Below are 56,439 nucleotides of genomic sequence, written 5' to 3'. Positions count from 1 at the left end.
GAGGAACAAAGCCTGACGGCGTCGGCGTACGGCGCGGTCTTCCAAGGGTGAGCTCCGCTGGGTTCGGAAGGAGGAGTCAGGAGTGAGGAGTCGAAAGAACGGTTCGGCAGGCGATACGTCGGCTCGCCTGCCGAGTATCTGCACACTCGGCAGGCGATCGACAAGGGAAGATCGACGAAAGAAGAGGGACAGTCGGCGGTCGGGAAGTGCTGTGCCCTACTGGGCGAAGCCCTCAACAGGTCGGTGTGGACCGGGATCCGGACGTGCCGGCCGTCCTCGCCCGTGGTTCCGGGAATCCCGCGACACGGTGGGTCTCCAGAGGGAGCCGTGATGGCCGAATGCCGCCTGTGCACGGGTGGTTGAACGGCATACGCTGTGCGACCTTCGCGTACTGGGGGGTCTGGTGAACGGTCTCCGTACAGTCATTGTCCGTGCAGTCATTGTTCGTGCGGTTGTCGTCTGTCTTGTGATCGCGTGTGCCGGGGTGGTGTCGCCGGCCGCGGCGGTGACACCGAGCTGGTCGGCGCTGCCGGTGCCGGCGGCGGTCCCGCCGATGACCGTGTCCGATCTCGCCGCCCGCGGGCCCGGCGAGGCGTGGGCGACCGGGTACGAGAACGCCGCCGACGGAATGCGGCCGATGCTGTACCGGTGGGACGGCACGACGTGGAGCCGGGACACCACCTTCCCCGGCGCCGGTGAGTGGGGCTGGCTCGGCAAGGTGCAGTTCGTCGGCGAGGAAGTGTGGATCTTCCACAGCCGTGACGGGGCGGGAGAGATCCTGCGCCGGTCGGCGGGCGGGTGGAGTGTCGTCCCGCTGCCGCAGACCCTGTGGATCTACCAGGACTTCGCCGCGGTACCGGGTGCCGCTTGGGTCGTCGGTCAGGACGACACCGGGCTGAAGGTGCTGCACTACGACGGTTCCGGCTGGACCGCACAGTCCACCCCGGACGATGTGCTGTACGTGATGGGGATCACCGCGCGTACCGCCACCGACGCCTGGGCCTGGGCGGACACCAGCACCGGCACCACCGTCCTGCGCTGGGACGGCACGGCGTGGCAGGACGCGAAGGTGACGCTGCCGCCGAACAGCAACGTGCACACGATCCTGCCCGAACCGTCCGGCCGGGTCACGATCGGCGGCAGCCAGTACACCGACGGCGTGGCCCGCACCTACCTGATGACCTTCAACGGGCGCGCCTGGCGCACCACCTACCCACCGCTGGGCGACACCCACACCGAGGCCATGGTGCGCGGCCCGGACGGCGCGCTGTGGCTGCCGGTGCGCAGCGACCGCGCCTTCCAGTCGAAGTACGCACGGGTGGACGGCTCCCGCACCACCTTCTCCTACGGCCCGGAGCGTACGAACGCGATCGACGTCAAGCCGCGAGCACTGACGAGGGCCGGGTCCGCACTGCTGTCCTTCGGGACCGCCGAGATCTACGGCTCGAAACCGAACCTGATGAGCGAGCGGCTGGGAGGCCGACCATGAGACGTCGGCTTCTCGTCGTGGCCCTCGCTGTCGCCATGACCATCCTGGCCATCATGACCCCGGCCGCGGCGGAAACCCCGTCCTGGCAACACGTTCCGGTCCCGGCACAGGTACGCCCCCAGGCCGGGCTGAACGAAGCCGTGGCGTTCGGGCCCGACCGAGCGTGGGCGGTGGGCGCGGACGCCGTCGGCCGCGAGGCGCCGGGCTTCCCGCTGCTGCTGCGCTGGGACGGAACCGCGTGGCAGCGCCAGAGCCTGCCCGGGACCGGCTGGCAGGGAGAGCTGCTGTCCGTCGCCGCGACCTCACCGACCGCGGTCTGGGCGGTCGGCCGCGACTCGGCGGGCGGCGCCCACCTGCTCCGCCACGACGGAAAGTCCTGGTCGGTGAGCCGGCCGCCGCGCGGTGTCGTACTGACCAAGGTCGTCACCGGCGGCGGCGAGACCTGGCTGATCGGTTCGCGGGACGGCGCGCAGGTGTTGCTGCGCCGGGACGGGAGCGGCTGGCGGGACCTGCCGGTGCCGCCGGGAGCCGTGTACGGCCTGCACATCAAGGCGGCCGACGACGTCTGGGCCGCGGGCGAGACCATCTCGGGTGCGGCCGTGTCGCACTGGGACGGGCAGGCGTGGCAGCAGACGATCGTGGACGGGTTCCCGCGGTCGGCCGTGGGCAGTGTGCTGGCGGTCTCGCCGACGGAGGTGTGGGCGGGTGGCACGGCCGGGTTCGTCGGCGGCCCGGTGGGCCGGCCGATTCCGCCCCTGCTGGTCCGCTGGGACGGGCAGGCGTGGAGCCGGGTGACCATGCCCACCGACTTCGGCGGTGTCACCTCACTGGCGGCCGGCCCGTCCGGCGAACTGGGCTGGGTCGCGGTGTCCCGCTCGCAGAAGAGGGACCCGGACAGCTTCCCGCCGTTCGTCCCCGGGCCGGATTTCCTCGCCTGGAACGGAGAGTCGTTCACCGGGCACAGCGAACCGGCGGTGGCCGGCGAGGGGCGCTCCACGCTGCTGCGGCTGGCACCGGTGCCGGGCACGGGGACGGTGTGGTCGGTCGGCCGCGCGGAGGGTCCCGAGGGCACCTTCGCCCCGCGCATCCTGCGGTTCGGCTGAGCCGACGGACGGGGCTCCGCCCGAAACGGACGGAGCCCCTACGGTCCTGGACTCGGCCGGCGCCCGCTCACGTCATGACCGCGTGGAGCCCTCCGTCGACGTGCAGGATCTCGCCGGTGGTGGACGGGAGCCAGTCCGAGAGGAGCACCGCGCAGGCCTTCGCCGTCGGTTCCGGGTCGTGGACGTCCCAGGGGAGTGGCGGGCGGGTGCGCCAGATCTCCTCCATACGGTCCACTCCGGGGATCGAGCGTGCTGCCAGGGTGCGGACCATGCCCGCCGCGACGAGGTTGACGCGGATGCGCCGTTCCCCGAGGTACATCGCCAGGTAGCGGGTGACGGACTCGAGCGTGGCCTTGGAGACGCCCATCCAGTCGTAGCCGGGCCAGGCCAGGGCCGCGTCGAAGTCGAGTCCCACCACGGACGAGTCCTCCTTCAGCAGCGGGATACACGCTGTGACAAGGGCCTTGAGGGAGTACGCCGACACTTCGAGTGCCGTCGCCGCGTCCTGCCATGACGTCTCCAGGAAGGCGCCGCCGAGCGCGGACTGCGGGGCGAACGCGATCGAGTGCACGATGCCGTCGAGGCCGCCCAGACGGTCGGCGATCGCAGCCGACAGTGCGTCGAGGTCGCCGCGATCGGTGACGTCGAGCCGGATCACGGGCGCGGGCGCGGGCAGCCGCTCGGCCATCGCCTCCGTGATGGGCAGGGCCCGCCCGAAGGAGGTCAGCGCCACCTGGGCGCCCTCCTGCTGGGCGATCCGCGCCACGTGGAAGGCGATCGACGTGTCGGAGAGCACGCCGGTGATCAGCAGCCGCTTCCCGGCGAGCAGACCGCCGCCCTTTGTCGTCTCCGTTGACGTCGTCTCCGTCGTCTCCGCCGTCTGCGTGTTCATACGCCCATCCCGAGGCCGCCGCTGACCGGCAGGAACGCGCCGGTGAGATACGAGGCGTCCTCACTGGCGAGGAAGCGCACCACGTTCGCCACTTCCTCCGGGGTGCCGGGGCGGCCGAGCGCGGTCATGGAGAGGTACTCGGCACGTCGTTTCGGGGTGACGCCCGCGACCATGTCGGTGTCGATGAAGCCAGGGGCCACGACGTTCGACGTGACGCCCCGACGTCCCAACTCGCGAGCGAGCGAGCGGGCCAGGCCGGTGAGGCCCGTCTTCGACGCCGCGTAGTTGGCCTGCCCGGGAGACCCGAGCATCCCGGAGAAGGACGAGATGAAGACGAGCCGGCCCCAACGGCCTTCCAGCATCCCGGGGATGGCCCGCCGCGCGGACCGGAAGGCGCCCACCAGATTGGTGTCGAGGATCTCCAGGAAGTCCTCGTCGGTGGTCTGCAGCGCCAGCTTGTCCCGCATGATTCCGGCGTTCGCCACCAGGACCTGCACCGGACCGTGCTCGGCCTCGATCTTCTCGTACGCGGCGTCCAACGAGTCGGAATCGGTGACGTCGCAGCGGACACCGAAGAACCCCTCCGGAGGCTCGCCCGACCGATGGCCGACTGCCACTCGGTCGCCCTGCGTGGCGAAGGCGCGGGCGATGGCCAGACCGATCCCGCGGTTTCCTCCGGTGACGAAGACGGACCGGTTGCCGGTCATCGTGTGCCTGCTTCCTGTAGGACGAGGACGGCGTTCTGCCCGCCGAACCCGAAAGAGTGGCTGGTCGCCGTCGTGACGCGCTGTTCGCGCGGCGCGCCGCTGACGACGTCGATGTCGATCTCGGGGTCGAGTTTGTCGAGGTTGGCGGTGGGCGGCACCAGGCCGTGCTCGATGGTCAGGGCCGTGTAGGCCACCTCGATGGCGCCCGCGGCGCCGAGCGCATGTCCCGTGACGCCCTTGGTGGAGGTGACAGAGGGCCACCCGCCGAGCACGCGATTGATCAGCTGGGACTCCATCAGATCGTTCAACTTGGTTGATGTGCCATGGGCGTTGACGTGGTCGACGGCCTCGGGGGCCACGTCCGCGTCGGTGAGCGCCGAGCGCAGGGCGCGCTCCACGCCCGCTCCTGCCGGGTCCGGCGCGGAGGCGTGGTGCCCGTCGGCGCTGGCTCCGAAGCCCGCGACCAGCGCACGGACCGTGCCGCCCCGCGCTCGCGCGTCCTGCTCGCGCTCCAGGACCAGCACGGACGCCGCTTCCGCGGCCACGAAGCCTCCGCGGTCCGCGTCGAAGGGGCGGGATGCCCCCGCCGGGTCGTCGGTGCGCCGGGACAACGCGCCCATCCGGTGGTAGGCGGCCATCGGCGTGGGGGTCAGCGGTGCCTCGGACGCGCCGGCGAGCACGATGTCGCAGACGCCGGACTGCAGCATCTGACGTGCGGTGCCGACCGCTGTGACGCCGGAGGCGCAGGCGGTGGCGACCACCAGGTTCGGGCCGAGGGCCCGGCAGTGCATGGCGAGATATCCGGAGATCATGTTGACCGGCCAGTTCACCATCACCAGCGGCGAGACCTGGTCAGCGCCTTCTTGGTGGTACGTGCTGTGGGCGTCCTCGTAGGAGGCCGTGCCGCCCAGCGCGTTGCCCATGACGACGCCGACCCGGGCGCCGTCCCACCTCTGCGGGTCGAGGCCCGCGTCGGACAAGGCCTCCTTGACGGCCACCAGAGCGAGTTGGCTGACCCGATCCAGGCGCCAGGCCGTCGAGCGGCCGAGCAGGGTGGTGGCGTCGAAGCCGGGGACCCGGCAGGAGATGTCCACGGGCAGTCCGGCGAGCGCCGGGTCACGCTGTGCGGTGGAGCGGCCCGACAGGAGCCGCTCCCAGTTCGCCGTCACTCCGATGCCGGCCGGGGTGACGAGGCCGATTCCCGTGATCGCGACGGGCGCGTCCCGTCCGGTGCGCTCGGTCATCGGGCGTTCTCCGCTGCCGTGTTCACCAGCTCGTACAGGTCCGAGACGGTGCCGCCGCTGTTGAGGTCCTCGGTGGGTATCACGAAGCCGAGCCGCTTCTGCAGGGTCAGCGCGACCTCGATGAGCGCCAGGGAGTCCAGCTCGATGTCCTCCAGGACGGTGTCGGGCTTGATGTCCTCGCGCAGGACGCCGAACTTCTCCTCCAGGACCTGGGAGAGGATCTCAAAGGTGGGGGGAGTGAAGGTGCTCATGGCTGATGCCGCCTTTCGGGCGTGGGGTGGGGTGGGAACGAGTGGGGCGTGAACGTGCCTGTGGTTACACGGACTTCAGCGAGGGCCAGGTCAGTGCCGTGGCCCCCCACGTGGCGCCGCCTCCGAAGGCGGCAAGGACGACGCGCGCGCCGGGAGCGAGGTCGCCCGCCGCGTGCGCGTGCGCCAGGGCGAGCGGGATGGAGGCCGCCGCCGTGTTGCCGACCCGGTCCAGGTGGATGACGAGCCGGTCCGCCGGGATGTCCAGCTGCTCCGCGACGGCCTGCAGGATGCGCAGGTTGGCCTGGTGGCCGACCAGCCGGTCGACGTCGCCCGGCTGCCATCCGGTGTGGGCGAGTGCGGCGCGCGCCGACTCGGACATACGGGCCACGGCGTGTCCGAAGACCTCCCGGCCCCGCATGGAGAAGTAGCGGTCGGCCGGGTCGGTGCGTTCGGGGTCGGCGTCGGGGTGGGGCTGCTCGGAGCCGCCGGCCCGCACCGTGATCAGATCGGCGAGCGATCCGTCGCTGCCGAGCACGATCTGGCCCAGGGCGCCGGGATCGCCGGGTTCCCCGGCGCGCAGCACCACCGCGCCCGCGCCGTCGCCGAACACGACGGCACAGGAGCGGTCACGAGGGTCGATGAGGGTACTGAAGGCCTCGGCGCCGATGACGAGGACCTGTTCGGCCGCTCCGGAGGCGATCATCCCGGCGGCGGTGGTGAGGGCGTACAGGAAACCCGTGCAGACGGCGGAGACGTCGAAGGCCGGGCGTCCGGTGAGGCCCAGGCGGCGGGCCACCTCGGGGGCGCTGGCCGGGCAGGGGCGGTCGGGTGTGGTGGTGGCGAGGACCACGGCGTCCACGTCCGCCGTGCCCGCCGACTCCATGGCCCGCGCCCCGGCCTCCGCGGCGAGGCGGGAGGTCGGCATGCCGGCGGACACGAAGTGCCGGGTGCGGATGCCGGTGCGGGTGCGGATCCACTCGTCGGAGGTGTCCATGCGGGCAGCGAGGTCGTCGTTGCTGACGAGGTCGGGCGGCAGCCAGGCGCCGATGCCGCTGATGACGGCGGCTTTCATGGGCGGCCTCCTGGGACGGGGGCGGTGCGGGCGGCGGGCCTCACGCGTCGCCTCCCGTGGCGAGAGCGGTGCCTGCCGCGACCAGTGCGTCGACCCTGGCCGCGGCGGCCGCGGCGCCGGTGAACTCGACGCCGTGCCATCCGGCTTGCTCCGCCCCGGCGCAGTTGACCGCCAGGTCGTCGACGAGCACGCACTCCTCGCGGCGCACCCCGGCCCGCTCGGCGGCGAGGCGGAAGATCTCCTCCTCGGGCTTGCGGCAGCCGGACGCGTACGAGAGCACCACGGCGTCGAAGAGACCTTCGGGCGGTACGGCGAGGCGCCAGTGCCGGTCCCAGGCGGGCGGCATGTTGGACAACAGGCCGACGAACACGCCCTGTTGGCGCAACCGGTGCAGGGTGTCGAGCCAGGGCCGGTTGACGGCACGGTCGGCGAACCAGCGCGTGGGATAGTCGCTGAGATCGACGCGGATGCCGTTGTGTGTCGCGAGGGCCTCCTCGACGCGGCGCTCCCAGGTCTCCTGGGTGAGCAGCGGGGTGTCGAGCGGCGCCAGGATGTCGTCGCCGGCCCCGCAGTCGCGGGACACCTGCCGCATGGCGGCGAGCAGTGTGGCCGGCGGCACGCCGAGCCGGGCGCAGAAGGTCTTCATGGACTCGGCCACCGGAGGGGTCAGCACGCCGCCGTAGTCGGTCCAGACCGCGCGTACCGGCCCGGTCCCGGGCGCCATCAGTGGTCCTCCGAGACGCCGACGGTGATCTCGCTGACGGCGGTCCCGTCCTGCCGGAAGCGGACGGCCACCTCGTCGCAGGTGCGGCGCACGGCCGACACCCTGACGGGGGAGTCGAGTTCGGCGAACCGGGCGAACGTCGAGCGGTAGCCGGTGATCCGCACGCCGGTGCCCGCCGCGAGGAGCGCGGCCTGCCGGGCGGCCTCCATGAGGATCATCGCCGTGTAGTGGTCCTGCGGGTGGTCGAAGTGCGTGCGGTGCCCGGACGGCACCGCCACCACGGCGGCGACTCCGCCGGCCACGCGGCGGGCGTCGGCGAGCGCCACGTTGGCGGGGTCCCGGCGGGCCACATCGGCGGGCGGCACGGGGATGCCCGGGGGCACGGCGGGCAGCGAGTCCGACAGGGGCGGCGCCGACCTGCGGTGGTAGCGCCGGACGATCTCCGCCTCCTCGGCCGGGGAGTAGCGGGCGGAGATGTCGCAGCGGCCGAACGGCACACCGTCGTGGAGCAGCTCCAGGACGTACCGAGCGGCGCGCACCGTTCCCGAGCGGACCTGGCTGCGGGTGACGGCGGCCTGGATGTTCAGCTCGCGGGGCCGGTCGTGGGCCGGCAGCGAGGTGTCGCCGACGAGGTCGAGTGTCCAGTCGGTGACATGGAAGGCGCTGTCCCTGGCGACGCCGAGGCCGCGGTGGGCGACGCAGGTGGCGGTCTGCCGGCAGCACTCGAGGAGAAGCATGCTGTCGGGGGCCTCGGCGGCCGGTCCGGTGTGGTCGCCGAAGTAGTGGTGAGCGGGAGGCAGTTGGGCCGCCGCGAGGTAGTTGTCCGCGGTCAGGTCGGCGTAGTCGGTGAGGAAGACCTCGCTGACCGCCCAGCGGTGGACGTCGCCGCGGTCGACCGTACGACGGTAGGAGAGGGCCGGAGCGGATGGGGCCGCGTCCGGTGCGAGGGCGCTCTGGGGGAGGGGCATCGGTGTGCTGCTCCTTGGGCAGTGGCCGGTCTCGTGGTCCACATTCTTCGAGCGACCGGCCGCCGCCAGCCAGGGCCTTCTGCCACCCGTGCGGCTCATACCCTTGAAACCGCTACCAGTTACCTCTGGGTAGGGCGTCCGGATTGTCGTGTTGTATGCCAATTGGCCTGTGTGGAAGGCGAGTTCACGTCCGGGCCCGGCGCCCCGCCCGGCGCGGTCCCACCGCAGGCCGCATGGCAGGCCGCACGGCCGCCGGGGCCGGATCCCCGGCCGGAAAAGTCGCTCAGGGTGGTGTTGGACTCAGGGGTATCGCGCGCACCAGGCCCGGCCGTTCGAGTTCATGCACGATGGTTGTCCGGCGCACCGCCCGTGCCGCAAGGCGCGAACCGGCCAGAGGGGCCGGCGCGGCGCTCACCTCTCCCCCAGCCACCCCCGCGTACGCCATTCCCGTATGCCCGTTCCCCCTGAACGCAGGAGGTGTGACGCATCACCGTGGACAGCGAAGCACTGGTCGTCGGCGCAGGGCCGACCGGCCTGATGATGGCCACCGAGCTGATCCGCCGCGGGATCGACACCAGGATCGTCGATCGCGCGGCCCGAAGGAACCCCCATGCGAAGGCGATCATCCTCCAGCCACGTGCGCTGGAGGTGATGGCCCGCCTCGGCCTGGAGGACCGTATCCGCGACGCGGCGCTCCCCGTCGTCGCCGCCAACTACTACACCCGCGGCCGCCGCGTCGCCCGCATCAACTTCCGCGGTCTGAAGGGCAGTCGCTTCGGCACCCCCCTCTCCCTCCCGCAGAACGAGACCGAGGGGCTGCTGCTCGACGCCCTGCACGAGGCGGGCGGCTGGGTCGAGTACGGGCACCGGCTGGCCGCCCTCGCCCAGGACGCCGACGGCGTGGACGCCGACCTGTTGGGCACCGTCCACCGCACGGGCCGGCTGCTCGGCTGCGACGGCGCGCACAGCGCGGTCCGCGAGCAGCTCGGCGTCGCCTTCACCGGGCCTACGTACCCGCAGTCGTTCGTCCTCGTCGACGGTGAGTGGGACACCCCGCTCGCGCATGCCGAGGCGCACTACTTCATGGGCCCCACGGGCGTGCTGGTCGTCGTCGGTCTCCCGGGCGGGCTCATCCGTGTCTTCGGCAGTGCTCCTGAGAGCGCGGGGCCGGAGAACGTCGAGGAGACCGTGCAGGCCATCGCCGCCCAACGCAGCCCCGTTCCACTGGAGTTGACCTCCGTCACCGGCGCGGGCCACTTCCGGGTCCACCGCAAGATGGCGGACCGGTTCCGCGACGGGCGGGTGCTCCTCGCGGGCGACGCCGCGCATGTGCACAGCCCGGCCGGCGGACAGGGACTGAACACCAGCATCCAGGACGCGCACGAAGCGGCCTGGCGGCTCGCCGGCGTGATCAGGGGCAGGCTGCCGGCGGCCGAGCTGGCGGCCTGGGAGCGGGAACGTATGCATGTCGCGCACGCCGTGGTCACCGACACCGACCGGCAGACCCGCCTGTGGACCTGGGGCGGCTGGCGCGAGCGGGCCCGCGACCTCGCAGCGTCGGCCGCCGAGCGCAGTGGTGTCCTCGACCGCGTCCTGCCCTCCCGCCTCGCGCAGATGGACCTGCGCTACCCCGCCGAGGGGCCCGCGCTCGGCTCCCTCGGCCCCGGAACGCGGCTGCCGGACATCCCCCTACCGTCCGGCGGCCGCACCCACGACCTGCTGCGCGACGGGCGGCACGCGCTGCTCGTCCTCGCGGGCCGCACCCCCTTCCCCGGGCGGAACGTGCCCGCCTGTGCGCACCTGGACGCGCGGACCGCCCGCGCCCTGGGCGCCCGCCGTCCCGGGGCGGTGCTCGTGCGCCCCGACGGCGTCGTCGCCGCGGCCGCCGCCCTCACCGATCCAGCCGCCCTGCGCCGCCTGGAACAGCTGCTGCCCGCCGGGCACGGCTGCACGGGGACCGGCCACCACGCCCCAGCACCCGTATCCCACGAGGAGAAGGAATGACCACCACCACACCGCGCACCCTGGACCGTGTCCTGCTCGGCGGCCGCCTGGAGGTGTCCGCGATCGGCCTCGGCTGCATGGGCATGGCCGAGTTCTACGGAGACCGCGACGAGGCCGAGTCGGTCCGCACCATCCACGGCGCCCTCGACCGGGGCATGGACTTCCTCGACACCGCGGACATGTACGGAGCGGGTCTGAGCGAGGAGATCGTCGGTCGCGCGCTGGCCGGCGGACACCGCGACCGGGCCACGCTTGCCACCAAGTGCGGTCTCATCCGTACCCCCGACGGTGTGCGGGTCGACGGGAGTCCCCGGCACATCGCCGAGGCGGTCGACGCCAGCCTCAAGCGCCTGGGCACCGACCACATCGACCTGTACTACCTGCACCGCATCGACCCCAACGTGCCCGTCGAGGAGTCGGTCGGTGCCATGGCGGAGCTCGTCGAGGCCGGAAAAGTACGGCACTTGGGCCTGTCCGAGGCCGGTGCGGCGGCGATCCGCGCCGCGCACGCCGTGCACCCCATCACGGCGGTGCAGACCGAGTACTCCCTCGCCAGCCGCAACCCCGAGCGCTCCGTGCTGCCCACGGTGCGCGAGCTCGGCATCGGCTTCGTCGCCTACAGCCCCTTCAGCCGGGGGTTGCTCTCCGGGGAGCTCTCCGGGGCCGAGCTGGCCCCGGACGACATGCGCCGCGGCCTGCCCCGGTTCTCCGATGACAACCTCGGCTTCAACCAGCGCCTGGTCACCAGGATCGGCGAGCTGGCTTCCCAACTGAGCTGCTCACCCGCGCAGTTCGCCCTCGGGTGGCTGGTCGCGCAAGGCATCGTGCCGATTCCCGGAGCCCAGCGGCGTACGCACATGAGTGAGAACGCGTCCGCGGGAGCCGTCAAGCTGACCCCTGAAGTCCTGCGCCAGGTCGAGGAGATCGCACCCGCGGGCGCCTTCGCTGGCGAGCGCTTCCCCGACCATCTGCTGGCGCTGGTCCAGGAGGACTGAGACACCGGACGGCCCGGGTGCGGTGCGACCGCACCCGGGCCGTCCGGTGCTCCCTCACCTCACCAGGACGGCCCGCTCGCCCCCTCTGCCGGAGCGATGAGCCGGTCGGTGAGCGAGGCGAGCCGTCGCTGGGTGTCGGCGCTGTAGGCGAGGCGGTGCGCCTTGGCCCGGCGGCTCTCGTTGTAGTACTGACCGCTCGCGCCCCGCGCGCCCTCGTCGATGGCGTGCAGCACGGCCGCGGTTCCCTCGGCCACCGAGGACCAGGGGCGTACCCCGGCCTCGGTGACCATCGTGGTGTCCATGTAGTTCGCGGGGTGTACGCAGTTGACCCGGATGCCCTCACCCGCGTACTCCTCGGCGATGGTGAACGTGAAGGCGGCGAGCGCGAACTTGCTGCGCGTGTACGCTTCCATGCCGTCGTAACGCCGGGTGAACTGCACGTCGTCCGGGTCGACGGGGCTCTGCCCGATCGAGCCGATGTTGAGGACCTGTGCCGAGCCCGCCGCGCGCAGCGGGGAACGAAGGGCGTGAGTGAGGACCACCGGCGCCAAGTAGTTGACGGCGAACCGCAGTTCATAGCCGTCGCGGCTCACCTCGCGGCGGTGGGAGTCACGACCGGCGCCCACGCCCGCGTTGTTCACGAGCAGCCCCAGCGAAGGGTGCTCGGCGGCCACCTTCCTGCCGAGCTCGGCGGCCTCCCGCAGGGACGAGAGGTCCGCGAGATACGGATGGGCCGTGCCGCCCGCCGCACGCAGTTCGTCGACGACCTCGGCGCACCTGCCCCCGTCCCTGCCGTGCACCAGGACGGTCCAGCCGCGGTCGCCGAGAGCCCGCGCGAGACTCCTGCCGAGGCCAGAGGTGGCCCCGGTCACCAGGGCGGGGGCGCTCGGCCGCGGCTGTCCCTCGCCGCTCTGCTCTGTTCGGCGCTCTTGTCGGCTCATGAACTCGGTCCTTCCTCCGGAGCCGTAGGCGTACGGAGTTCGATGGCGACCATGACGAGGGTCTGGTCGGAGAGGTTGTGGACGTAGTGCCGCATGGGCAGGGACTCGCCGCGGTTGTGCACCACCTGGCCCGTCTCCAGCGTCACGGCTTTGATCAACTGGCCGTTCTCGTCCAGGGATTCGCCGTGCGCCCCGGACAGCACCACGGTCACCCAGGGGTGACGGTGGGTGTGGGCGGGCCGCTGCCCGCCGGGCGGCACGGTCTCCACCCAGCACTTGACGTGCTCCTCGTCGATGAGCAGGTCGGTGCCCAGCTCCTGCCAGGGTTCAAGCGGCATGGTGGGCCTCCGTGCGGTGGTCCGCGGGGCGGGGCGCGGCGATCCGGGAGAGCAGCCGCCGTGGATTGTCGACGAGGAGGGTGCGCACGATCTCCTCGTCGATGCCCGGCTCTTTCAGGAGCATCGGCAGGACCCGCTCGAAGAGATGCACATAGCTCCAGCCCGGATACGTCCGTTCCCGCTGCTCGGCCGTCAGATAGTCGATGTGCACCGGGTGGTCCTGCGAGACGAGCAACTGGGCGCTGTGGCCCGCCCGTACGAGCGCGGCGAGGGTGGCGTTGCGCTGTTCGTCGGGGGCGAAGGGCGTCATGCCGTACCGGTCGTAGCCCAGTACGCAGCCGGTGTCGGCGAGGGCGCGCAGCCCGTCGAGGTCGGCGGAGTCCCCGGCGTGCGCCACGACCACGGAGCCCGCGGCCACGCCCTCCTTCTCCAGGATCCGCACCAGCTGAAGGCCGTTGCCCTCGAAGGGGTCGCAGTGCACGACGACGGGGACACCGGTCTGCCGGTGCACCTCGGCGACGACGGCGGCCATCCGGTGCGCGGCCGCGTCCGGCGGGGTGCGCTCACAGGCGAACTTCACCAGGCCCGCCCGTACGGTGCTGTCCCCGATGCCGGTGGTGACGTCGCGCAGGAGCAACTCGATCAGCGGGTCGTCGGCCTCGATGGCGGCGCCGGGACCGCGGAAGCGGGCGAAGAGCGGGATGCCGTCGACGCTGTAGACGCCGGTGGCGAGCACGATGTTCACCGGGGTGTGCTCGGCGACCGCCCGCACCAGCCCGATGTCGCGGCCCTGGCCCAGCACCGTCATGTCCACCAGGGTCCGCACACCGGCCGTGTAGGCCTGTGTCAACTGGCGTACGGCCTCACGTACTCCGGCCTCGCGGTCCCACAAGTGAGGGAAGTTCGACTGGAATTCAGGACTCAGCACGAAGAGATGTTCGTGCGCGAGTGTGACGCCCAGCTCCGCCGCGGCGACCGGGCCGCGGACCGTCGGAATCGGGTCGTGCGGGAGTGGAGTTTCCGTGCTCACAGAGAACCGCCTCGGAACGACAGCCATGGCGCCGAGCGGACCAATGCGCCCGACGACAACCCATGGTGGCGCGCCCGCGAAGGCCTAACCAGGTGGTGTTCCAACTAGCATGAATCCCCGCCTCCCTGCTTCTCGTGCGAGCTGAGAGCGTCATATGTGGCCGGGCCGCCACTTCTGTTCCCGGCCGACAGGCACTCGATTCGCACGTGACCAGGAGACGACCTTGTCAACTTCCCCCGCATCCCCCGTTTCTTCCACAACCGCCGCCCCTCTCTCCGGCGCCCGCGTCGTGGTGATCGGCGGCTCGTCCGGCATCGGCAGGGCGGTGGCCCGTCAGGCCGCCGCCGCCGGTGCGCAGGTCGTTGTCGGCTCCCGCTCCCAGGACAAGCTGGAGCAGACCTCCAAGGAGATCGACGGCATCACCACCGGCGTCGTGGACGTGACCGACGAGGACAGCGTGCGCGCCTTCTTCGCGGGCATCGACTCCCTCGACCACCTCGTCGTCTGCCCCGGCGACATGGCCGTCGGCTCCGTCTACGACGTGTCTCTCGACGATGTGCGCGCCGCTCTCGACACCAAGATCATCGGACAGCTCGTGAGCGTCCGGCACGCCGGCAAGAAGATCTCCGGTGAGGGATCCATCGTGCTGATCGCCGGTGCGGCCGGGTTCAAGCCGTACGCCGACATGAGCGCGACCGCCGCGGCCAACGTGGGCATCGCGGGCATGGGCCGCTCCCTCGCCGTCGAACTCGCCCCGGTGCGCGTCAACGTCGTCGTCGGCGGCATGATCGACACCCCGCTGTGGTCGTTCCTGCCCGACGACGCCCGCGCCGGCCTCTTCGAGCAGACCGCGGCGGGCACGCCGGTGGGCCGCATCGGGCAGCCCGACGACGTCGCGGTGTCGGTGCTGCACCTCCTGCAGAACACCTTCGCGACCGGTGCGGTGCTGCACGTCGATGGCGGCGGCACGCTGTGAGTAAGGCGGCACACGGCGGTGCGACGGGCCTGGCAGGGCCGGTCGCACCGCCGCGGCCGCGGGCCGGCCGGATCACCGTGCTGCTGCTCGCGGCCGCCTGCGGTCTGTGCGTGGCCAACCTCTACTACCTCCAGCCGATCCTGCCCGAGCTCGCGGCGTCGCTGCACCGCACCCCCGGCTCACTCACCTCGTCCGTCTCCGCCACTCAGGTCGGCTACGCGCTCGGTCTGTTCGCGCTGGTGCCGCTGGGCGACGCCGTCGACCGCAGGCGGCTCCTCACCGTCCTGGTGACCACGGCGGCCGCCGTGCTCGCGGTGATCCCGTGGGCTGGTAGCGGCCCCGGCGCCCTCCTCGTCCCGCTGTTCTTCCTGCTCGGCCTGGTGAGCGTCGCCGCCATGGTGATCGTGCCGCAGGCCGCCGGGATGGCACCGCCGGAGCGGCGCGGGCAGGTGGTGGGCACCGTGATGACCGGGGTCATCCTCGGCGCGCTGCTGTGCCGGACGTTCGCCGGCGTGGTGGCCGAACTCGTCGACTGGCGGGCCGTGTTCTGGGGCGCGGCGGTCATGATGCTCGCCGTGTGCGTGACGCTGCGCCGCATCCTGCCCGCGCAGCCCGCCCAGGCCACCCTCACCGCCCGCGGCTACGCCCGGCTCATCGGCTCGCTGTTCGCCCTCGTCCGCAGCCGGCCGGTGATCGTGGAGCGCTGCCTGTACGGTGCCCTGGGCTTCGCCGCGTTCACCGTGCTGTGGACCGCTGTGCCGCTGCGCCTGATTCAGGGGCCCTACCACTACGGTTCCGCGGCGATCGGCGCGATGGGGCTGCTCGGCGCGGGCGGTGCACTCGGCGCCAATCTGGCGGGCAGGTTCGCCGACCGGGGGCGCCAGCGGACCGTCAGCGCCGCGGCGTTCGCGCTCATCGCGATCTCGTTCGCCGTGGTGTCGGCCCTGTCGTCCTCGCTGCTCGTGCTCGGCGCGGCGATCGTCCTGATCGACTTCGCGGTCCAGGCCGCGCACATCTCGAACCAGACGACGGTCTTCGGCCAGGTCGGCGACGAGATGCGCAGCCGGGTCACCACGGTCTACATGACCTGCTATTTCCTCGGCGGCGCGGCGGGCTCCGCGCTGACGGGCCCGTTCTGGGCGCGCGGCGGCTGGCGTGACACCGCCCTTCTGGGGGGCGTCGCCGGTGCCTGCGCGCTGCTCCTTCTCCTCGGTTACGCGGCCGTACGTCGCGCCGTGACCTCACGAAAGGCGGCTGCGCTCACCGATGCCTGAGATATCCGTTCCCGACGTACCTGTCCCCGGCATACCTGTGACACCGCGGATTCCCGCGCAGAACGTACCCGCGATCACCCGCGACGACCCCCGCTATCGCTCCCTCACCAGGCGCTCGCGCAACACGCGCTTCACGGGCAGCCCGGACCGCGTCCATGTGCCGCGCACCGCGGAGGACGTGCGCCGGGCGGTCACCGCCGCCGTCCGCGGCGGATCCCGGCTGGCGGTCCGCGGCGGAGGCCACGGCCTGGAGGGCTTGGTGGACGACCCGGCCGTGCGCACGCTCATCGACCTGTCCGAGCTGAACGACGTCACGTACGACGCCGGACGGCGGGCCTTCGGCATGGGGGCGGGCGCGCTGCTCGGTTCTGTCTACCGCTCCCTGTACCTGAACTGGGGCGTTGTCGTGCCCGGCGGCACCTGTCCCTCGGTCGGGCTGGGCGGCTACGTCCAGGGCGGCGGCTTCGGCGCGCTGTGCCGGCGGCACGGGCTGATCGTCGACCATCTGGAAGCGGTGGAGGTCGTCGTCGCCGACGGCCCGGGTGAGGCGCGCACCGTGGTGGCATCAAGGGACCCTGCCGACCCCCATCACGATCTGTGGTGGGCGCACACCGGTGCGGGCGGTGGCAACTTCGGTGTCGTCACGCGCTATTGGTTCCGCTCTCCGGAGGCGGAGACGGACGCCCCGCAGGATCTGCTGCCCCGGCCCCCGGAGACGGCCCTCTTCGCCTCCGCCGAGTGGCCCTGGGAGTCACTGAGCGAGCGGGACTTCGCACGGCTCGTCCTCAACCACGGCGAGTGGCACAGCAGGGAGGACGGCACGGACCCGGCGTACGAGAGCCTGTACAGCGCGCTGTACCTCAACCAGCGCGCGGTCGGCCGGATCACCCTCGGCGCGCAGCTCGACGGCTCGACTCCCGATGCCCGCAGGCAACTTGATGAGTACATCGCGGCGGTGGGCAACGGCGTGCGGGCCCCGTGCCGGGTCACCCGCACCGAGATGCCGTGGCTTCAGGCCACTCAGCGGGACGTGGAGAACAGGGGAGAACTGACGCGCTCCAAGAGCAAGGGCGCCTATCTGCGCCGACCGTATTCGGTCGCGGAGACCGAGCTGCTCTTCCGGTATCTCGCCGATCGCGGATATGACGGGCATACGACAGTGGTGCTGTTCTCCTATGGCAGGAAGGTCAACGCCGTGGACTCCGCGGCGACCGTCGTCGCCCAACGGGATTCGGTGCTCAAGAGCTATCTCGGAACGTATTGGACCGATCCCGCCGAAGACGAGCGGCACATCCGCAGACTCAGGGAGTTCTACCGGGAGTTGTACGCGGAGACAGGTGGGGTGCCCGTCTCCGACGCACGCACCGACGGGTCGTACATCAACTATCCGGACATGGATCTGGCTGATCCGCGCTGGAACACCTCAGGAGTTCCCTGGCATGCGCTGTACTTCAAAGGGAATTACCCCCGGCTCCAGGGGGTCAAGGCCGTCTGGGACCCGCAGGACGTCTTCCGGCACGCTCTGTCGGTACGAGCGTCCGACTGAGCCCCCGGCCGAGTGCAGCCGCACCCTGATCCGCTCCTCGACAAGATCGCGGAAGCGCGCGAGCAGGTGGTTGTCCAGGACTGGCTGGTAGACGACCAGGGTCGCGTCCACGCCCGAGAGCCGCAGCTTCACATAACCGAGTTCGATCCGTCCGAGTGTCGGATGATCGAAGCAGCGTACGGAAGGGACGGGCGGCGCGAGATCGAGCCGCTCCCACAATTCCCGGAATTCCGGGTACTCGCCCTGCAGGTCGTCGATCATCTTCGCGTATTCGGGACGGGCGAGTTGATCGGCGGCCTGGGCGCGGAACAGTGCGGCCGTCTCCAGCGCGTCCTGCTCCCAGTTAGGGTGCATTTCCCGGGTCCGCTCGTCGAACATCATCACGAGAGTGTTGCGGCGGCTCTGTTCCAGGGATTCGAAATACGGGTGCAACGCGCAGAATCCATGGTTCCACGCCAGCACATCGAAGCGGTGGTTGACGATGAAGGCGGGCAACGGGTCCTGGAGTTCGAGGAACGTCAGATATTGCGCGGGAATGTTTTCCCTGGAGCGGGTGATCTGCACCGCAGGCGGTAATTTACCGGCCAGCCGGAAAAGATGTCCGGTCTCTGTCGAATCGAGCCGCAGGGCTCGTGCGAGACCATTCAGGACCTGGCTCGACACCCTGATTCTGCGGGCTTGCTCGAGCCATGTGTACCAAGTCACGCTCACCCCGGCGAGTTGGGCGAGTTCTTCTCTGCGCAGGCCCGGGGTGCGGCGGCGGCCATATGAATTCTTGATTCCAACGGCATCCGGCGTGAGCCGTTCGCGCCGGTTCCGAAGGAATGAGGCGAGTTCTTTTCGCTGCCGTTCTGTGGTTACCATGCTGCACTCCCGCTAGCATCATGATCCCGCTGGAGTTCGGCGGATTTCTCCAATGTACAGCCCGTACCCGCACTTGTGTGCAGAGGTCAGTGATCGCGGCCTCCGTCAGGGATCCACCTTTGGTGGAATTTTTTCGAAGTTTTTACCCGGCTCATCGGTGGTAACTCCGCTTTAACGTTCGGGACTCCCAAGGTATCTCGCCGGCCGCAATGGATGTCCGGTACGTTGGGCCAGATTTTACGCGCACAGGAGTATTACTCGCGGGTGTCCTGAGCGGGTCCGTCCGGCCGGCCGGTTCGGTGGCCGACGGGCGGTACTGGGGACTGTATTCGGCTGAACTCGTACTCAGGCAGCGGCCGCCTGCCGGTGTGGGGCGGCTGGCTCGACGTGACCGATTCGGTCGGTCCGGTTGTCGCGGTCGATGTCGGGGTGGGCGTAGGGGGTCGGCTTCGGTGCGGAGTTCGCGGATGGTGAGGACGCCCCGCTCGCCGGTGAGCCCGTGCTTCCGCCCGCCTTCTCGGTGCCGCCCGGATCGCGCACGCTGAGGAACAGCGTGGTCGCCGCGGCGATCGCCAGCACTGCGGTCACGGCGACGGCGATCTTCCTACGGCTCCGTGGCCGACCCCCGGCCCCCGGGGAGTCGTCGGCCGCGGCCTGTCGAGTCGGGTGGGCATGGGTGGTACGGGCCCGTCCGGTGACGGCGGCACCACCGTCGTCATCGTCGGTTGCGCCCACCGCGGTGTCGCACCTGACTCTGCCTGCGCGAGCAGCGTGGCCGGTCGTGCCGCGTCGGGACGGGCCGCCGGATCCCGTACGAGCGGCGCCTCACCCGCATATCCCCCGCTCCCGTACGCTCACGTCGGCAACGGTGTGAGATCAGGTCGGGTGGACGTCCGAACCGTCCGACCGCGCCGCGCCGCCCCCCGCCCTTCCTCTGCGGGGGGCCGGTGGAACCTTGAAACAGCCCGCTCGTGGTCGATATTTGTTCGAAGGTGTCTGCTCTGCGGCAACGGCAAAGAGACTCCGTCCCCGAGAGTGTGGGCGGAGCCCTGGGGCGCTGGAAGGGAAATCCGCTGCGGGCGGGTTCGAGAACCCCTCCGAGCTGGCGCAATCGCCTGGTAGCCCCGTGCCATTTTTGCTGTACGACGGAGTTGGGGACGCATTGGGGACACAAGGACAGGAACAGACTGACAAAGGAAGGGGAGCGCCGACGCAGATCACCCCATCTGACCTGCAATAACGCCACGGATCAGCGTAGAAACGCAAGGGCCGCCAAGATCCCGAATAGACTCATAATCCGTCGGCCGTGGGTTCGAGTCCCACCCGCCCCACCTGCGCAGGCCTCTGACCTGCGGAAACGTTCCTTGTGAGCTGTCGGGGCGTCAACTTTGGCTCAACGGACTGAATCCGCTGCTCGTGGGTTTGGCGCCAGGTTGGTCTGTGTCGGCTGATGTTGCTCTGACCTGCACGTATGCGCCCGGAAACGTAGCTGGTGAGGCGTGTTCTGGTCGGCTCTGCTGCGGCGTTGAGGCCATTCTGAGGCCGAAGGTATGGGGAAGTACCCGGGAGACTGGGCTCCGACGAGTCGTCTGGGTATGGCTCAGGGCTTTGGAAGGTGTGTCTCGTACATGCGGACGGCGACGATCAGGCCGGTGGCGGCGGTGAGGGCGGCGACGGTCCAGATCGCGGTGGTGATGTCGTAGGCGTCGGCGAGGAAGCCGGAGAGGAGGGCGCGACGGCGAAGCCGCCGTCGCGCCACAGGCGGTAGACCCCGACGGCGCGGGCGTGCCTTCCCGGTCCCGTCTCCGGTGCGCACTTCAACCCTCAGCACGTCGAGCGCCCGCCGGTCCGGCGTCAGCATGCGGTCGAAGAGTTCGATGGGGGTCCTCTGGGTTGTGGACCGCCCGGGATGTGCCTTGGCCATGGCCGGTAAGTGGTGAGGAAACGGCCCCGAGAGAAAGCGGCCTCGCAGGGAGCCCTCGACGGTTGTCGGGGGCGGTCGAGGCCGAGTCTCGTTGAGGCGTGCTGACAGCCGCGAGGGACGGCGGTCGGACGTCCACGGTCGCACGGCGACCTGCACCCCGGCGTGCCGAGGTAAGCGGCTGTTCCACCGCGGTGTCCCATTCTGTCCTTTGACAGCGAAGCCAGTCGCTCGGGTCGCACTGCCCTGCATCGACTGGATTGGATGGCAAACGATCACATGGGGGTTGCTGGTGTTCCTGAGGGACGTGTCAGGAGCCGCAGACCGCAGCCTCAGCTGCCCGGGTTGCACGCGTCCCGGCGTTCACGGCTTGGAGTCCGTGTCCTCGTCCGGGGAGAAAAGATCCTCGATCGGTTCGCCGAACACGGCGGCGATCTTGAACGCGAGCGGCAGGCTCGGGTCGTAGCGGCCCGTTTCGATGGCGTAGACCGTTTGCCGGGAGACGCCGAGGCGGTCGGCGAGGTCAGCCTGGCTCCAACGACGCATCGCCCGCAGTTCCCTGAGTCGGTTCTTCATCGGGTTCGCGGGGTCTTGAACAGCAGGGCTGCGATCCAGATCAGGATGCTCACGATGAAGCTGATCTGGACCAGCTGCCGCAGGTCGCCCACGCCGGCTGCCTGGAGAAGCCCGACGGTGTGGATCGACATGACCAGCACGCCGAACCCGATCGCCAGGGCCTCGAGCTGGCAACGGCGCTGGTACTCGTCGGCGCGGCGCAGGCTCCTGATCACGGCCCGGACGACCCACAGCGCCGGCGCGAGATTCAGCAGCGACCAGAACAGTTTCCATGAGCCCGCCGAACCGAAGAGGCCGAACTCCGAGATCAGGCTGAGCAACACGAGGCCGATGACCGCCGGCAACCAGTCGACGAACCAGGCGCGGGCGCGGACTATGTCGCTTCGGCTCTGGCGGTTCTCCTGCGATTTCTCCATGCGGCAAACGTAAAGGTGACTTGTCTTAACGTCAAGGACCCTTGTCACGCGGCGGCGGACGTGAGCATCGACCACCGCCCCTGAGGCTCCGCGCGCCGCACGAAATAGCCCGGAGCGTGCCGACGCTCTCGCTCACCGTTGCCAGTGCAGCCACGCCTGGTCGTTGCCGACCAGTACCAGCCCGGGAAGTGCGCAGTCGCTGCGGCCACCCAGCACCCCCCGGGTGCTCCTCACGCGACTAGGTTCGCTGGCAAGGAGGCCGAAACGACTGGGTTCGCTGTCAAACGACTCGATTGGATGGCAGCGGACACATTCGGTCTGCGGCGGCGGGCTCCGCAACATCTCCCGCGGGTAGGCTCTGCCTGATCAGGCAAAGTCGGCGGGGACGAGGCATGGGCGGGGTCGAGAAGACGCGGGGTGGCGGGGCTGAGCGGGCGACCTCGCGTGATGTCGCCCGGCTTGCCGGGGTGTCGCACACGGCCGTGTCCTTCGTCTTCAACGGGCATGCCCAGGGCAACCTCTCCGCCGAGACGCAGGAGAAGATCCGCAAGGCGGCCGAACAGCTCGGCTACCGGCCGAACGCGGTCGCCCGTGGCCTGCGCCGGCGTCGTACCGCCGTGATCGGTCTGGTCACGGACGAGATCGCCACCTCGCCGTTCGCCGGGCGGCTGCTGCGCGGGGCCATGGACATGGCGTGGAGCAGTGAGCACCTGGTGCTCACCGTCGACTCCGGGCAGGACCCGGTCGCCGAGGACGCGGCCGTCGCCGAACTGCTCGACCGGAGGGTCGACGGGATCATCTACGCCGCGCTGTCCTTGCGCCGCGCCCGAGTCCCGGAAGGGCTGCACCGTACGTTCGCCGTGTTCGCCAACTGTCTCCCCGAGGACGGCTCCCTCCCGGCCGTCATCCCCGCCGAGCGGGCCGGTGGCCGCAGCGCCGCGCGCGTCCTTCTCGACGCGGGCCACCGCCGTGTCGCCCTGGTAGGCGGTCTGGACGACATCGCGACCGCGGAACGGCTGCGCGGCTTCCGGGACGCGCTGCGGACGGTGGGGCTGACCGCCGAGAAGGACTGGATCATGCGGACGGGAGGGGAGATCGCCGCCGGGTACCAGGGCGCGCTGCGGCTGCTGGACGGTGTTCCCGCCCACCGGCGGCCCACGGGGATCGTCTGTTACAACGACCGGGTCGCCGCGGGCGTCCTCCACGCCGCCGCGCGCCTGGGCCTCGACGTGCCCGCCGAGCTGTCCGTCGTCGGCTATGACGACCAGGAGCACATGGCGGCTTTCCTCAGCCCGCCCCTCACCACGGTCGCTCTGCCCCATCGCGCGATGGGAGAGACGGCCGTCCGCCTGCTCTTGGACGCCATCGACAGCGGGACCGCGCCGCCGGTCACCACCCGGCGGCTGGAGTGCCCCGTCGTCACGCGGGGTTCGGTGGGACCAGCTCCCAGCCCGTGACCTCGACGTCCGTCCCCGACACGGTCAGCTCCGCGATGTCGTCGTCCCGTCGGTACACCCGTTCCGTGGCCGTCGCCCGGTCACCCGCGAACAGTTCCAGCAGGGAGCCGTCCACGAGGATCCGTACGGTGAGGGTCTCGCCCGGCGGGGTCGGCAGGACCAGGGGGGCCGTGCCGTCCGGGCGGGAGCGTGGCCAGGCCGTGCGGTCCAGGGTCACCGTGCCGGACGCCGGGTCGAGTCGCACGGTCAGTTCGGCCCCGGACGTGGCCCGCAGCAGACTCACGGTCGCCGCTGAACGGGCAGTCACCAGCAGGTCGTACGCGAGGGGGAGTAGCCGGTGCGGTCCTGGTGCGGCCGTGAACGGGACGGCCGCTCGCAGTAGTTCGAGTTCCGGAGCCGGTACGACCCGTAGCGTGCCGTCGTCGTGGGTGTCCATCACCCGGGGTGCCGTGAGGACGCCGGACCAGCCCGCGCGGTCCACCTCCTCGGGCGGGCGTGACTCCCAGGACCAGCCCCAGAGCAGGGCGCGGCCGGACTCCGTGTCCTGGAGGACGGAGGGGGCGTAGAAGTCACGGCCGAGGTCCAGCGGGCCGCCGCCCGTACCGGCCGCGAACCTCGGTCCACCGTCCGCCTGCTCCACCAGACGGCCCGTGACGTACGCGGTGCTCAGCGGGTCGCCGTCCCACAGGGCCACCGCCAGCACCCAGTCGCCCCCGGGGGTCGCCCACAACTGCGGGCACTCCCAGCCGATCGCCCGCTTGCCGAAGGCGCGGGCCGCCGCCGGGTCCCGGCCGTCCAGCAGGACCCCGGCGAACCGCCAGTCGTACAGGTCCTCACAGTCGTACACCAGGACGGACGGGGTGCCGTCGGCGTGGCCGGCGCCCATCAGCGCCCAGCGGCGTCCGGCGAAGCGGAAGACGAAAGGGTCCCGGAACATCGTCACGTCCAGGCCGGGTGGTGGGCCGGCGACCACCGGCACCGGCAGTTGCTTCCACTCCTGGAGGCCGTCGTCCTCGGTCACGGCGAGACAGATCGCGCTCAGGCCCTGGTGGTCGTGGTCGATCCCCGAGTACACCGCTGTCGGTACACCACCGTCGTCCACCACGCAGCCGGACCAGCAGCCCGCCTCGTCCGGGCCGTCGGGCGTGGGGCGCAGGGCGATTCCGTGGTCGTCCCAGTGGGCGAGGTCGGGGCTGGAGGCGTGGCCCCAGTGAACGTTCGTGTGCACGGGGGCGTCGGGGTTGTGCTGGTAGAAGAGGTGGTATCGATCGCCCCAGCGGAACGGGCCATTCGGGTCGTTCATCCAGTTGGCCGGCGGGCGGACCCGGAAACGCGGGCTGTTGGCGTCGGTCGACCGGCTCACGGAACTCAACGATTGACTCCTGCGGATGTGATGCCCTCGCGCAGAGGGCGCTGGCCGACGACGAACACGACGACGGCGGGGATCATGGAGAGGACGACTCCGGCGAGGACGACGGAGATCGAGCCGGTGCCGAGGTTGCCCTGGAGGGAGACCAGGCCCAGGGGCAGCGTGAGGTTCTCGGTGGAGGTTTCGAGGATCAGCGGCCGGAAGAACTCGTTCCAGTGGTAGTTGAAGGCCAGCACGCCGACGATGGCGAGACCGGGGGCCGCCAAGGGGGCGTACACCGACCGGAAGACGCGCCACGGACCCGCGCCGTCGATCATCGCCGCCTCGCCCAGGTCCTTCGGCATGCCCAGGAAGTACTGGCGCATCAGGAAGGTGCCGAAGGCCGTCGGGAAGGCCGGGACGATGAGGCCGAGCAGGGTGTCGGTCAGACCCATCGTCTTCAGTTCCAGGAAGACCGGGACCATCGTGACCTGCAACGGCACCATCATCGTGGCCAGGACCAGCGCGAACAGCGGCTTCTTGAAGCGGAATTCGAGGCGGGCGAAGGCATAGCCCGCCAGGCCCGCGGTGATCATCTGGCCGGCCGCGATCAGCGCGGTCACCAGGGTGGAATTCAGTGCGTACAGCCAGACGTCGATCTGGTCGAAGACCCCGCGGTAGGCGTCGACGGTGGGGTCCGTGGGGATGATCTTCGGCGGCAGGTCGAAGGACTCCGCCGGCGTGCGCAGTGACGTCGACACCGTCCAGATGACCGGGCCGAGCGTCAACAGGGCGCACAGCGCCAGGCCTGCGATCCGGCCCCAGGGCGCCAGGCCGTGCCGTACGCGTGACGCGGTGGGGCTCGTGCGGGGACCCGGCATCGAACCCGACGCCGCACCCGATACCGAACCCGAGAGGGAACTCGTACTCATCTGACTCACCCGGCTCACTGGTAGTGGACATAACGCCGGCTGAGCCGGAACTGGAGTGCGGTGACCGCCATGATCAGGACGAAGAGCAGGACGCCCACAGCGGACGCCTCGCCGAAGCGGAGCTGCTCGAAGGCCGTCTCGTAGATGACCATCACGACCGTGCGCGTCGAGTCGCCGGGCCCGCCCGCGGTGAGGACGTACGGCTGCTCGAAGACCTGGAGGGCGTTGATGATGCCGACCACGGACGCGACCAGCAGCGTGGGCGACAGCAGCGGCAGGGTGATGGCGAGGTGTTTGCGCACCCCGCTCGCGCCGTCCAGCGCAGCCGCCTCGTGCACCTCTTTCGGGATGTTGTTCAGGCCGCCGACGAACAGCAGGAACGAGAAGCCGAACTGCTGCCAGACGTACGCCAGGACCACGGCCGCCATCGCCCCGTTCTCCGAGGTCAGCCAGGGGACCGAGGGGATACCGACCGTGCCGAGGAGCCAGTTCACGGGGCCGAAGTCCTGGTTGAACAGGTACTTCATCACCACCGAGATGGACGCGGCGGACAGCACCAGCGGGAAGAAGAACGCCGAACGGAACACGGACCGCAGCCACTTGGGCATCCGGCCGTTCACCGCGATCGCCAGCACGAGGGCGATCAGCAACTGGAGTGCGACCGCGAGCACCATGAAGACGAGCGTGTTGCGGAAGGAGACGAGGACCGTCGAATCGGTCAGGATCTCCCGGTAGTTGGCCGCTCCGGCCCACCGCGGGTCGTCGATCACGTCCCACTGGAAGAGGCTGAGGACGACCGAGCCGACGATCGGTACGACCGTGAAGACGACGATGCCGACGACGGTGGGCGCGAGGAACAGTACGGCGAGGAGGCGGGTGCCCCGGGTGCGGATGGTGGTGGCGGCCGTGGACTCGGATGCCTTGCGGGTCTGACCGGTCCTGCGGCTCTTGCGGGTGCGGGCGGGCTCCGGCCCCACGGGCCTGATCTCGGTGTTCGTCACACTTCACGCTCCATGGCCTTCTCCAGGTCCCCCTGCAGCCGGCGCAGCGCGGGACGCACCGCGCCGGGGCTCGCGAGGGCGGTTCCGGTGTGCTTGATCAGCAGCTGCTCGACCTCGTTGACCTGCGGCGGGGCCGGGATCGGGCCGGTGGTGGGGATCTTGTCGAGGGTGTCGTAGAAGACCTGCCAGTGGGCCGGTCCTGTCTCCCGGTAGCGGGCCTCGTCGACCATGGAGCGGCGGGCCGGAGTGGTCTGGTTGGCCGCGAAGAGCTGGGTCATCACGTCCTTGCGGGCGGTGTACTTGATGAACTCCCAGGCCTCGTCCCGCATCTTCGACGTGCGCAGCATCGCGTACCCGGCGGCGCCGAACTGGTGACGCCGGGTGCGCCAGCGCGGGAAGTACCGCACGTCGTAGTCGGCCGGCTTCATGCCCGCCTGATGCAGGCCGCCCGCCCAGAAGCCGCCCGCGGGCGTGACACCGACGCGGCCGGTGGAGAAGACGCCGACGAGGTTGCGGCCGTCGCCGCCCTCCGGCCGGGTGCACAGGTCCTCCTGGACGAGGGAGGAGAGGTAGTCGTAGACCTCCACGACGCGGTCGGAGTCGGCCAGGGGTGTCGTCCACCGGTAGCCGCCGCCCCGGCCGCGCCGCTGTGCCTCGGGATAGAAGGAGTTCCAGAGCCAGTCGCCGCCGGGGGCCTTGGACTCGGTGAGGAGGTTGGTGTCGTTGGCGAAGAGCCAGGGGACCACTCCGCCCCACAGCCGGTTGGTCCAGAAGTACGGGGTGAAGCGGTCGCCGTTGCTGCGTTTCATCGCTCGCAGCAGCGTGGTGAAGTCGTCGTGGGTCCAGTCGTCGTCGGGTAGGTCGGCACCCGCGCGTTCGAGGACCCGGCTGTTGAGGTACATGTCGGCCGCGTTGAACTCGACCGGCAGCTGGTAGAGGCTCCCCTCGTACATCATCGACTCGACCAGCGAGGGATGGACGTCGGCGAAGTACGTGCGCAGCTCGGCCGCGTCCCGCTTCGCCCACCTGTCCAGCGGTACGCCGAGCCGCTGGGCGAAGAGCTGCACGCCCTCGGTGGCGACGTACACGAGGTCGGGTGCCGTGCCCGCGGCGATCTGGGTGAGGATCTTGGAGAAGAAGTCCGACCAGTCGTAGGCCTGTACGGGGTTGATACGGATCCTGATGTCGGGGTGGACCTCGCGGAATCCGTCGCGCAGGGCGCGCTGCGCCTCGGGGTTGAAGGCGGAGCCCAGGGTGGCGATGACGAGCGAGCCGTCGTCGCGGCCGGGGATGTCGGCGGCGGTGAGGCGGTCCCAGCCGGCCGCGACACCGGCGAGAGCGGCGGCTCCGGCGCCGTATGCGCCGTAGCGCATCAGGGCCCGTCGGGAGAGGAGCGAGTCGGTCATCGGCGAGCCTAACTCGTGTTAGCCGAAGTTTGATTTCATGATGATGAGAACCCCGCTGCGGCCCTGTCAAGGGATGTGCGCGGATGGGAAGTTGCGGGAACGGCCGGTGCGCGAGGGCTTGACCTTTAACGAGTTAGGTATACGGTTCCGGACCACATGAGCCGTGTCCCGACGACGATGTCGGGGAAGGGAGCCGCACGATGCGTGGCATGAAGAGGAGTTCGCTCGGCCCGGGGGAGACACTGTCCAGGCGGTCGCTGCTGACGGCCTCGGCCGTCGGCGCCGCCGGTGTTCTGCTGCCGGACCTCGTGAGACCGGCGGTCGCGGCGGCCCGCGGGGCGACGGCCGCGTGCACGGGCAGCTACCGCGCCGAGTACCACTTCACGGTCCCCGACCAGTGGATGAACGACCCGCAGCGCCCGGTCTGGATCGACGGCGAGTACCACTACTACTACCTCTACAACCCCGACTACTCGACGGGCGGCACGACGGCCGGCACCGCCTGGCGCCTGGCCACCAGCACCGACCTCGTCTCCTTCACCGACCGGGGCATCGCCGTGCCGAAGGACACGACCCCCAACGGCGATGTCTGGTCCGGCTCGGCGGTGGTCGACACGGACGACACGGCGGGCTTCGGCGCGGGCGCGGTGATCGTCCTCGCCACCATGGCGCCCGACGACGTCACCCAGGCCCAGTACCTGTACTACTCGACGGACGACGGCCGCACCTTCACGAACCACGGCACCGCCCCGGTCCTCCCCAACCCCGGCGTACGGGACTTCCGCGACCCCAAGGTGATCCGCGACGAGGAGCGCGGGCGGTGGGTGATGGTGCTCGCCGAGAACGACAAAGTCGGCTTCTACCACTCCGCCGACCTCAAGGCGTGGACGTACGTCGGCGGCTTCGTCAAGGGCGGCATCGGCGTCCTGGAGTGCCCCGACCTGTTCCGGATCAGGGCGGACGACGGGACCTGGAAGTGGGTGCTGGGCGTCAGCGCCAACGGCAAGGGCTCCGGGCTGCCGAGCACGTTCGCGTACTGGACGGGTTCCTTCGACGGTACGACCTTCACCGCCGACGCGTCCGATCCCCAGTGGCTGGACCACGGCTGGGACTGGTACGCGGCGGTCACCTTCGACAAACGTGACGCGAGCGGGGTCCTGGACCCTGACGCGCGGTATGCGATCGGCTGGATGAACCACTGGGACTACGCGAACACCACGCCCACCATCGAGTGCGACGGCTTCAACGGCACCGACTCGATCGTCCGCGAGGTACGACTGAAGCACGCGTCGGGTACGTATTACCTGGCGTCCCAGCCGGTGGCGGCCCTGGACGACCATGTGTCGCGCACGGTGGACCTCGGCGACATCGCGGTCGACGGCACACGACCGCTCGACTACACGGGTACCGCGTACGAGCTGACCTGTGAGATCACCTGGGACCAACTGCTGGGCGCAGGCCTCCAGTTGCGGCGGTCGTCGGACGGTGGGCGGCACATCGACGCGGGAGTCTACGGCGACTACGCCTTCGTCAACCGCGGTTACACCGTGAGCCCCGACACCTCCGGCCGCTGGCAGGAGAGCCGCACGCCGTTCGACCTGTCCGCCGGCACGGTCCGCCTGCGGATCCTCGTCGACCGCACGTCCGTCGAGATGTTCGTCGGCGACGGCCGGTACGTGCACTCGACCGAGGCCTTCCCCGACCCGTCCGACACCGCACTGGCGCTGTTCACGATCGACGGGCAGGCGGTGTTCCGGAACGTGGTGATCCGGGAGTTCACGGTCTGATCCGACGGGGAGGTGGCCGGGGCGGGCCGAGAGGCTGCCGACGACCGGCGCGCCAGGGCTCTCTATACCGAGGCAAGCCAGACATCGGCACCGCGGAAACGGGCACGAGATGCCACGCCCGCACATGTGGTGGAACCTCGCCCGTCGGTAGGGGAATCCGCCGCGGGCGAGTTCGAGAGGTCCTGTCCAGTTGGCGAGATCACTCTCGACGCCGTCGGTCTTGCCCCTTGCGGCCTCCTTGAGGCCGCGTTGAGGCCACAAGGACAGGAACAGACCGACAAGTGTTGACGAGCACCGACACCACTCACCTCGCCTGACCTGCTGAAACGTCATGGATGAGCACTGATCGGCAAGAGCCGCCAAGATCCCGAATGGACTCATAATCCGTCGGCCGTGGGTTCGAGTCCCACCCGCCCCACTTGTGCAGGTCTCTGACCTGCGGAAACGTTCATTTTGGGCTGTTGGATCGTCAACTTTGCCTGAACGGACTGAATCCGCTGCTCGCGACTTCTGAGCGGGGCGAGACTCTTACTCCCTCGCCGAGCAGACACCGCACTGACCTGCGGAAATGCTGATGATCAGGAACTGTACCGGCGAGCTGGCAGCATCCCCTCGGCTTCATTTCGTGATCCTGGGGACGTGTTGGGGACGCAGGGTTTCGGTGGTGTCTGCTGGCCACCGTCCGCGGGCCCTCTGTCCGGCCGCCCGGGGAGCTTCCGTACGGGACTGCTGACCGAGTTCGGCCGCACCTTCGAGGAGCCCGATCGCGTCGGTAGAGGGGCTTGAGGGGCTGGTGTGCGTTGGGCGGAAACTGCCCGAACAGAAAACGGCCCGGTATGTCCGATGATTCGTTCGACCGCGGTGCCGGCGTCGCCCCTCGCAGCCCATGGCTTCGTGACGCCGGAACGAAGCACCACGCCGGGTTACTTACCGTGAGGGACGCTCGCAGGGTCTTCTCCCTGCGTGGACGTAGGTCAGGCGTTGAGGAAGTGGGGGCCTCTGTTGCGAGGGGGCGGTCGAGAGCCGGGTGGATGGGGACCGTGCCGTTGGACAGGGACCGGCCGGTGCCGTGGTGGGTGTGGGCGATGATCTCCGCGGTGATGGAGATCGCTGTTTCCTCGGCGGTCCGGGCACCGAGGTCGAGTCCGATCGTCGGGAGTCCAGCCTGCGGCCGGGCAGCGGATGCGCCGCCCAGGTGCTGGCCAGCTCGACCAGGATCGCCGCGGCCCACCAGGTCAGCCGCGCGCCGCCGTCGACTGCCGCGCCGATCAGCCACAGAGGTGCGGCCCCGACGAACCAGACCAGGACGCGGAGGAAGTGCTCCTGATTAACCGGGTCGAGGCCGACGGTCAGCAGCCATACGGTCCGGCCGATGTGAATGAGCAGGAAGGTGGCGACGAAGACCCAGCCGGCGTCGCCGAAGGCTCGTGGGATCGCGGCGTTCATGAACAGCCCCGTGAGCATGACGGCCAGCAGCATCCGCCTGGTCCGCGGGTTCTCGGCCGGGACGAGGGTGACCGCCCAGGTGGTGTACGCCCACGCCGCATAGACGGCGAGGTAGAGCACAAGCGCCTGGGCGGCGCCGATCCAGGTGGGATGTACGAGGAGCCGGTGCGACAACTGGCCGATCGCGAAGACGTAGACCAGGTCGAAGAACAGCTCCAGCGGCGTGACCTCCCGGCGCGCCGGGTCGCTGGTCAACTGCACGATGACTCTCCTCGGGGTGTCCGTGTGAACGGTCAGCCGGCGAGGAAGGCGCTCACCTGACGGGCGAAGTCCTTGGCGTGCTGGAAGAGGAAGGCGTGCCCGGCGTCGCTGTAGGCGACGAGGGTGGCGTCGGGGACGTACTGGACGGCGGTGTAGGACGCCAGGGCGGGGATCATCGCGTCCTTGATGCCGGTGGCGTACAGAACGGGCTGCCGGATGGTTGCCAGGTCCGCGCGCACCTGCTCGAAGGGGATCGACGCGTCCTTCTGGATCGCGGCGATCTGGCCCATGGCCGCGGCCTCGGACACGTCGGGGCGTCCGGCGGCCAGCCGGGTGGCCACCCTGGCGAGGTGTTCGTACCCGGCGGCGCGGCCGGTGTCCGTCTCGGGGAAGAACAGGAACACCAGGTCGTCCCCGGTGACCTCGGGCTTGGTCATGGTGGCCCCGACCTTCGGGTTCGGGTCGGGCGCGCCGGGCACCTGCCCGCCCGGGTTGGCGGCCGCCACGACCAGCTTGCGCACCAGGTCGGGCCGAAGGCGGGCGATGTGCTGGGCGACGGTGCCGCCCAGCGTCCAGCCGAGCAGGTCCACCTGGGGCAGACGGAGAGCCTCGATGAACTCGACGGTGCCGTCGGCCAGACCCTCGACCGAGTCTCGCGGGGTGCCGGTGGTGTAGCCGGTGCCGACGTTGTCGAACACGATCACGTCATGGCCGGCGGCGAGGTGGTCCAGGAACTCGGGGTCCCACCAGTCGAGGGTCCCGCGGACCCGGTTCAGCAGGACCAGCGGGACACCGCCCCGCGGGCCGATGCGCCGGTAGGTGAACGTCGCGGAGGGGCCGTCCACGGTGAGGTCCTCGGCCGCGTCTGCCAGATAGGTGCTCATGGCGGGCTTCGCTTCCTGTCGCTGTGTCTCGTGGGATCTGGTGGGGCCGCGTCAGGCGGGCAGGTGGTTGAGCTTGCGCAGCTGCTGGTCGAAGATGCGGGAGGGGACCATGCGGCGCATGGTGCGGACGCGTCCGGTCATGGCGCCGGCGGTGTAGCGCAGCTTCGGCTTGGCGTCGGTGGCCGCCGCGACGATCTCCTTGGCGACGACGGCGGGGTCGTCGCCGTCCTTGACCGCGCCGGCCATGTACTCCTCGAAGGCGAGCCGGCGCCTGGCGTAGACGTCCAGGGGCTGGTCGGGCCGCACGCTGGCCGCGTCGATCGCGGTGTTCGTCCAGGCGGGTTCGACGAGCAAGGACCGTACGCCGTACTCGCGTACCTCGTGGTCGACGGACTCCGAGTAGCCCTCGACGGCGTGCTTGGAGGCGGCGTAGACCGCCATGTAGGGCTGCGGGATGAACCCGACGATGGACGAGATGTTGATGATCCGTCCGCTGCGCTGGGCGCGCATGTGCGGCAGGACGGCGTTCGTCATGCGGATGACGCCGAAGACGTTGATGTCGAAGAGGCCCTGCGCCTGCGCGGCGGAGCTTTCCTCGGCGGCGCCCGCCGAGCCGATACCCGCGTTGTTGACCAGGACGTCGATCCGCCCGAACCGGTCGATCACCTCGCCGACCGCAGCGGTCACCGAATCGTCGCTGGTCACGTCCAGGTCGAGGAAGGTCACGCCCTTCACAGGGGTGACGTGCACGGTGTTGCGGCTGGTGCCGACCACGTCGTAGCCCGCCGCGGCCAGCGCGAGCGCGGCTGCCTTTCCGATGCCGGAGGACGCACCCGTGATGAGGGCTACCGGTCGTGTCGTCGTTGCCATTTCGGACTCCTGACTCAGGGGATCGCGTGTGTCTTGCCGTGTAGGGGATCGCTTCCGGTGCCCCCACAATCGGTTTCATCAATGTATCAAGTTTGCCTGTAGTAGCAACAACGGAGCATCAATTAATCGGTTATCCGTAGCGTCAACGTATCCTCTACGGAGGGTCAACGGATGGGCTGACGCTGCCGGGCAGGGGTCGTTCCAAGGTGCCGCCGACTCCATGAAGCAGACCCGCGGACGGCGGGCTGAGCTGCAACGACGTGTTGGGCCGGGCGGACACGCAGGCCGTCGCCGTGACGGCCAGGACGACGCACCGACCCTTTCGCGGCCAGCACGCGCCGCCGGTCGCGGGGGCGCCTCAGTCGCCCATTGGGCCCATGGCTTCGATGGCGGCGCAGATGTGAGCGAATGGTCTGGGGTGCGCAGTCGTGACGTGGAGGGCTGCGAGGGCGCCGGGGGGGGTGCCTCTATGTCCTTCGTCAAGGCACTGCTGTCGGGTTTGGGGTGATTCGGTCTTGCTGGGGTCATGCGGCGAGTTCGACGTCCGCGGGCGTGCGGGATTCGTAGAAGGTGCCGTCTCGGAGCATGGCGAACAGGACGCTGATGCGTTGGCGGGCGAGGCGGAGGAGGGCCTGGGTGTGGGTCTTGCCGCGGGCGCGTTGCTTGTCGTAGTAGGCGCGGGAGGCGGGATCGGCGTTCATGCAGGCGAAGGCGGACAGGAACATGGCGCGTTTGAGCTGGCGGTTGCCGCCTCGGGGCGCGTGTTCGCCGTGGATCGAGGTCCCCGACGACTTCGTGGTGGGGGCGAGTCCGGCGTAGGAGGCCAGGTGGGCGGCGCTCGGGAAGCTGGTGCCCTCGCCGACGGTGACCAGCAGGACGGCGGCGGTCCTGACGCCGACGCCGGGCATCGACGTCAGGACCGGGGAAAGAGGGTGGGCCTCCAGCAGGGCGTTGATCTGGGCTTCCAGGGCCCGGCGCTGTTCGTGGACAGCGGCGAGCGAGCGGGCCAGGGAGGGCACGACGATGTCGAGGGTGCCGGTCCCCGGGACCACGACGGTCTGCTCGTCCAACGCCTCGAAGACATCGTCGATCAGCCGCTGGGCCATGCGCGGGGTCTTGGGCCGGATCAGCTCGACGAGCCTGCGGCGGCCAGCTTTGCGCAGTGCGGCGGGGGAGCCGTAGCGCTCCAGCAGCCAGGTGACGGCCTGGTGGTCGAGGCGGGGGCCCACAACGCGCTCCAGCGACGGGTGGAACTGGGCGAGCAGGCCGCGTATCCGGTTGGAAGTGCGGGTGGCCTCGGCCGCGAGGTCCTGGTCGAAGCCGACGAGGACCGTGAGTTCGGCGGTGATCTCGTCGGTGAGTTCCAGGGAGCGCAGGGTGTGCGGCATGGTGCGGGCCGCATCCGCGATCACCGCAGCGTCCTTCGCATCGGTCTTGGCCTCGCCCGGATACAGGTCGGCGATCCGCCGCATCGCCAGGCCGGGCAGGTAGACACCTCAGGCGCCTAAGCTGTCAACTGGCAGCGCGCCGTGATCCGCTCCAGTCGAACACGCCGATGGTCAGTTGCTGGCGAAGGCGGACAGGAGTGTGTCTGTGCGGAGCTGAAGCTCAGGTGTCTCGGTTCCCGTGACGCTGACGGACACCTCCTCGCCGCCGACGGCCTGAGCGAGGGCGACTTCCAGAGTGGCGCTCGTGCCAACCAGGGGATACGAATACCAGCCGTCGGGTGCCTCGTCGTCGGTGTCCTGAACGCCGGCTTCGATGGCTTCCCAGTCGGTTTCGTCGAAGGCATATCCGGCATAGCCGGACAGCAATTCAAGGAAGGCGCGCAGGTTGCGGCCCCAGATCCATCCGGCGATCGGCTCGGTCACACGTCCCCCGACTCTGTAAAAAGGACAGCATGGCAGACGTGGTCTGCCGTCACGCTGCGGCGGCGAGCTGGACGGGGAAGGCGGTCTGTTCGTCGAACAGCTTGCGGTGCTGGAGGCAGTGGTAGAGCTGGCCGAGCATGCGGTTGAAGAGGTTGCGTTGGGCTGCGGCGTGCCAGTCTCCGTGATCGTCGCGGCGGCGCCGGTAGTGAGTCTTGGCTCCGGGCGAGGCGGTGATGGAGGAGAAGGCCCAGAGGTAGCCAGCTGCGTTGAGCCGGTCGTTTTTGACCCACCGGCGGGTGATGCTCGACTTCTTGCCGGAGGCCCTGGTGATGGGCGAGGCGCCTGCATAGGCCTTCAGACCGCGGGCGTCCGCGAAGCGGGACCGATCGTCTCCAATTTCGGCGAGCACCCGGGCGCCGAGCTGGACGCCGAGGCCGGGGAAGCTGAGGATGATCTCAGCGTCCGGGTGCTGAGGGAAAGCCTCTTCGACCGCCTCGGTGAGGTCGTCGGCGGCGGTGCAGGCAGCCTCCAACTGGACCAGGAGGGCGAGCATTTGCTTGCCCAGCGCTTCTTCGACCAGCGGCGGCTGGTGGGCGTAGTCGGCGCGGAAGACGCCACGGAGTCGCTCGGCCTCGGCCGTGATGCCGCGCTTGCGGCCGGCCCGCTTGAGCGCGGCCTCCAGCTGCGTGCGGCTCAATCGCGCGGCTCGGGTCGGCGTCGGGGCAGCCTTCAGCAGCTCCCGGGCCTCCGACCGCCACCACCGCAAGCACCAGGGCGTCGCACCACTCTGCAGGAAGGCATGGCCTGCCGGGCTGAAACAAGATGTCAACGTCCCGGTACTCGAACAGATCCGAAGAGCCGGAGCTTCACGGACCCGTTGTTACAAGGGGATTAGGCGACCTTGCAGCCCGCGTCCCGGGCGACCGTGAGCGGGAGGGCTCCGATGGATGCGGGCTGGTCCACGATCACCAGGACGGTGCCGAACTTCGCGGCCAGTTTGTCGAACACGGCCCGCAGTTTCGGCTCGCTGTTGGGCAGCTGCTTGTCGAAGACCTTCTTGCCGGCCGGAGTCAGCCCGTGCCCGTGATGAGAGCTCTTGCCGACGTCCAGGCCGAGGAACACGCCCACGTCTTCGGTGACGAACATCGCGCCCTTCCAGGAGAGTTGAATGTGCCGGCCTCGGCAGTGGTGTCGTACGCGCGCATCCACGTTATGCAGACCTGCCGCCCGCGAGCTGTCCGGCATTGCGCCGGACCGGGTGGTGGCCGGACCTCTCATCAGCGTCTCCGACGGCACCTCCCGGGCCCGGTGACACCACCCCCCAGGTCATCGGTTCGACAGGGGGGGACACAGTCATGCCGGGCCCGGAGGCCAGCGGCCCTCTTGCAGGACCGCGAAGAACATAACGGGGGCTCTCTGCGTGGCTCTGCCCCGCCGGACGGGGCTCCGGCGGGGCAGGTGTGTTGATCGGCCGTCACCGTGTGCGGTGTCGGTGACCGTCTCGCGGTGATGGATTGATGGGTTGTCAGTGGTCGAGGAAGGTGTTCACCTCGGCGCCGAACTTGGCGGCGTACTGGAAGAGGAACCCGTGGCCGGCGTTCGGGTAGATGCTGAGCTGGGCGTTGGGGAGGTACTTGGCCAACAGGTGGGAGTTCTTGGGGGGCATCAGGATGTCGCTGTCCCCGTCTGCGACCAGCGTGGGCTGGAAGAGGGCGTTGAGCCGCACCAGCTTGGACTTGTCCGGGATGCCCCACTCCGACATCGCGGTGAGCTGCGCGTCGCGGGTCTGGAGGCTCGCGGGCGCGTCGTGGTCAGTGGTGCGCTGGCCGAGGCGCTGCAGGAACTCAGTTCCGGCGGCCTGGCTGGATGCGGTGTTCTTGAAGAACAGGAAGAGGAAGTCGGCAGGGCCGGGGTTGTCCGCCAACGCGCTCGCCAGCACCTTGGGGTCGGACGCCCTCTGGTCGACCCCGCCCTGCGGGCCGGTGCCGGCCAGGACGACGCGACGGACCTGCCAGGGGCGCCGCAGAGCGACCTCCTGAGCCACCTGGCCGCCGAGGGAGAAGCCGAACAGGTCGTAGTGGGGCAGCTTGAGGGCGTCGATGAAGTCGATGGCGTCCAGGCTCATCTGCTGGACGGTGCTGGGTGTGGTGCCGGTTGAGCCGCCGACGCCGACGTTGTCCACGAGGATGACCTCGCGCTTGGCGGCGATGGTGTCGATGAGCTTGGGGTCCCAGTTGTCGAGGGTGCCGCGGTAGTGCTGGAGGAAGATCAGGGGCACGCTGCCGGCGCTGGGGTTGCCGAAGCGCCGGTACTGGTAGGTGACGCCGTTGGCGGCCTTGACGCGCAGGTTGGGGGCGGTGGCGGCGCTCTGGGGGCTCTGCGTCTGTACGACCGCGTGACGGGTGACGCTGGAGCTGTCGCTCACTGCGCTCGCCACACTCGGCGCGGCGCCGGCGACGGCGGCGACGACCGACATGGTGGCCAGCGCCACTGCGGTGCGTCGGGAGACACGGGTGCGTAGCTTCGTTGTGGGCATGCCAATTCCTTGAGTCGGGCTCGGATGTCTCCTCCGGCAGGGGAGACGGGATACCGGTCGTGAGCGACGGTCGTGCAGATGCCCGCTCCGTCGGTGCGGCGTGATCCCTTAACAGTGTCACTAAGGTATCAATTATCGCCAGAGTTGCAACATCAGAGAATCAATTAATGAGATACCCGTAGCGTTCCCGTATCCTCTACAAGGGACCGGGTAGTGAACCAGACAGGAGACAGACATGGGCCGAGCACTGCGGGCAGATGCCGAACGCAGTGTGCGCGCGATTCTGGAGGCGGCCGAGCAGGTCTTCGCCCAGGACGCCGGCGCCTCCATGGAACAGGTCGCCGAGGCGGCGGGACTGACCAGGATCACCGTTCACCGCCGCTTCGCGAACCGGCAGGCCCTCCTGGAGGCGCTCGCCGTCTCCGCCAAGCAGCAGCTCATCGACGCCATCGAGGAAGCCCGGCCGGACGCCGCTCCCGCACTCGTGGCGCTGCACCGAGTGACGGCGAACGTCCTACGGGTCAAGAACACCTGGCGCTTCACCCTCAGCCACGCCACCGCTCACACCCCCGCCGCAGCCGCCCTCTGGGGCGAGATCAACACCCACACCGTCGATCTCATGAACCGGGCGCAGCGCGAGGGGCTACTCGCCCCGGACGCAGACCTGGAGTGGACGCGGCAGGTGTACTACGCCCTCCTCAGCGAAGCCATCAACAGGCCCGGCGCGGAGCAGGACCCTGCCGCGCAGGACCCGGACGCACTGGCCACGCTCGTCATCGACACCCTCCTGCACGGCGCAGGACCACGCGGCTGAGCCGCAACTGCTCGGCAGGCGCCGGAGCCACCGATCGGCTGCCGTCGCCAAACATGTCAGCGCCACTCACGCCTGGTGGCACTGCTCGGCCTTGACGGCCACGCGGACGCAATGTGGGAGCACCTCGGCCCTGCTCCCCGCATCGCAAGGTTTGGGCCCCTGCGTACGGCAGGGCCACCTGCGGCCACGGCCGCTGGAGGTCCGTCCCGAGGTTGGGTGGGAGCTGCTGTGCGATGGAAGGGGAATCCGCTGCGGGCAGGGTCGAAATCCCCCTCCGAGCTGGCGCGATCGCATGTTGGCCCCGTGCCATTTTTGCCGTGCGACACGTGTGTCCGGCGGGCCTCTGTCCGTTCTGAGTGAGATATCAGGCTTTCCGAGAAGTCATCGAGAACGCGGCGTTCTGAGAATGTGACCGGCGGTGTGACCAAGCATGATCAGGCAGCCTGTCCGTCGGTTGGTCCGCCGGCCCCGTCAACCACCCGGAGACGGGGCTTCTGTCCGTTGCGCGGGACGATGGCCACGGCTGCCTCGGCGGCGGCGCGGGAGAGCGCCGGGACGACGCTCGTGTACGTGTCGGCGGTGAGCGTGATTGTGGAGTGGCCGAGCATCTCCTGGACCACCTTCAGATCGGTTCCGGCAGTGAGCGCGAGGGTGGCGGCCTCGTGGCGGAGATCGTGGAGGCGGATGGGAGGCAGGCTGGCGTCCTTGGTGAGGCGGCGGAAGCGGCGGCTGATCCACTCCGGGTGGTAGGTGGAGCCGTCCTCCTCGGTGGTGAAGACGCGTCCGGTCTCGATCCACTTGCCCTTGGCGGTGAGGGCTTTGCGTTCCTGGTCCTGTCTTGCTTTCCACTCCACGAGCAGGGTGCGGGTGGTCTCGTCGAGGACGATGGTGCGCTCGCTGTCGGCCTTCGGGGTGTCGGTGTAGGGCTCGTAGGAGACGGCCACGATCTGCTGGGTGATGTTGATGAGGCCCTGGTCGAGGCCGACCTCGGTCCAGGGGATCGCGGTGGCCTCGCCGCGGCGCAGGCCGCGGAAGGTGATGAGGTGCCAGAGCGGGAAGAGCCGGTCGTCGGCGACGTGGTCCAGGAAGCGGCCCACCTGCTCGGGCGTCCACACCATGACGGGGGAGGGGACGGTGCCGGTGCGCTGCCACTCCTCGACGCGGGCGTCGGTCCACATCAGCGCCTTCGGCCGCTTGGCGGAGGGCATGGAGACGAGTTGGGTCGCGGCGTTCGCAGCGGAGCTCATGAACGCCGGGTTCTCGATGACCGTGAGGCCCAAGCGCTGAATCGTCGTCTCCCTCACCATGGCGGGTCAGCCGGCATCCTCAGCTCAGCGTCAGATGCACGAGAGTGATCCGCTCACGACGGGCGCGGCCCGGCGGAGTTCGAGCGCACCTTGGCCCGATGCCCATCACATTGGTTCCGGTCGTAGTAATGCTCTCAGTCGAGCGAGCGCCGCGCCTCCTCGTCGGCTTCCCTGACGGAGCGGACGGCGGCGGCGATCGGATCGCCGCTGGTGACGTGCTCGATATGGCGGCGGGTGTTCAGGTACTCGCGGCCGGGGAAGAGGCGCCCGCTGAGGTCGGCAGCCCCGACCAGAGCGACGAGGTGCATCGCGCGCCGGGACGGCGCTTGGGACCGCTCAGTGTGGGTGACCGCTCGGATCGCCTCGTCGATCCTGGCAGTGGACTCGCGGGCGTATCCGGGCGACGCGTTGTTCCAAGTGGTGCGGGGCACGATCCCGAGGATTCGGCGGCGGTGAGCGATCACCAGCCTGCGGGCCTCCATTGCTTCCAGGTAGCGCTCCTCGATGTCGCGGAAGCGATGCCAGGAGCTGATCCAGTCGCTGAGTGTCCAGTTCGGCAGGCCGGAGGCCAACGCGAAACGCATTCCGGCGGAGACGCGAGCGGCGACGCCACGAGGGGGCACGACGTGGCGCAGATTGCGGAAGCTGTCCGGCCCGCCGACCAGTCGCGACTGCTCATTGCCGAGTTGGCCGGGCGCGATATCGCTGTTGAGCTGCTCGAAGAGACGATCGATGACGGGATCTCCCCGCGTAAGCGGCCGCAGTTCAACGATCTTGGATTGCTCGATGGTGATCGCGCCGCACAGCTCGAGCTCCGCGAGCACAGCCCCGGACAGTGCCCGGGCAAAGAAGTCCGGCGGTTGGATGCGGCCGGTTTCCGAGTCCCCGCAGGCCAGCAGGAGCTCTTCGGGCAATGTGAGGAACGGGCGGTCGTACATCGCGGCGCCTTTCCTGGTCGCACGGCCCTGGACACCTGAGCCACAGTTCACGACGCCGTACCCGGCCGTGCGGTTGCAGCCACAGCGCCGACGACATTCTGCGCAAACAGAGAGGGGCTGCCTGGTGGTGGCGCTCGACAGCCGTGATGGCGTGGTGGGGCCGGGTTCCGGCAACTGGGCGCCGACCGCGGTCAGACCCGGGTGTGCAGGGGGCCTGAGTTGTAGGTGATCGCGTCGGTGAATGCCTGGGGCAGGTCGAAGGGGCGGCCGGTGGTGTCGGCGTAGGCGCGGTGCAGGTTGAGGACGATGCGTTCCGCGTCGGGCAGGTCGGCGAAGGGGCCGAGGGGGCAGGTGCGCGCCGCTTGCAGGGGGGTGAGTCCGTCGCGCAGGCCGGCCTGGGCGGTGGTGTGTACGAGTCGGTAGTACGCGCGGTGCTGGTCGAGCACCGCCGGCAGGGCGTGTGCGTCGATGACGGGGCCGTGGCCCGGCACCACGTGCTCGGGTGCGAAGGAGGCGATCCAGTCCAGGGAGCGCAGGGCGCCGTCCACAGAACCCATGAACACCAGCGGGGTGACGCGGTGGAAGAGCAGGTCTCCGGCGAACAGCACGCGTTGTTCGGGGAGCCAGGCGATCAGGTCGCCGTGGGTGTGCGCGGGGTGGCCGGGGTGGAGCAGTTCGATCGGATGGCTGTCGCTGTGCAGGGTGAGTGCTGTGCGGATGGTGAGATCCGGGGCGCGCCGGGTGACGGCGCCCCAGTCGGGCACGGGCTGCCAGATCGGCGGGCAGCCGTCGATGACGGTGTCGGTCAGGATGCCTTCGCGGGTGGCTTCGTGTGCGATGACCACAGTGGTGCGGGGCAGCAGGCTGTTGCCGTGGGTGTGGTCGCCGTGCAGGTGGGTGTTGACCAGGTAGCGGATCGGTGTGCCCGGTGCCGCCCGGCCGACGGCGCCCAGCAGGTCCCGGGTGCGGTTCTCGGTGGCGCAGGTGTCGATGAGGACGGTGTGGTCGTCGGTGGTGACGAACCCGGCGTTGTTGATCCACCAGGAGCCGTCGTGCTGTATCCAGGCGTACACGCCGGGGGCCACGGCGTGGGCGGTGCCTGCCGCGTCCGGTGCCGGGCTCTGGGTGGGGGTCATCGGCGGCCTCCGTGGGGTGCGAGGGCGTGCGGGTGCGAGGTGGCCCGCAGATCGCCGGCGGGGCACTCGGCACGCTCGGTCACGCGACAGGTCTGGGTACCCAGGTGCTCGACGCTGAGGGTGACGGTGTCCCCCGGGACGAGGGGAGGGTGGGCGTCGAGTCCGTGGCGTCCCCACAGTTCGGCCAGGCAGCCGCCGCCGCATGTCCCGGAGCCGAGGATGTCGCCGGTGCGGACCTCGGTGCCCCGCGAGGCGTAGGCGATCATCTGGGCGTAGCTGAAGGCCATGTTGCTCCACACGTCCTCGCCGACGACGGTGCCGTTGACGGCGGCCGTCATCCGCAGGTTGTAGGCGTTGCCCGTCCGGTAGGGCCCCAGTTCGTCGGGGGTGACGAACACCGGGCCGAGCGTGGTGGCGCTGTCCTTGCCCTTGGCGGGGCCGAGGCGAACCTGCATTTCCGTGAATTGCAGGTCGCGCGCGGACCAGTCGTTCATCAGCACGTATCCGGCGATGTGGGACTCGGCCTCGTCGACGCTCAGGTCCCGGCCGCCTCGCCCGATCACGGCGGCGACCTCCAGTTCGAAGTCGAAGCGCGTGCAGCCCGGCGGGATGCGCACGTCGTCCTGCGGGCCGTGGACGGCGTAGGGGTTGGTGAAGTAGAAGGCCGGCGCCTCGTACCACTGCTCGGGCGGGCCTGCCTCCGGTCCGCCCAGTCTGGCCACGCCCTCGACGTGGCTCTCGAAGGTCATGAAGTCCCGCACGGTCGGCGGCTGGGGAATCGGCGCCCGCAGCCTGAGCGAGGCGTAGGGGTGCACGGTACGGGGCTCGCGCAGCGCGCTGCCTGCGGCGTTGTGCAGTCGCTGCGGGTCGTCGAGCAGGTCGATGAGACGGATACCGGGTGGCAGCGCGTGGACAAGATCGTCGGCGCCGAGTACGCCGACGCGGTCGCCGTCGCTTTCGGTGTAGGTGACGAAGCGCATGATCACCTTCCGGGCTGCTGGGGTTCCGGAGTCGCCTGGAGTTCTGACGACATGCGGGCTATGAGGCCCCAGCCTTCCGGCGGGGTGCCGGGCAGAGGGCGCCCGGCGTCGGCGAGCCGACCGAGGACTGTTTCGGCTGAGGCGTCCGCCCGTGCGAGCAGGGCCGGAAGGTCTGTTCCGGTGAGCCGGCCGTCGCGCTTGACGAAGCGGCCGGCGACCAGGACGTGGCGGACGTCGGCGGGGGTGGTCTGGAAGACGAGGGTGCCGGCCGGGTCGAGATGCGGGTGCTGGGACATGCCGGGCCCGCCGGTCACGATGATGTCGGCCTGCTTGCCGGGGGTGAGGCTGCCGATGCGGTGATCGAGTCCTATCGCCTCGGCCGCGTTGACGGTGGTCCAGGCCAGTGCCTCCTGCGCGGTGATGGTCACCGTGGTGGGGTCCCCGCCGGCGAGGTTGAGGTCCTCGGTGTCGGCCCAGCGTTGGAAGGCCAGGCCCATGCGGGTCTGGGTGAACAGGTCGCCGGTGTTCAGGGAGACGATGTCGCAGGACAGGGTCGGCTTGATGCCGTGCCGGCGGGCGGCTGCGAAGGCGGGGCGGCCCATGCCCATGTTGAGTTCGGTCTCCACCGAGATCGACAGCTTGGCGCCGTGGTCGGCCAGCAGGAGCCACTCTTCGTCGGTGAGGGTGTTGCAGTGCACGTGGACCTGGTCCGGTCCGAGCAGGCCCGCCGCGGCGAACTCGCGCACGCCGCTCGGCAGCGACCACACGCAGCCGGTGTGCGTGACGATCAGCGCGTCGCGTTCGCGGGCGGCGGCGATCTCGGCGCGGGTGGTGTCGAACGGCAGCGTGCCGTACTCGGTGAGCGCCGCCCCGAGGGTCAGCAGTGCGTCCCGGCTCGGGAAGTGGGTGTCGGCGACGCGCCGGAAGTCCGCGAGGCGCAGGGCGTGGTCGGTGAAGTGCGGCGGCTGGAGCGGGTTCGACTCGAAGAAGCCGTAGCCGAACACCGCGCGGATTCCCGCGTCCCGCAGCCCGGTGATCGCGGCGTCGGCGTGCTCGGGCGTGTTGTTGCAGTGCGAGAAGTCCAGGATCGTGGTGACGCCGGAATTCAGGGCGTCCAGGGCGCCGAGGTGATTGCCCAGGTGGACGTCCTCGGCGAGGTAGGCCGGTGAGACGCCGAGCCGGATGCCGAACAGGTAGTCCGCCAGGGTCCAGTCGGCGCACAGGGCGCGCAGCTGCGTCTGCCAGGTGTGCCGGTGGGTGTCGATCATGCCGGGTGCCACGATGTGTCCCGTGACGTCCACCGTCTCCGCGTCCTCGACGGAGAGGGCCGGTGCCACCGCGGCGATCACACCGTCCTCGATCAGCACGTCACCTCGGGGCAGGTTTCCCAGGTGCGGATCCATGGTGAGGACGGTGCCGCCGCGCAGCACAACGCGATGCCGAGCCATGATGATGACCCCTTCGTCATCCGAGCCACAGAGGCGGTGCCTCCCGTGGACTCACCTCACCAGAGGAGGAAGCCGGGGATCATCAGCCGAAATGGTTGTGAACCGGCCGTGACCGAGGTGTTGACGGCTCGACCTCCTCTGACGTAGACGGAAGCACCGGCTGTACGGGCGGTACTCAGCGGGAGGCACGGAGGCACAGGGATGGACATCCGGGCGCTCCGCTACGCGGTGACACTGGCGGAGGAACTGCACTTCGGCAGGGCCGCGCAGCGGCACTACATCAGCCCCCAGCCCTTCGGCCGCCACATCCAGCGGCTGGAACGGGAACTGGGCACCCAGCTCTTCGAACGCACCAGCCGCCGGGTGACCCTCACCCCTGAGGGCGAGCGGCTGATCGCCGAGGCCCGGACTCTGCTCGACACCGTGGACTCCCTCACCGAAGGGAACCGCCGCCGCACCGCCGACGAAAACCTTCTTACGCTGGGCGTCCTGGGATTCGGACTCGCCGAACGCTGGAGGGACCTGACAGCGGCAGTGCACGGACACGATCCCGCCATCGCCTTCTCCTACGCCGAACTGGACCTGGCCGACCAGTACGAAGCGGTCCGCAGCCACCGGGTCGACGTGGGCATCGTCCAGTACGTCGGCCCCGTCGACGGACTCGTCTTCGAGCACGCCCTGACCATGCCCCGGGTCGTGGTCGTCCCCGCCCGCTCCTCATTCGCCGACGCCGACCGGCTGACCGAGGCCGACGTCAGTGACAGCCCGTGGCTGCCCACCGCCCTCGCCCATCCCGCGCTCGAAGCATGGTCCGGCCCCGCCGCCGACGGGTCCCACAGCCGTGGCGCCCTGCGCCACCCCGCCGCCATACCGTCAGCCGTGGCGACGACCGGCCGCATAGCCCTGCACGCCGAGGCCGCCAGCCGCTTCTACCCACACCCGGACGTCCGGTTCGTCCCGCTCGACGGACCGCCCGTGGAGATCGCCGTCGCCACCCGCGCCACCGACGACCGGCACGCCATCGCCGCCGTCCGCCACGCCACGCGCCTTCTCGGCTGAGGGTCTGCGTCGTTTTGCTCTGGTCGCCGTCGGGGAGAAGCCGGGACTGTCCGGGACGGTGTGATGGCCATCGCGGCCAGGACTGCCTCGCGGTGCTCCGCCTCGTCCACGCCGGCGGTGGCGTCGGCCCAAGGCGTGTCTGGCCGCGGCGGACGGCCCGGACGCCGAACTGGGAGTCGGAGGGCCAGGGTGCCCACCACGATCGAGGTGACCGATTCGCCGGGGATGGTGTCGACTCCGCGCTGTTCCATGGGTATGCGGGTTTTCCCTGACCGGCCGCCTGAGGTGTACTGAGGATTAGAGCGGCGTTCAATATGAGGATCGGATAGGTCGAGTCAACACTTCCACCTAAGGCATTCCATCCTTAGAGTGATGCTCTAACTCGAGGGAAGCGAAGAGGTGCCCACGGCATGAGACTGACTCCCACGGAGCGTGACCGGCTGCTGCTCTTCGGAGCCGCCGAGCTGGCCCGCGCCCGCCGCGCCCGCGGTCTGCGGCTCAACGTGCCGGAGGCGACCGCGCTGATCGCGGACACCGTCTGCGAGGCCGCTCGCGACGGTGCCCGGCTCGCGGAGGCCGTCGAGCGCGCCAGATCCGTGCTCGGCCCGGACGACGTGCTGCCGGGTGTCGCGGACATCGTCACCGAGGTGCACGTCGAGGCGGTCTTCGACGACGGTTCGCGGCTCGCGGTCGTGAGCGACCCGATCGGCGGGAGTCTCGGTGAGCGGGCTCCGGGCGCGCTGCTGCCGGGACCCGAGCACGCCGAGCCCGAGGCGGCCGTCCGGCTGACGGTCACCAACACCGCCACCGTGCCGGTCTCCGTCACCTCCCACTTCCACTTCTTCGAGGCCAACCCGCGGCTCGACTTCGCACGGGAGAGGGCCTACGGGATGCGGCTCGCCGTACCCGCCGGGTCGTCCCTGCGGTTCGGGCCGGGGGAGAGCCTCGAGGTCGGGCTGGTGCCCATCGGGGGCGAACGGATCGCCATCGGGTTCGCCGGTCTGGTCGACGGGGCACTGGACGCGCCCGGCGCCCGCGAGGAGGCGCTGCGCCGCGCCGCCGCCTGCGGCTACCTCGGCGTACCGGAAACACCTGATCAGGAGGTCGAGCGATGAGCCGCCCAGGAGGCCACCCCACAGCGGCCCGCCGCATCAGCCCGTACGAGTACGCCGCCACCCACGGCCCGCGCGCGGGCGACCGGATCCGGCTGGGCGACTCCGGCCTGACGATCCGCGTCGAGTCCGACTCGCAGCGCTACGGCGACGAGTTCCTCGCCGGGTTCGGCAAGACCGCCCGGGACGGACTGCACCTCAAGGCGGCCGCCGTCCGGGAGACCTGTGACCTGGTCATCAGCAACGTCGTCGTGATCGACGCGGCGCTGGGGATCCGCAAGGTCTCCATCGGCATCAGGGAGGGCCGGATCTGCTCGGTCGGGCGGGCCGGGAACCCCGACACCCTCGACGGGGTCGACGTCGTCGTGGGCACCGGGACCTCCATCGTGTCCGGCGAGGGGCTCATCGCGACCGCCGGAGCCGTCGACACCCACGTCCACCTGCTGTCGCCGCGGATCATGGAAGCCTCGCTCGCCTCCGGCGTCACCACGATCATCGGGCAGGAGTTCGGGCCCGTGTGGGGCGTCGGGGTCAACTCGCCGTGGGCGCTGCGGCACGCGTTCAACGCCTTCGACGCCTGGCCGGTCAACATCGGCTTCCTCGGACGTGGTTCGTCCTCGCACGAGGCACCCCTGATCGAGGCGCTGGCCGAGGGCGGGGCCAGTGGCTTCAAGGTGCACGAGGACATGGGCGCCCACACGCGCGCCCTGGACACCGCCCTTCGGGTCGCCGAGGAGCATGACGTCCAAGTCGCCCTGCACAGCGACGGGTTGAACGAGTGCCTGTCGGTCGAGGACACCCTGCGGGTGCTGGAGGGCCGCACCATCCACGCCTTCCACATCGAGGGCTGCGGCGGCGGACACGTCCCGAACGTGCTGAAGATGGCCGGCGTCCCGAACGTCATCGGCTCCTCCACCAACCCCACCCTCCCCTTCGGCCGGGACGCCGTCGCCGAGCACTACGACATGATCGTCGCCGCCCACGACCTCAAGCCCGACCTGCCCGGCGACGCCGCCATGGCCCGCGACCGCATCCGCGCCGGGACCATGGGTGCCGAGGACGTGCTGCACGACCTGGGCGCGATCGGCATCACGTCCTCGGACGCGCAGGGGATGGGGCGGGCCGGCGAGACCGTACGCCGTACGTTCGCGATGGCCGGGAAGATGAAGGCCGACTTCGGCGCACCCGACGACCACGACAACGAGCGCGTCCTGCGCTACATGGCCAAGCTGACGATCAACCCGGCCATCGCGCACGGCCTTGCCCACGAGGTGGGGTCGATCGAGGTCGGCAAGCTCGCCGACATCGTGCTGTGGCGGCCGGAGTACTTCGGCGCCAAGCCGCAGCTGGTGCTCAAGGCCGGCTTCCCGGCGTACGGCGTGGTCGGCGACCCGAACGCCGCCACCGACACCTGCGAACCCCTCGTCCTCGGCCCGCAGTTCGGGGCCCACGGCGCCACGCCCGCCGACATCTCGGTCGCCTTCGTCGCCCAGGCGGCCGTCGACCAGGGCAACGACTCGATGCCGACCCGGCGCCGCAGGGTTGCTGTCCGGGGCACGCGCGGCATCGGGCCGGTCGACCTGCGCCTCAACTCCCGTACGGGAGCGGTCGATGTGGACCAGCGCACGGGGATGGTCACGCTCGACGGAGAGCCGCTGCGCTCCGAACCGGCCGAGTCCGTCTCCCTCAACCGCCTGTACTTCCTTTAAATGTCACAGCCCCTGAGGATCACTCATGTCTGCTGCCGCCGACGGCTTCCGCATGCCCGCCGAGTGGGCCTCGCACGAGCGCACCTGGATGGCGTGGCCGGGCCCGAACCCGACCTTCGACGACCCCGAGGGCCTCGCCGCCGCGCGCCTCGCCTGGGCTTCGGTAGCCCGCGAGGTGCGCCGCTTCGAGCCGGTGACGGTGGTGTGCGGCCCCGGTCAGTCGGCCGAGGCGCGCGCTCTGCTCGGGCACGGCATCGACACGGTCGAGCGGGACCTCGACGACGCCTGGATGCGCGACATCGGGCCCACGTTCCTCACCGACGACGCCGGTGAACTAGCCGCCGTCGACTGGACGTTCAACGGCTGGGGTGCCCAGGAGTGGGCGCGCTGGGAGCACGACGCGAAGATCGCCGAGTACGTCTCCGACCTCGCGGGCTCGGCGAAGACGTACACCTCCGAACTCGTCAACGAAGGCGGTGCCATCCACGTCGACGGCGAGGGCACGGTCCTGCTGACGGAGACGGTCCAGCTCGGGCCGGAACGCAACCCGCACTGGACCCGCGAGCAGGTGGAGGCCGAGATCCACGCCCACCTCGGCACCCGCAAGGCGATCTGGCTGCCGCGCGGCCTCACCGGCGACTACAGCGGCTTCGGCACCCTCGGCCATGTGGACATCGTCGCCGCGTTCGCCCGTCCCGGTGTGGTCGTGGCCCATGTGCAGCCGGACTCGGCTCACCCCGACCACGAGGTGACGCAGGAGGTCGTCGGTCTGCTGAAGGCGCAGACCGACGCGCGCGGCCGCCGCCTGGAGGTCGTCGAGGTGCCCGCCCCGACCGTCCTGGAGACGGACGGCCACTGGGCCGACTACTCCTACATCAACCACTATCTCTGCAACGGCGGCGTCGTCCTGTGCGGCTTCGACGACCCCCGGGACGAGACCGCGGCCGGCATCTTCCGCCGGCTGTTCCCGCAGCGGACGGTGACACTGGTGGACGCGCGGCCGATCTTCGCGGGCGGGGGCGGCATCCACTGCATTACTCAGCAGCAGCCGAAGGCCGTGGTCAGGTAGAACGTACGGGTGAACGTACTGCTGCTCTGCACGGCCTGCGGCCATCCCCTCACCGAACCGCTGCGGCGGCTGCCCGAGCTGCCGGAGCGCCCCGAGTTCGACGGGCTGCCGGGCCCGGACGGCTCCCGGCACGCCCCGCCGACGGTGCCGCGCGGCACGTACGCGGTGGATCCGGAGCCGTCCGGGGCGCCTTTCGTGCCGCATCCGGATCCTCAGTGGGCGGGAGCGGCGATCCCAGGGCTGTGCATGTCGGACCCCGACGGCGACGGGTGCCTGATGTCCGCCGGGCCGCGCGGCACCCTGGTGACACACCCGGAGGACACCGCCGGGCGGCTGTCCCGCGACCCCGAGTCGTCGGAGGTCGGTTGCTGCGGGGCACCCGGCCAGGAGGGGCCCAACCAGGTGTGCGGCAGCTGCGGCGCGGTGGTCGCGACCCTGTTCAGCGACTGCTACGTCCCGTACGAGATCCACTTCCTGCCCGACGCCGTACGGGTGGGCCCGGTATGACCACCCCGGGCGCCCGCCGCCGCACCCCCGCCCCGCCCCGCGAGGACGTACTCGCCGCCGCCATGGCGATGATCGCCGAACGCGGTCTGGAGAAGCTCACCATGGCGGCGCTCGGCCGCGAGGTCGGGATGAGCAGCGGGCATTTGCTCTATTACTTCCACTCCAAGGACGAGCTGCTGCTGCAGACCCTTGAGTGGAGCGAGGGCCGGCTCGGTGCCGAACGCGGTCGGCTGCTGACCCGCACCACGTCCGCCCGTGAGCGGCTTGACGCGTACGTCGACCTGTACGTGCCCGACGGCCACCGGGACCCGCACTGGACGCTGTGGCTGGAGGTCTGGAACCGCTCGCAGAACGCCGACGACGCGGCCCGCGACCGCCAGGCGGCGATCGAGGGCGCCTGGCACCGCGACCTGGTGGCGCTGCTGGCGGAGGGGGTGTCGAGGGGCGCGTTCCGGCCGGTCGACCCGGACCGTTTCGCCGCCCGGCTGCGGGCGCTGCTCGACGGGTTCTCCGTCCATGTGGCGATCGGGCTGCGGGGCACGGACCGGGCGCAAGTCCTGCGCCACGTACGGGAGTTCCTGGACGACAGCCTCCTCGCGGATTCCTGAGTCCACGTCCAGCTTGTACGCAGCACTGCGGTTGGCCCTGTGGCGCGTGCCGCGTTGGCCCAGATTCGCTCGATTCCATCGTCCTCACACTTGAATCGAGCACACAGGTCCGGCATCGTGCTTGAAACAAGCGCAATGCCTGCTGTTCCCGCAGGAGAGAGGTGCTGCATGGACGACATCGACCGGGCCATCCTGCGGGAGCTGCAGGTCGACGGCCGGATCCCTTACGCCGAACTGGGTCCGAAGGTGGGGTTGTCACCCTCGGCCGCGCGGCTCCGGCTGCAGCGGCTGATCGACACCAAGGCGGTCCAGGTCGTCGGAGTGACCGACCCGATGACGATGGGCCGGCAGACGATGGCACTCCTGGGCTTGCGCATCGACGGCGATTCCCGGGGGGTCGCCGATGAACTGTCCCGGCACGACGAAGTCGTGTACACGGTCCTGACGACCGGCGGCTTCGACCTGTTCGCGGAAGTGGTGTGCCCTCAGCCCCGGGATCTTCTGGACTTCATCAACGACGTCGTGCGGCCCCTCGAGGGTGTCGCATCCGTGGAGAACTTCCCCTACTTCGCGATTCACACCCACCGCTTCCTGTGGCACGTCGACTGAGGCATCCGAGCGTCCGAGCCCTGTTTGCAGCGTCCGAGCCCTGTTTGCCCGCACCAGCCCCCTGTCTGCCCGCACCGGCCGAGGAATCCCGCATGCAGCCCGACGAGTACGAGTACCGCACGATCGACTTCTTCACCAAGGACGCCCTTCCCGCACCCCGGATGGCGCCCGCCGAGGCCGAGCTCATCGCTGCCGAACACCTCGGCATCACCGCTCGCGCGCAGGCGCTGGGCAGCCAGCAGGACGCCAACTTCCTGCTGCACTCCGACGACGGGACGCCCGCGGCCATTCTGAAGATCGCCAATCCCGCCTTCGGCACGGTGGAGATCGAAGCCCAGGACGCGGCAGCCGACCTGATCGCCTCGGTCCGCCCGGAACTGCGCATCGCCACGGTCCTGCGCCGCCCTGACGGCTCCCCGCGGCGCACGACGGTGGACACCGAGAACGGTCCGGCCGTCGCGCGCCTGCTGCGCTACCTGCCCGGCGGCACGCTCTCGGGACCACGGCACCTGTCCCCCGGCAGCGTGGCGGGCATGGGCACCCTCGTCGGAAAGGTCAGCACCGCCCTGCGCGACTTCCGCCACCCGGGCCTCGACCGCGTGCTCCAGTGGGACCCGCAGCACGCCGATCGCGTCGTCGCCAAGCTCGCCGGGCACATCGACGAACCCGACCGGCGCACCGCCGTCCAGGCCGCGACCGCCGAGGCCTGGGCGTATGTCCAGAAGCTTGCCGCCGCGCTGCCGTCGCAGGCCGTGCACCTGGACCTCACCGACGACAATCTGATCCGCTGTCCCGACAGCCGTCCGCCCATGCCGGACGGGATCATCGACTTCGGTGACGTGACCTGGAGCTGGGCGGTCGGCGAACTCGCCGTGTCACTGTCCTCGATGCTCCACCACGACGGTATCGAGGCTCACCATGTGCTGCCGGCCGTTCGCGCCTTCCACGCCGTACGGTCGCTCTCCCCCGAGGAAGCCGACGCGGTGTGGCCGCTCGTGGTCCTGCGCGCCGCCGTCCTGGTGGCCAGCGGGCGGCAGCAGGCCGCCGTCGACGAGGACAACGTCTACGCCAAGGCCGCGCTCGACCGCGAATGGCGCATCTTCGAACAGGCCACCTCGCTGCCCCTGCCGGTGATGACCCGCCTCATCAGGGACGCGACCGGCATGGCCGACGTGCCTGCCCGGACCGACCGGACCGACCGGACCGCGCAGGCCGATGCGCCGGTGCGTCCTCTCCTGCGGGACCTCGTCGCCGACGACATCACCGTCCTCGACCTGTCCACCGACGCCGATTCCATGGACCACGGAGCCTGGACGGACGCCGGCACCGAGGCCCGGCTGGTGACCTCCGCGCTCGCGGACGGAGCGGCCGCCGTCGCCACCCGGTACGCCCATGCGCGACTCACTCGGACACCGGCGCTGTCGGCGGTGTCCACCGCCACGGTGCCCACCGGAATCGACCTCTGGCTCGGCCGGGATGCCGTGGTGCAGGCGCCCGCCGCGGGAAGGGTCCTCGCCGCGGCGCCGGGCCACGTGGAACTCACCTATGGCGCACAGGCGCTTACGCTGTCCTTCCCCCGCGCGGTCCAGCCCGTGGTCACCACCGGTGCGACGGTGCATGCGGGCGAGGACATCATCCACCTCAGCTCCGGTGCCTCGGTCCACGTCGCGCTGCGCGACGCCGACGGCCCCGCTGTCCCGCGCCTGGTCCGTCCCGAGTACGCCGTCGGCTGGCTCGCGCTCACCGCCGACCCCGCCCCGCTCCTCGGCATCCCGGCCGACTCCGACCGTACGCGCGAGAGGGACCTGCTCGACCGGCGGGACGCCGTGTTCGCCACCGTGCAGGAGCACTACTATGCCAACCCTCCGCGTATCGAACGTGGTTGGCGCCACCATCTGCTGTCCACCGACGGCCGGTCGTACCTCGACATCGTCAACAACGTCACCCCACTCGGCCACGCCCACCCTCGCGTCGAGCAGGCGGTCTCCCGGCAGTTGCGGCGGCTCAACACCAACTCGCGCTTCCACTACGCCTCCGTGGTGGAGTTCACCGAGCGCCTCGCCACCCTCGTCCCCGACCCTCTGGACACGGTGTTCCTCGTCAACTCCGGTTCGGAAGCGGTGGATCTGGGCCTTCGCCTGGCCACCGGGGCCTCCGGCCGGTACGACGTCGTCGCGCTGCGCGAGGCGTACCACGGCTGGACGTACGCCTCCGACGCGGTCTCCACCTCGCTCCAGGACAACCCGAACGCCCTGGCCACCCGCCCGAGTTGGGTGCACACCGTGGACTCGCCCAACTCCTACCGCGGCCGCCACCGCGGTCCGGATGCCGTGCGCTACGCACCCGAGGCCGTCGCGGTGATCGACGAACTGGCCGCTGCCGGCCGCCCGGCGGGAGCGTTCATCGGTGAGACCTTCTATGGCAATGCCGGAGGAGTCGCCCTTCCCGACGGCTATCTCGCCCAGGTGTACGCGGCGGTACGGCGTCACGGCGGCCTGGCCGTCGCCGACGAGGTCCAGGTCGGATACGGCCGCCTGGGACACTGGTTCTGGGGCTTCGAGCAGCAGCAGGTCGTCCCCGACATCGTCTGTGTCGCCAAGGCCATGGGCAACGGGCACCCCCTCGGCGCCGTCATCACGTCCAAGGCGGTCGCGGACCGGTACCGCGACCAGGGCTACTTCTTCTCCTCCACCGGCGGCAGCCCCGTCTCCAGCATCGTGGGCCTCACCGTCCTGGACGCCCTGCGCGACGAAGACCTCCAGGGCAACGCGGCGCGCGTCGGCGGCCATCTGAAAAGCCGGCTCGAGGCACTGGCCGACCGCTACGGCATCATCGGCGCCGTCCACGGCTCGGGCCTCTACCTCGGCGTCGAACTCGTCCGGGACCGCGGCGGCCTGGAACCCGCCACAGAAGAGACCGCCGAACTCTGCGACCGCATGCTCGACCTCGGCGTGATCGTCCAGCCCACCGGGGACCACCTCAACATCCTCAAGATCAAGCCACCGCTGTGCATCGACACCACCGCAGCCGACTTCTTCGCCGACATGCTCGACCTGGCCCTCACCCAACTCGGCCACGCCCGCTGACGCCGCACATCCGCAGCCCCGGGGACCGGCGGCGGGTACGGCATCCATCCCACCAACCCGGTCACTCACCGGCGGAGTGTGCGGAGCGTGCCGATGATGTCGTCGGCGCGGGTTTCCGGGTTGACGAAGGCCATGCGCAGCACCGTCGCGCCGTTCCACTGGGTCGGCACGCACAGCATGGCGCCCGTTTCGGCGGCGTTCCCGGGGCCGTCGTCGAGGGTGAGTCCGACCTATCCGTTGCAGCCGGCGGCCTGCGCGGGGCTGGCATGGACGGTGAGGGTACTGGTGGCGGCCAGCGCCAGCGCGGCCAGGGTCGTCGCCAAGGGGCGTGTGGTCGGACGCGGTCAGGTAGTGCTCATCCCGACACCGTGATGTTGGAGTTCCCGCTGCTCTGGTAACCCTCGGTCGCAAGGATCATGTAGTACCTGAAGTCGCCGAGGCGCATCCCTGCGCGGGCCCAGGCGTCGAAGTGGTTGCCGGTGGTGATGGTGCCGCCCGTCCGCTTCGACTGCCGCACGCTCCAGTACTGGTTGAAGGTCCTGATGCCTTCGACGGACGGCGCGTTGTAACGCGTCGTCTGGTAGATGTCGTACGTGCCGCCGTCGCTGCTGACAGCGCCCTTGTACGTGCCCGTTGGCCGGTAGGTGCCCCAGTTGTCGACGACGTAGTACTCGACGAGCGGGTTCGACGTCCACCCGTAGAGGCACAGGTAGCCGTTGCCGGAGGGATTGAAGGTGCCCGAGTACCTCACGGTCCTGCGTGAGCCGTTGCTCCAGCCCTTGCCAGCGACGAAGTTCCCGGTGTTTCTCCAGCTCGTGCTGTAGTTGCCGCCGGAGTCCAGGGTCATGGAGACCGTGCCCTGCGCGTCGGTCCAGAACGAGTAGTAGAAGCCGTTGTGGGTGCCGGTCTGGTTCGTGTTGATGACCGTGGCGGCGCGGGCGGTTCCGGGTAGGGCCAGCGCCGACGCGGTGCCCAACAGCATGGCGCAGGCGGCCCTGCGGGTCGTCGGGTGTGCGGGTACGAGGTTCATGCGAGGGCTCCTTCTCTCTTCTGAGGCCGGGAGGTGGATCGCAGTGTTGGCCTGCTCTCGTCAAGTGTCAATAGTTTCGGTGCCAGTTACGAAATGTTTCGAATATTTCAAGCGTTTAACAGAGGGATTTTGGACACCGAACGCAGAGTGCTTGGGGAGATTCCGAGAGTCTGGCCTTCGAATGTTTCGAAGGGTCTCCGGGAGTGATCCGCCGCGATACCGCCTCGGGTGTGCGGTCGGCGAGAGGCTTGGCGCCCGTCCGTGCTACCGCGCGGGGACTCTACTGCCTGAGGTCGATCATGCGGACCGGCTGCCCCGTCGTGCGAGCAATGGCTTCGAAGTCGCGGTCGAAGTGGAGCAGGGTGAGGCCTGCTTCTTCCGCGGCGGCGGCCACGAGGAGGTCGACGGGGCCCGCACTGCGGTGTTCCCCTTTGGCGGTCAGTTGTTCCTGGACGATGCGGGAGCGGCGGTAGACGCCGTCGGGCATGGGGCACCAGGCGTAGTGGGCGTCGAGTGCAGCTTTCAAGCGGGTGCGATCCTGGGCCGAGCGGGCCGAGTAGAGGACTTCCAGTTCGGTGATGTCGCAGATCGCGACGAGGCCGGCGCCGATTCTGTCGTCCCATTCGGCCGTGGTCTGGCGGAGCAGGACGCGGGCGAGGGCGGAGGTGTCGATGAGGTAGTCGGCGACGGTCACTCGCCGGCTCCGGCGCCGCGGTTGTCACCTGCCGCGCCCGTGGGGCGGTACGCATGCTTGTCCAGCAGCAGGTTCATGTCGAGGGCGCCGTCGGCCACCAGTTCGCGGGCTTCTTCGAGCGCGCGCAGACGCCGGTAGCGGGCCGTGACTTCCCGCAGGGCGGTGTTGATGGTGTCGCGCTTGGTGGTGGTGCCGAGTTCCTTGGCTGCTTCTTCCAGGGCCTTGTCGTCGAGGTCGATGACTGTGCGACTCATGGGGGCCTCCTCTGTATGCCACTCAGAGTATACCAAGATACAAGATCTTTTATATATTGGTTCCCGTGATGACCGTGAGGGGCCCGTGCCTGCGGGGTCTAGCCATGGGATCTGGAGCCGACGCGACCGCGCGACGCGGACCAAGGTCGCCGAGGTGGGCCATGCCGCGGCTGCCAGGCGCGTTCGGCTCCGGAGTCGCGGCATGGAATGCCGATCCTCCAACTCCAGCTCGCGGATGCGCTTGTCCTTCTCCCTGGCCTCGGCCTGCGGCCCCCTCCAGCTCCGCACGCTCACTCTCCCGAAGCCGGTCACCGGACGGCTCGGCCACCGGCCGATCCCGATGACGGAGACTCGTTGCGCCGGGCCATGGCAGAAGTCGCTTCAACCGGTCACAGACCGGGGACATCCCTGGCCCTCTTGAGTACCGAGCTGAACGCGTCCGCTACCGCGTTGTGCCGCCTCGCGTGCGCCGCCCGGTCCGCCGGCACCAGCCGCGCGGCGGCCTGCACGGCGTAGGCGTCCGGATCACCGAAAGCGGCCTGCGGGTGCTCTCCCGTATCCGCGCAATGCGCCGTGACCTCCTTGACCGCCTGCAGCACGACTACCCGGTCCACGCCCGGCTGCATGGCCAGCCGTACTTGGAAACGCGCCATCCACTTTTCGCGGTCCTTCTCCCTTGCCGCGTCCGTCGTCTGGTCCTTCTTCGCCACGTGCTCTCCCGGGTGATCGGCGCCGCAGCAGGCCGAGGTCCCGGGCGCGGAGTGCCGCCTGGGTGCGGTCGCGCAGGGCGAGGCGGGTGAGGATGCGGGAGACGTGGTTCTTGACCGTTCCCTCGCTGAGGTACAGGTGTGCGGCGATCTCCCGGTTGGTGTGGCCGTGTGCCAGGAGTCGCAGGATGTCGGTCTCGCGGGGGCTCAGCGAGACGGCGGGAGGCGCGTCGGCGGGGGAG

At 70.0% G+C, this 56,439-nt stretch carries 51 protein-coding genes and 5 pseudogenes (1 of these 56 only partly in view); 18 read left to right on the top strand and 38 right to left on the bottom strand.

Annotated elements, in window-relative coordinates; translation table 11 throughout:
• On the bottom strand, positions 1-45 hold the start of the coding sequence (locus OP79_RS40580) for an MFS transporter (protein ID WP_078492330.1). 1,254 nt of this gene lie to the left of the window's left edge; 45 of the gene's 1,299 nt are visible here — the first part of the coding sequence; its start codon is at positions 43-45; its stop codon lies off the left edge, out of view.
• 421 nt (positions 46-466) lie between these two features.
• Here OP79_RS40580 and OP79_RS40575 point away from each other — a divergent pair, with 421 nt between their 5' ends.
• Both OP79_RS40575 and OP79_RS40570 read left to right on the top strand, forming a co-directional pair.
• A complete protein-coding gene (locus OP79_RS40575; protein ID WP_033327925.1) occupies positions 467-1,489 on the top strand; it encodes a hypothetical protein in 1,023 nt (340 codons plus the stop codon).
• Positions 1,486-2,592, top strand: a complete 1,107-nt coding sequence (locus OP79_RS40570) for a beta propeller repeat protein (RefSeq protein ID WP_033327923.1) — start codon at positions 1,486-1,488, stop codon at positions 2,590-2,592. The genes OP79_RS40575 and OP79_RS40570 overlap by 4 nt, the downstream gene beginning before the upstream one ends.
• A 67-nt stretch (positions 2,593-2,659) precedes the next feature.
• Here OP79_RS40570 and fabI read toward each other — a convergent pair whose 3' ends face one another.
• The 7 genes from fabI to OP79_RS40535 all read right to left on the bottom strand — a co-directional run bounded on the left by fabI (position 2,660) and on the right by OP79_RS40535 (position 8,450).
• Positions 2,660-3,484, bottom strand: a complete 825-nt coding sequence (gene fabI, locus OP79_RS40565) for an enoyl-ACP reductase FabI (RefSeq protein ID WP_051745392.1) — start codon at positions 3,482-3,484, stop codon at positions 2,660-2,662.
• Complete coding sequence (locus OP79_RS40560; protein ID WP_033327921.1) at positions 3,481-4,191, bottom strand: SDR family oxidoreductase; 711 nt, start codon at positions 4,189-4,191, stop codon at positions 3,481-3,483. Before OP79_RS40560 ends, fabI begins: the two co-directional genes overlap by 4 nt.
• Complete coding sequence (locus OP79_RS40555) at positions 4,188-5,435, bottom strand: beta-ketoacyl-[acyl-carrier-protein] synthase family protein (RefSeq protein ID WP_211270956.1); 1,248 nt, start codon at positions 5,433-5,435, stop codon at positions 4,188-4,190. Before OP79_RS40555 ends, OP79_RS40560 begins: the two co-directional genes overlap by 4 nt.
• The gene (locus OP79_RS40550) at positions 5,432-5,686 is read right to left on the bottom strand and encodes an acyl carrier protein (RefSeq protein ID WP_033327919.1); all 255 of its coding nucleotides are present in this window, start codon (positions 5,684-5,686) and stop codon (positions 5,432-5,434) included. The genes OP79_RS40555 and OP79_RS40550 overlap by 4 nt, the downstream gene beginning before the upstream one ends.
• Positions 5,687-5,750: 64 nt before the next feature.
• On the bottom strand, positions 5,751-6,758 hold the full coding sequence (locus OP79_RS40545) for a beta-ketoacyl-ACP synthase III (RefSeq protein WP_033327917.1): 1,008 nt from the start codon (positions 6,756-6,758) through the stop codon (positions 5,751-5,753).
• Positions 6,759-6,798: 40 nt separating this feature from the next.
• On the bottom strand, positions 6,799-7,482 hold the full coding sequence (locus tag OP79_RS40540; protein ID WP_033327914.1) for an HAD-IA family hydrolase: 684 nt from the start codon (positions 7,480-7,482) through the stop codon (positions 6,799-6,801).
• Entirely contained in the window at positions 7,482-8,450 is a 969-nt protein-coding gene (locus OP79_RS40535) for an AfsA-related hotdog domain-containing protein (RefSeq protein WP_051745391.1), read from the bottom strand. The genes OP79_RS40540 and OP79_RS40535 overlap by 1 nt, the downstream gene beginning before the upstream one ends.
• Before the next feature lie 492 nt (positions 8,451-8,942).
• On the opposite strand from OP79_RS40535, the gene OP79_RS40530 reads away from it, so the two are divergent.
• Together OP79_RS40530 and OP79_RS40525 are read left to right on the top strand one after the other, a co-directional pair.
• Positions 8,943-10,454: an FAD-dependent monooxygenase gene (locus OP79_RS40530; protein ID WP_051745390.1), complete on the top strand. Its 1,512-nt coding sequence runs from the start codon at positions 8,943-8,945 to the stop codon at positions 10,452-10,454.
• The gene (locus OP79_RS40525) at positions 10,451-11,449 is read left to right on the top strand and encodes an aldo/keto reductase (RefSeq protein WP_211270955.1); all 999 of its coding nucleotides are present in this window, start codon (positions 10,451-10,453) and stop codon (positions 11,447-11,449) included. The genes OP79_RS40530 and OP79_RS40525 overlap by 4 nt, the downstream gene beginning before the upstream one ends.
• Positions 11,450-11,508: 59 nt before the next feature.
• Here the strand turns inward: OP79_RS40525 and OP79_RS40520 are convergent, their stop codons facing one another.
• Genes OP79_RS40520 through OP79_RS40510 form a run of 3 tightly spaced genes read right to left on the bottom strand, consistent with a single transcriptional unit; the run spans position 11,509 to position 13,758 of the window.
• Positions 11,509-12,390, bottom strand: a complete 882-nt coding sequence (locus OP79_RS40520) for an SDR family NAD(P)-dependent oxidoreductase (RefSeq protein ID WP_078492328.1) — start codon at positions 12,388-12,390, stop codon at positions 11,509-11,511.
• On the bottom strand, positions 12,387-12,728 hold the full coding sequence (locus OP79_RS40515; protein WP_033327912.1) for a cupin domain-containing protein: 342 nt from the start codon (positions 12,726-12,728) through the stop codon (positions 12,387-12,389). The genes OP79_RS40520 and OP79_RS40515 overlap by 4 nt, the downstream gene beginning before the upstream one ends.
• Entirely contained in the window at positions 12,718-13,758 is a 1,041-nt protein-coding gene (locus OP79_RS40510) for a phosphotriesterase family protein (RefSeq protein ID WP_051745388.1), read from the bottom strand. Before OP79_RS40510 ends, OP79_RS40515 begins: the two co-directional genes overlap by 11 nt.
• Positions 13,759-13,981: 223 nt before the next feature.
• Between OP79_RS40510 and OP79_RS40505 the strand changes: the two genes are divergently transcribed.
• Genes OP79_RS40505 through OP79_RS57480 form a run of 3 tightly spaced genes read left to right on the top strand, consistent with a single transcriptional unit; the run spans position 13,982 to position 17,554 of the window.
• Positions 13,982-14,734 carry an SDR family oxidoreductase gene (locus OP79_RS40505; protein ID WP_157857444.1) on the top strand — a complete coding sequence of 251 codons (753 nt, stop codon included), beginning with the start codon at positions 13,982-13,984 and terminating at the stop codon, positions 14,732-14,734.
• Positions 14,731-16,008, top strand: coding sequence for an MFS transporter (locus OP79_RS40500; RefSeq protein WP_078492326.1), 1,278 nt, complete (start codon positions 14,731-14,733; stop codon positions 16,006-16,008). Before OP79_RS40505 ends, OP79_RS40500 begins: the two co-directional genes overlap by 4 nt.
• A complete protein-coding gene (locus OP79_RS57480; RefSeq protein WP_078492325.1) occupies positions 16,001-17,554 on the top strand; it encodes an FAD-binding oxidoreductase in 1,554 nt (517 codons plus the stop codon). The genes OP79_RS40500 and OP79_RS57480 overlap by 8 nt, the downstream gene beginning before the upstream one ends.
• 93 nt (positions 17,555-17,647) lie before the next feature.
• Here the strand turns inward: OP79_RS57480 and OP79_RS52715 are convergent.
• From OP79_RS52715 to OP79_RS50755, 5 genes and pseudogenes are all read right to left on the bottom strand, one after another.
• A pseudogene (locus tag OP79_RS52715) lies at positions 17,648-18,418 on the bottom strand (helix-turn-helix transcriptional regulator); the annotation flags it as partial.
• A gap of 345 nt (positions 18,419-18,763) precedes the next feature.
• Positions 18,764-19,153, bottom strand: coding sequence for a hypothetical protein (locus OP79_RS55580; RefSeq protein ID WP_157857443.1), 390 nt, complete (start codon positions 19,151-19,153; stop codon positions 18,764-18,766).
• An 865-nt stretch (positions 19,154-20,018) separates the two neighbouring features.
• On the bottom strand, positions 20,019-20,342 hold the full coding sequence (locus OP79_RS57475; protein WP_245685618.1) for a hypothetical protein: 324 nt from the start codon (positions 20,340-20,342) through the stop codon (positions 20,019-20,021).
• A 360-nt stretch (positions 20,343-20,702) separates the two neighbouring features.
• Positions 20,703-20,915 carry a helix-turn-helix transcriptional regulator gene (locus OP79_RS40485; protein WP_033327906.1) on the bottom strand — a complete coding sequence of 71 codons (213 nt, stop codon included), beginning with the start codon at positions 20,913-20,915 and terminating at the stop codon, positions 20,703-20,705.
• The gene (locus OP79_RS50755) at positions 20,912-21,331 is read right to left on the bottom strand and encodes a hypothetical protein (protein WP_051745383.1); all 420 of its coding nucleotides are present in this window, start codon (positions 21,329-21,331) and stop codon (positions 20,912-20,914) included. Before OP79_RS50755 ends, OP79_RS40485 begins: the two co-directional genes overlap by 4 nt.
• A 392-nt stretch (positions 21,332-21,723) precedes the next feature.
• On the opposite strand from OP79_RS50755, the gene OP79_RS40475 reads away from it, so the two are divergent.
• On the top strand, positions 21,724-22,788 hold the full coding sequence (locus tag OP79_RS40475; protein ID WP_106972605.1) for a LacI family DNA-binding transcriptional regulator: 1,065 nt from the start codon (positions 21,724-21,726) through the stop codon (positions 22,786-22,788).
• Here OP79_RS40475 and OP79_RS40470 read toward each other — a convergent pair.
• From OP79_RS40470 to OP79_RS40455, 4 genes are all read right to left on the bottom strand, one after another.
• Positions 22,751-24,151, bottom strand: coding sequence for a glycoside hydrolase family 32 protein (locus OP79_RS40470; RefSeq protein WP_033327948.1), 1,401 nt, complete (start codon positions 24,149-24,151; stop codon positions 22,751-22,753). The genes OP79_RS40475 and OP79_RS40470 overlap by 38 nt on opposite strands.
• A 5-nt stretch (positions 24,152-24,156) precedes the next feature.
• Complete coding sequence (locus tag OP79_RS40465; RefSeq protein WP_033327945.1) at positions 24,157-25,017, bottom strand: carbohydrate ABC transporter permease; 861 nt, start codon at positions 25,015-25,017, stop codon at positions 24,157-24,159.
• A 65-nt stretch (positions 25,018-25,082) separates the two neighbouring features.
• Complete coding sequence (locus OP79_RS40460) at positions 25,083-26,069, bottom strand: carbohydrate ABC transporter permease (protein ID WP_033327905.1); 987 nt, start codon at positions 26,067-26,069, stop codon at positions 25,083-25,085.
• Positions 26,066-27,475: an extracellular solute-binding protein gene (locus tag OP79_RS40455; protein WP_033327904.1), complete on the bottom strand. Its 1,410-nt coding sequence runs from the start codon at positions 27,473-27,475 to the stop codon at positions 26,066-26,068. Before OP79_RS40455 ends, OP79_RS40460 begins: the two co-directional genes overlap by 4 nt.
• A 200-nt stretch (positions 27,476-27,675) precedes the next feature.
• Here OP79_RS40455 and OP79_RS40450 point away from each other — a divergent pair, with 200 nt between their 5' ends.
• Positions 27,676-29,262, top strand: coding sequence for a glycoside hydrolase family 32 protein (locus OP79_RS40450; protein WP_245685617.1), 1,587 nt, complete (start codon positions 27,676-27,678; stop codon positions 29,260-29,262).
• Between the two features lie 927 nt (positions 29,263-30,189).
• On the opposite strand, the gene OP79_RS40445 is transcribed toward OP79_RS40450, so the two are convergent.
• The 8 genes and pseudogenes from OP79_RS40445 to OP79_RS40410 form a co-directional block, all read right to left on the bottom strand.
• On the bottom strand, positions 30,190-30,969 hold the full coding sequence (locus OP79_RS40445; protein ID WP_425428673.1) for a low temperature requirement protein A: 780 nt from the start codon (positions 30,967-30,969) through the stop codon (positions 30,190-30,192).
• 32 nt (positions 30,970-31,001) lie between these two features.
• Complete coding sequence (locus OP79_RS40440; protein WP_033327903.1) at positions 31,002-31,853, bottom strand: alpha/beta fold hydrolase; 852 nt, start codon at positions 31,851-31,853, stop codon at positions 31,002-31,004.
• A 51-nt stretch (positions 31,854-31,904) separates the two neighbouring features.
• Positions 31,905-32,723, bottom strand: a complete 819-nt coding sequence (locus OP79_RS40435) for an oxidoreductase (RefSeq protein ID WP_033327902.1) — start codon at positions 32,721-32,723, stop codon at positions 31,905-31,907.
• Positions 32,724-33,247: 524 nt separating this feature from the next.
• A pseudogene (locus OP79_RS40430) lies at positions 33,248-34,213 on the bottom strand (IS110 family RNA-guided transposase); the annotation flags it as partial.
• Positions 34,214-34,282: 69 nt separating this feature from the next.
• Entirely contained in the window at positions 34,283-34,594 is a 312-nt protein-coding gene (locus OP79_RS54540) for a hypothetical protein (RefSeq protein WP_033327900.1), read from the bottom strand.
• A 49-nt stretch (positions 34,595-34,643) separates the two neighbouring features.
• Positions 34,644-35,348, bottom strand: a pseudogene (locus OP79_RS40420) (IS110 family transposase); the annotation flags it as partial.
• A gap of 140 nt (positions 35,349-35,488) precedes the next feature.
• A pseudogene (locus tag OP79_RS40415) lies at positions 35,489-35,740 on the bottom strand (IS110 family transposase); the annotation flags it as partial.
• A 379-nt stretch (positions 35,741-36,119) separates the two neighbouring features.
• Positions 36,120-37,130, bottom strand: a complete 1,011-nt coding sequence (locus tag OP79_RS40410; protein ID WP_078492323.1) for an alpha/beta fold hydrolase — start codon at positions 37,128-37,130, stop codon at positions 36,120-36,122.
• A gap of 235 nt (positions 37,131-37,365) precedes the next feature.
• Between OP79_RS40410 and OP79_RS40405 the strand changes: the two genes are divergently transcribed.
• Positions 37,366-37,944, top strand: coding sequence for a TetR/AcrR family transcriptional regulator (locus OP79_RS40405; protein ID WP_033327899.1), 579 nt, complete (start codon positions 37,366-37,368; stop codon positions 37,942-37,944).
• Positions 37,945-38,378: 434 nt separating this feature from the next.
• Here OP79_RS40405 and OP79_RS40400 read toward each other — a convergent pair whose 3' ends face one another.
• From OP79_RS40400 to OP79_RS40380, 5 genes are all read right to left on the bottom strand, one after another.
• Positions 38,379-39,224, bottom strand: a complete 846-nt coding sequence (locus OP79_RS40400) for a site-specific integrase (protein ID WP_157857442.1) — start codon at positions 39,222-39,224, stop codon at positions 38,379-38,381.
• Between the two features lie 161 nt (positions 39,225-39,385).
• Positions 39,386-40,189 (bottom strand): GOLPH3/VPS74 family protein, encoded by an 804-nt coding sequence (locus OP79_RS40395; protein WP_033327898.1) that lies wholly within the window; start codon positions 40,187-40,189, stop codon positions 39,386-39,388.
• A 191-nt stretch (positions 40,190-40,380) separates the two neighbouring features.
• The gene (locus tag OP79_RS40390) at positions 40,381-41,325 is read right to left on the bottom strand and encodes an MBL fold metallo-hydrolase (protein ID WP_033327897.1); all 945 of its coding nucleotides are present in this window, start codon (positions 41,323-41,325) and stop codon (positions 40,381-40,383) included.
• Positions 41,322-42,305: a fumarylacetoacetate hydrolase family protein gene (locus tag OP79_RS40385; RefSeq protein WP_078492322.1), complete on the bottom strand. Its 984-nt coding sequence runs from the start codon at positions 42,303-42,305 to the stop codon at positions 41,322-41,324. Before OP79_RS40385 ends, OP79_RS40390 begins: the two co-directional genes overlap by 4 nt.
• A 2-nt stretch (positions 42,306-42,307) precedes the next feature.
• Positions 42,308-43,753 (bottom strand): amidohydrolase family protein, encoded by a 1,446-nt coding sequence (locus OP79_RS40380; RefSeq protein ID WP_078492321.1) that lies wholly within the window; start codon positions 43,751-43,753, stop codon positions 42,308-42,310.
• 201 nt (positions 43,754-43,954) lie between these two features.
• Between OP79_RS40380 and OP79_RS40375 the strand changes: the two genes are divergently transcribed.
• The 8 genes from OP79_RS40375 (at position 43,955) to OP79_RS40340 (ending at position 53,512) form a co-directional block, all read left to right on the top strand.
• Entirely contained in the window at positions 43,955-44,812 is an 858-nt protein-coding gene (locus OP79_RS40375) for a LysR family transcriptional regulator (protein WP_051745381.1), read from the top strand.
• Between the two features lie 410 nt (positions 44,813-45,222).
• Positions 45,223-45,927 carry an urease subunit gamma gene (ureA, locus tag OP79_RS40370; protein ID WP_033327894.1) on the top strand — a complete coding sequence of 235 codons (705 nt, stop codon included), beginning with the start codon at positions 45,223-45,225 and terminating at the stop codon, positions 45,925-45,927.
• A complete protein-coding gene (locus tag OP79_RS40365) occupies positions 45,924-47,633 on the top strand; it encodes an urease subunit alpha (RefSeq protein ID WP_033327892.1) in 1,710 nt (569 codons plus the stop codon). Before ureA ends, OP79_RS40365 begins: the two co-directional genes overlap by 4 nt.
• A gap of 25 nt (positions 47,634-47,658) precedes the next feature.
• Complete coding sequence (locus OP79_RS40360) at positions 47,659-48,702, top strand: agmatine deiminase family protein (protein WP_033327890.1); 1,044 nt, start codon at positions 47,659-47,661, stop codon at positions 48,700-48,702.
• Between the two features lie 9 nt (positions 48,703-48,711).
• Positions 48,712-49,209, top strand: a complete 498-nt coding sequence (locus tag OP79_RS40355; protein WP_033327889.1) for a hypothetical protein — start codon at positions 48,712-48,714, stop codon at positions 49,207-49,209.
• Positions 49,206-49,817, top strand: a complete 612-nt coding sequence (locus tag OP79_RS40350; RefSeq protein ID WP_033327888.1) for a TetR/AcrR family transcriptional regulator — start codon at positions 49,206-49,208, stop codon at positions 49,815-49,817. Before OP79_RS40355 ends, OP79_RS40350 begins: the two co-directional genes overlap by 4 nt.
• A gap of 168 nt (positions 49,818-49,985) precedes the next feature.
• Positions 49,986-50,426: an Lrp/AsnC family transcriptional regulator gene (locus OP79_RS40345; RefSeq protein ID WP_033327886.1), complete on the top strand. Its 441-nt coding sequence runs from the start codon at positions 49,986-49,988 to the stop codon at positions 50,424-50,426.
• A 92-nt stretch (positions 50,427-50,518) separates the two neighbouring features.
• The gene (locus OP79_RS40340; protein ID WP_033327885.1) at positions 50,519-53,512 is read left to right on the top strand and encodes an aminotransferase; all 2,994 of its coding nucleotides are present in this window, start codon (positions 50,519-50,521) and stop codon (positions 53,510-53,512) included.
• 355 nt (positions 53,513-53,867) lie between these two features.
• Here OP79_RS40340 and OP79_RS40335 read toward each other — a convergent pair whose 3' ends face one another.
• From OP79_RS40335 to OP79_RS58135, 5 genes and pseudogenes are all read right to left on the bottom strand, one after another.
• Complete coding sequence (locus OP79_RS40335; protein ID WP_033327883.1) at positions 53,868-54,542, bottom strand: glycoside hydrolase family 11 protein; 675 nt, start codon at positions 54,540-54,542, stop codon at positions 53,868-53,870.
• Between the two features lie 280 nt (positions 54,543-54,822).
• The gene (locus tag OP79_RS40330; RefSeq protein ID WP_033327882.1) at positions 54,823-55,236 is read right to left on the bottom strand and encodes a PIN domain nuclease; all 414 of its coding nucleotides are present in this window, start codon (positions 55,234-55,236) and stop codon (positions 54,823-54,825) included.
• Positions 55,233-55,490, bottom strand: coding sequence for a type II toxin-antitoxin system VapB family antitoxin (locus OP79_RS40325; RefSeq protein WP_033327881.1), 258 nt, complete (start codon positions 55,488-55,490; stop codon positions 55,233-55,235). Before OP79_RS40325 ends, OP79_RS40330 begins: the two co-directional genes overlap by 4 nt.
• 389 nt (positions 55,491-55,879) lie before the next feature.
• Positions 55,880-56,200, bottom strand: a complete 321-nt coding sequence (locus tag OP79_RS40320; RefSeq protein WP_033327880.1) for a hypothetical protein — start codon at positions 56,198-56,200, stop codon at positions 55,880-55,882.
• Between the two features lie 58 nt (positions 56,201-56,258).
• Positions 56,259-56,408: pseudogene (locus OP79_RS58135) on the bottom strand (response regulator transcription factor); the annotation flags it as partial.
• Positions 56,409-56,439: the final 31 nt, after the last annotated feature.

This window comes from Streptomyces yerevanensis (assembly GCF_000716805.1).
GTDB lineage: Bacteria > Actinomycetota > Actinomycetes > Streptomycetales > Streptomycetaceae > Streptomyces > Streptomyces flaveus.
This window is presented reverse-complemented; position numbering and strand designations above follow the sequence as displayed.

Excerpts from the sequence above, each read along its gene's own strand:
- OP79_RS40570 (WP_033327923.1), top strand. The coding sequence starts at position 1,486 with ATGAGACGTCGGCTTCTCGTCGTGGCCCTCGCTGTCGCCATGACCATC.
- fabI (WP_051745392.1), bottom strand. The coding sequence starts at position 3,484 with ATGAACACGCAGACGGCGGAGACGACGGAGACGACGTCAACGGAGACG.
- OP79_RS40560 (WP_033327921.1), bottom strand. The coding sequence starts at position 4,191 with ATGACCGGCAACCGGTCCGTCTTCGTCACCGGAGGAAACCGCGGGATC.
- OP79_RS40555 (WP_211270956.1), bottom strand. The coding sequence starts at position 5,435 with ATGACCGAGCGCACCGGACGGGACGCGCCCGTCGCGATCACGGGAATC.
- OP79_RS40550 (WP_033327919.1), bottom strand. The coding sequence starts at position 5,686 with ATGAGCACCTTCACTCCCCCCACCTTTGAGATCCTCTCCCAGGTCCTG.
- OP79_RS40545 (WP_033327917.1), bottom strand. The coding sequence starts at position 6,758 with ATGAAAGCCGCCGTCATCAGCGGCATCGGCGCCTGGCTGCCGCCCGAC.
- OP79_RS40540 (WP_033327914.1), bottom strand. The coding sequence starts at position 7,482 with ATGGCGCCCGGGACCGGGCCGGTACGCGCGGTCTGGACCGACTACGGC.
- OP79_RS40535 (WP_051745391.1), bottom strand. The coding sequence starts at position 8,450 with ATGCCCCTCCCCCAGAGCGCCCTCGCACCGGACGCGGCCCCATCCGCT.
- OP79_RS40525 (WP_211270955.1), top strand. The coding sequence starts at position 10,451 with ATGACCACCACCACACCGCGCACCCTGGACCGTGTCCTGCTCGGCGGC.
- OP79_RS40520 (WP_078492328.1), bottom strand. The coding sequence starts at position 12,390 with ATGAGCCGACAAGAGCGCCGAACAGAGCAGAGCGGCGAGGGACAGCCG.
- OP79_RS40515 (WP_033327912.1), bottom strand. The coding sequence starts at position 12,728 with ATGCCGCTTGAACCCTGGCAGGAGCTGGGCACCGACCTGCTCATCGAC.
- OP79_RS57480 (WP_078492325.1), top strand. The coding sequence starts at position 16,001 with ATGCCTGAGATATCCGTTCCCGACGTACCTGTCCCCGGCATACCTGTG.
- OP79_RS57475 (WP_245685618.1), bottom strand. The coding sequence starts at position 20,342 with ATGGCCAAGGCACATCCCGGGCGGTCCACAACCCAGAGGACCCCCATC.
- OP79_RS40485 (WP_033327906.1), bottom strand. The coding sequence starts at position 20,915 with ATGAAGAACCGACTCAGGGAACTGCGGGCGATGCGTCGTTGGAGCCAG.
- OP79_RS50755 (WP_051745383.1), bottom strand. The coding sequence starts at position 21,331 with ATGGAGAAATCGCAGGAGAACCGCCAGAGCCGAAGCGACATAGTCCGC.
- OP79_RS40475 (WP_106972605.1), top strand. The coding sequence starts at position 21,724 with ATGGGCGGGGTCGAGAAGACGCGGGGTGGCGGGGCTGAGCGGGCGACC.
- OP79_RS40465 (WP_033327945.1), bottom strand. The coding sequence starts at position 25,017 with ATGCCGGGTCCCCGCACGAGCCCCACCGCGTCACGCGTACGGCACGGC.
- OP79_RS40455 (WP_033327904.1), bottom strand. The coding sequence starts at position 27,475 with ATGACCGACTCGCTCCTCTCCCGACGGGCCCTGATGCGCTACGGCGCA.
- OP79_RS40450 (WP_245685617.1), top strand. The coding sequence starts at position 27,676 with ATGCGTGGCATGAAGAGGAGTTCGCTCGGCCCGGGGGAGACACTGTCC.
- OP79_RS40440 (WP_033327903.1), bottom strand. The coding sequence starts at position 31,853 with ATGAGCACCTATCTGGCAGACGCGGCCGAGGACCTCACCGTGGACGGC.
- OP79_RS40435 (WP_033327902.1), bottom strand. The coding sequence starts at position 32,723 with ATGGCAACGACGACACGACCGGTAGCCCTCATCACGGGTGCGTCCTCC.
- OP79_RS40410 (WP_078492323.1), bottom strand. The coding sequence starts at position 37,130 with ATGCCCACAACGAAGCTACGCACCCGTGTCTCCCGACGCACCGCAGTG.
- OP79_RS40405 (WP_033327899.1), top strand. The coding sequence starts at position 37,366 with ATGGGCCGAGCACTGCGGGCAGATGCCGAACGCAGTGTGCGCGCGATT.
- OP79_RS40395 (WP_033327898.1), bottom strand. The coding sequence starts at position 40,189 with ATGTACGACCGCCCGTTCCTCACATTGCCCGAAGAGCTCCTGCTGGCC.
- OP79_RS40390 (WP_033327897.1), bottom strand. The coding sequence starts at position 41,325 with ATGACCCCCACCCAGAGCCCGGCACCGGACGCGGCAGGCACCGCCCAC.
- OP79_RS40385 (WP_078492322.1), bottom strand. The coding sequence starts at position 42,305 with ATGCGCTTCGTCACCTACACCGAAAGCGACGGCGACCGCGTCGGCGTA.
- OP79_RS40380 (WP_078492321.1), bottom strand. The coding sequence starts at position 43,753 with ATGGCTCGGCATCGCGTTGTGCTGCGCGGCGGCACCGTCCTCACCATG.
- OP79_RS40375 (WP_051745381.1), top strand. The coding sequence starts at position 43,955 with ATGGACATCCGGGCGCTCCGCTACGCGGTGACACTGGCGGAGGAACTG.
- ureA (WP_033327894.1), top strand. The coding sequence starts at position 45,223 with ATGAGACTGACTCCCACGGAGCGTGACCGGCTGCTGCTCTTCGGAGCC.
- OP79_RS40365 (WP_033327892.1), top strand. The coding sequence starts at position 45,924 with ATGAGCCGCCCAGGAGGCCACCCCACAGCGGCCCGCCGCATCAGCCCG.
- OP79_RS40360 (WP_033327890.1), top strand. The coding sequence starts at position 47,659 with ATGTCTGCTGCCGCCGACGGCTTCCGCATGCCCGCCGAGTGGGCCTCG.
- OP79_RS40350 (WP_033327888.1), top strand. The coding sequence starts at position 49,206 with ATGACCACCCCGGGCGCCCGCCGCCGCACCCCCGCCCCGCCCCGCGAG.
- OP79_RS40345 (WP_033327886.1), top strand. The coding sequence starts at position 49,986 with ATGGACGACATCGACCGGGCCATCCTGCGGGAGCTGCAGGTCGACGGC.
- OP79_RS40340 (WP_033327885.1), top strand. The coding sequence starts at position 50,519 with ATGCAGCCCGACGAGTACGAGTACCGCACGATCGACTTCTTCACCAAG.
- OP79_RS40335 (WP_033327883.1), bottom strand. The coding sequence starts at position 54,542 with ATGAACCTCGTACCCGCACACCCGACGACCCGCAGGGCCGCCTGCGCC.
- OP79_RS40325 (WP_033327881.1), bottom strand. The coding sequence starts at position 55,490 with ATGAGTCGCACAGTCATCGACCTCGACGACAAGGCCCTGGAAGAAGCA.